Origin of the sequence: Senegalia massiliensis (assembly GCF_900626135.1) — a bacterium.
Lineage (GTDB): Bacteria > Bacillota > Clostridia > Tissierellales > SIT17 > Anaeromonas > Anaeromonas massiliensis.
Genome location: NZ_LR130785.1, coordinates 1,696,136 through 1,753,806, shown reverse-complemented (window position 1 = coordinate 1,753,806; position 57,671 = coordinate 1,696,136). Strand labels below are relative to the sequence as shown.

Sequence of the window (57,671 nt, the reverse complement as noted above, 5' to 3'; positions counted from 1 at the left end):
CATTATAAGAAAAGATATTTATGAATTTAATAAATTAATAAATATTATTGATTATCTTCCACCACTATATCTTGAAAAAAACAAGTATTTTAATGTTTTATTTAAAGAAAAAAACATTTTTAAATTACTATATTTAGTTTGCACAGAGTATTTAAAAAATATAAATAAAACTTATAAAGAAGATGATGAATTATTTAATTTAAGTGTAAAATTAATAATTAAATTTTATGATGTTTTTAAGCCAATAAATTTAAATGATAAATATATAGCTATATATCCTAAATTTTCAATAAAAAAATATATTATTCAAGTTAAAGAATCAGAAGACTCTAGTTTTTCTTATATATCAGAAAAAACATTAGAAAAATTAATAAGTTTAATTATAAAATTTAGTAAATTTGAGTTAAGTAATATAGATAAAAGAAAATTTGGAGAAATAAATTTACCAAGTTTAGTTTTAGCAAATATTAAGTTATATGAAAAAGGAATCTTAAAGATTTATCAAAATGAAGATAGAAAAATAGAGTTTTATTTAACTAGAACAAATACAAATAAAACTAATTTAAGAATAATAAAAGATGATGAGTATATAATGTATAAAATAATTGAAATATTATGCAAAAATAATTATGGTTCTTTTACAACATATGATTTTATGAAATAGAATAATTATTCTATTTCATTTTTTTTGCAACATTTATCTGATTATTATGCATTATTTAAGGGTATTATTAATATAATAATATAAATATGAATTTTAAATAATATTACATTGCATAATTCTGAATTATCATTGACATTAAATTCAAAATTTAGTATAATTAAAATAAGGAGGAGTAAAGATGAACGAAAATATTATCAAAACTAATAAAAGAGAGCAAATAAGTAGACTTAAAAAGTGTGGAGCTATAACATGTATACAGAATATTGATGGATATTGTAATACTGATAAATGTGAGATGTATGAAAGAATGTTAAAACAAGAGTATTAAGCATAAAGAAAGAGGAAGAAATTCTTCCTCTAATGGTTAACACCTATAAGGTGTTATTTTTTTTATATTTTTCTAAACCTACTTTTAATATATTCATTGATTTTTTTAGTGAATCTTCGTTTAATACATATGATATTCTTACTTCATCTGTACCAAGACCAGGAGTAGCATAGAAACCCTCTGCAGGTGCTAACATTATAGTTTCACCATCTATATCAAAATCTGTTAGCAACCATTTCACAAAATGTTCTGCATCATCTACTGGTAATTTTGCTATAACATAGAAAGCTCCATGAGGTTTTTCACATATAACACCCTTAATATTTTTAAGTTCGTTATAAACTATGTCTCTTCTTTTTTTGTATTCTTCTACCACATCATCAAGATATTCTTTACTTACTTTTATAAGTTCAGTTGCTCCGATTTGTTCTAATGTAGGTACACAAAGTCTTCCTTGGCAAAGCTTTAATATTTGCTTAATTAAATCTTTGTTTTTACAAGCGATCATTCCAATTCTTGCTCCGCAAGCACTATATCTCTTTGATATACTATCTGTTAATATCACTCTATCTTTTATATCTTCAAAGGAAGCAAAACTCTTATATTCAAATCCATCATAAATAAATTCTCTATATACTTCATCAGATATAATATATAAATCGTTTTCCTTAGCTATGTCTCTTAATGCATTCATTTCATCCTTAGTATAAACTGCACCTGTAGGGTTGCCAGGATTTGATAATAAAATTGCTTTTGTCTTTTTAGTGACTAAACTTTGGATAAAATCTTTTGAAGGTAATTTAAAGCCGTTTTCAGCCTTGGTAGTAATTGGGACTACTTTTACCCCTGCTGCACTGCTAAATCCATTATAGTTAGTATAAAATGGTTCAGGGACAAGAATTTCATCGTTAGTATCTGTTACTGCTAATAAAGAAAATAAGATTGCTTCACTTCCACCATTAGTAATTAAAATTTCATCTTTTTCAAATTCTAGATTATAAGTTTTATAATATTTAATAAAACTTTCTATAAGTTGGGGTAATCCTTCAGAGAAAGAATAGGATAAAACTTCTTCATCATATTCTTTTATTGAGTTCATAAATTCTTGAGGTGTTTTTATGTCTGGTTGTCCTATGTTAAGGTGATAAACTTTCTTACCATCTTTCTTTGCCTTTTCTGCTATTGGTACTAACTTTCTTATAGGTGATTCTTGCATTTGATCAATTCTTTTAGAGAATTCCATTTATATTCCTCCCATATTATGTATTTAAATATATAAGTTAATGATAACATAAAATATATTAAAAATATATATATATTTATCACTATTAATAACAAATTTTACAATAAGCATACACCTGATTTTGTGATACTAAATGTGAATTAAATTATATATTAAATTAAAGGATTTTATACTTTTTTATAGAAGTCTATAGTGATATATTAGTTAAATATTATAACGTAAAACTTTTTTTAATTTTATGGGGGTTGAAATGAAAGTTGATTTTAGAAATTTCGATAATTCTTATTATGATAAGGTCTATGATTTTTTGGTTGAATTATCCAAATATGATCGTAAACATATAAATTGGAATTGGGCAAGATTGGAGTGGATGTTTTTTCATCCTGACTTTAATAGAGACTTAATAGATAAAATTGGATTATGGTTTTGTAATGATAAATTAGTAGGTATTGCAACCTATGACCACTATTTTGGTGAAGCATTTTTTGCGACTAAACTAGGATTTGAAGAATTAGAAAAAGATATATTAGAATATTCCCTTGCTACTTTTAGTGATAAAAATGGTCTCGGTATTGCAGTGAATGATGCGGATACGAGTACTATAGATTTATTAGTCAGCTATGAATTTATAAAGAAGTCTCAGACTGAAAACATACTAGAACTTACACTAGAGAATGTTAACTTTGATTATATAACTCCTAAAGACATAGCATTAAAAAATCTTGATATAAAGAAGGATTTATATAAACATCATAATGTGTTGTGGAAGGGATTTAACCATGAAGGACATCTTCCCGTTGATGAAGCTACTATAAATAGACAAAAAATAATGCTGTCAGCATCGAATTTGAATCCATTCCTACATATTGTTGCAGAAAATACAGCTGGGGAATATGTTGCATACTGTGGCTTATGGTATAATCAGAAAACTGATTATGCTTATGTTGAACCTGTATGTACAATTCCAGAGTATCGACATAAGGAGGTTGGTAAAATGGTGGTTCTAGAAGCCTTAAAAAGAAGTTTCTCCTTAGGTGCTAGAAAAGCATACGTTATTTCTGATAGTTATTTTTATAAGTCCTTAGGTTTTCTTAAGCATTCACATTATACTTTTTATTGGCATAATATTTAACATTTCAATATCCTTAAGTAAACTTGTGTTTAGTAATATAACAAATTTATTTTAAAAGAGGTATTCTTTCATCCATATTCAGATCAAAATTTCCATAAGGATTAATATGATTATAAATTAATGAAGTAAGAATCTCAAATATTAGAATTCCAAATTGCTACTATATTCAATGCTTTGTGTATTCTAATTCTCATTATAGATATTATCATAAATAATAATAAAAAAGTTAAAAAATATAAAACAAATTCATAAAAATAAATAAAAAGGAATTTTAGAATATAATTTATTATATAATGAATTGAAAAATACGAACCTAAAAAGAAAAGACAATAGGATAAACTGAATTATAATACATAGGTATCTACTTAAGTATGTGCTTTTTTATATCTTAGACAAACAAAAGCACATAACAATGATTCTTTTTAAAAAAATTACTATATATAAAATTCTAACTTTTATTATGACTTTATTTTTTTATAATTAAAATAGCTTGTATAATAAAGGATATTACTGCTATAATACATAATAAATCAGTAAGCCAATTTAAATTTTCATTTAATCTAAAGTAATATCCAATAATAGCAAATATAATTCCCATAAACAATAATACAGAATCATTTATAGAGTTCATAGATATATATAAACAAATTGACCAGGACAATCAGTCCTGGTCTTTTAATATGTCAATTGATTTTATTTTTTATTTTATGATATAGGTATATGATCTCATCTAGTTCTTGACTTATATCTATTATTTCTGTTGTAATTATAAAATCATTTTTATGTAGTAGTTTATGCATTTGTTTTTTTAATGCTGCCATTTTCTCTTCAACATCTTCTACTTTCCCCATAAAACCACACTCTCATATTTTTTATTTTCCCCACTTTTATTATTATAATATAAAATCTAATTATAAACAATATAAATCAAATTATTAAATATTATGACTTAAATGTCATAAAAAGTCTGTAATTGTCATACGATTTATAAAGGAATTTTTTATACTTTGTAGAATAACTAATTTAAACATAGTAAGGATCTTACTAGGAGGTTTTAATATGGAGGATGCCACAAATGACTTAGTAGAATTATCAAAAGATTTCATTAAATTTGCAGAAAAACTTTATGAAGATGAAAAGATAGATAAAGAAACTTATATAGAAATTACAAGGAAAAAGAAAGGCTTTTTAAGGTTTATTGAAAAAGACAAAATATGTAAGTGATATAATGAGCAATTATTATAAGGCTAGGGAGAAATCTCTAGCCTTATTTTTTTATGTAATATTACATGACAAAAGCAGTACAGTTCAAAGTATCCTATAGGTTTTTTGTAGAATGTTGGTAACTTTACTTTATTTATTACTCATTATCTAACAAAATATCTAACATTTTACTTGTGTTATTCATAAATCTTTTCGTAACTTGGTAGTGTTCAGTATCCTCATATTCTACTTGCTTAAATCCATCATCAAAACTATAAATTTTTGAATTTGGATAAGACATAATTATTGGTGAATGGGTAGCTATTATGAATTGTGAATCTTTATTAACAAGTTCATGTATTCTACTGATTAGAGCCATTTGCCTTGTTGGTGATAAAGCAGCCTCAGGTTCATCAAAAATATATACTCCATTTCCACCTAATCTATTTAATAATACAGCCATAAAAGATTCACCATGTGATTGATTATGTAAAGATATGCCACCATAAGAATCGATAATTCTTGGTCCCATACCACTTTGGTCTAACTCTTGAATATTGGAAGCGACATTATAAAAACTTTCTGATCTTAAGAAAAAACCATCTTTAGGCTTTATTGCACCTTTAACTAATTTTATATACTCATATAAGTTTGAATGTGTTTGTGCTGTTGAAAAATTAAAATTCTTTGTACCACCTTCAGGATTGAATCCATATGCAACTGCAATTGCTTCTAATAAAGTTGACTTTCCACTACCATTCTCTCCAATTAAGAAAGTGACATTTGGATGTAATTCAATGTTATCTAAACATCGTACAGAATTAAGTGAAAATGGATAAATATCAAAACTTTCGACATTATCTCTTTTTAGTATAATTTTTCTTATATATTGTTGAAAAGTATCTTCAATCATTTTAATACCTCCTCAGAAGTATATTGAAAATGTTTTACTTTATTTATTATATAATGATTATATATATATATTATCATATTGTAGAATTAAGTCATATTTTTTTATTATATATAATAAAAGGTTGTTATTACATCATTTTAAGGTTAGGTAGAAATCTCTAGCCTTAAAATTTGTTATGTAGTAAAATGTAGGATAGTGATATATTACTTGGTAGGTAATGGAGATTTGTATTATTTATACTACAGTAAATGTTCTATAAATTTGAAGGAAGATTGTGGTAAGATAAAAATATAGCTACAAATAAAATCAAAAGGAGAATATAAATGAAAAATAAAAAATGTGCACTTTTTATAGTTATAGCATTGTCAATAATGACATTAATAGCATGTAGAGGGGATAATGAAGAAAATAAAAACTCTACAAGTGACATAAATCAAAATCATCAAGTTGAAGACAATATAAAAAATACAGTAAAAAAAGTAAAAGGAAGAAGAAAAAAGTTTATAGAAAGATTAGATAATATTCAGGAAGAACTGAATTCATTACCAGAAAAGAAGGATTCAGACAAAGGTTCAACAAATGCTATGAAAAATTATTATGGGAAAGCATATGAAATGTACGATGAAGAATTAAATGATATATATGCTTTATTAAAACAAGAATTATCACGAGAGGTAATGGAAAACTTAAAAGCTGAACAACTTAAGTGGATTAAAGAAAAAGAAGAAAAAGCAAATAAAGAAATGGAAAAATATGAAGGTGGTACATTTGAACTTGTTTCGAATTATGTATATTTGTATGAATCAACTAAAGAAAGGTGTTATGAATTAGTAAATCAGTATATGACAGACTAAGAAACAGAAATAAATATATTAACTTGATTATTTTCATACTTAGTATTGTATCGTTTTTAATGTCATTGAAACTATTTTGGAATCTGGGAATATATGTAGATGAATGTGGAACATCACCAGACATAGTATATGGTGGAGAATTTTAGCTGAATATGGCTTGGTTAAGATTTTTTATATTAAGAATTTTATCTATAATTTGTGGAATTAAAGTATTTATTAGTGAAAATAACTTAGGAAAAAATATAAGATTAACTCAAAAAGAAGTGTTAAAAGTTTAGTATAAAAATAGGGCCAAATAAGGCCCTTTAATTATGCTTTAAAAAGTTTCTATATTCATGAGAATCATTTAGCATTCTTTTAAACCCTGGACGGTCTAAGTTCTTTCCTGATACATCATAATCTTCATACACTACATAATCCCAACCACGAAGTTTGCAAAGTGAGATACCTAGATTTATTTGAATTTCACTTGGTTCTCCTTTATCTGTTGCTTTACTTTTACGTGCATATATCGCAGCGATAGTCATGTTAATCATTCCTTTAATAAACATATGCTTTGTTATATGGTAAAAATAAAAGCCTTAAAGCTAATATTTGTAATGACAAACTTTAATGTTGCATACCCTTGTGTGTATCTTAATTAAGCTATATATCATTATCTAATAATATTTCTTTACTCACAGACAACAAGGATAGTGATATTTATCATAGTCTTTACTGTCTATAAGTTTACCTCTCAATAGTTTATCATAATATTCTTAATTACATCACATACAGTAACTATATTATAACTTAAAATATTTAAAAAGTTACCTATAGACAAATAATTATATTTATTTGATTACTAATTTCAACATTTGTTTACATTTTATGCAATGTTACTACCAAATAAATATTAGATATGGTAAAATAAGTATAGAATTTAAAAATAGAAAATATATCCATAATTATATAGGGAATGTAAGGGGAGTTAGAATTATATTAAAGGCATGAAAACCTTTACAATGAATAAGAGAATAAATAATATAATAAAAACAAGTATTAGTGAAATAAAGTTCGTTAATATATAAATACTATAAAACTAATATGATATTTATAATATTGAGGATTTCTTGAATTATAAAAATAGATGCAAAATTAATAAATATTGTTTTCTGAATTATAGTTAACAAATATCATACAGGATAAAATACATATATTTAAATAAAGGATCTGGTAGATTTTTATAGAATTTTATAATGACGTGGTAGTAGAATTATGCGTCATAAACTTAATCTCTTGGAGGTGTATGAAATGTCTACTTTATTTGATGAAGAAGAAAGAAGTCCATTATCAGTATTAATATATACTATTTTCCTAATTTCACTTACAGCTTTAAATAATAATGCAAAAATAAGAATTATCCCTTATGCAGATATAGCCTTTAGGGTTATACATATAACTTTCAGCATCTATATAACATTAAAGGGCATAATGCTTATAAAAGGCACATTTAAAGAACCACAAAAAAGAACACTGATAGAGATAATGCAGATTGTATTTATAGGTTTTTTAATGATTCTAATGTTATTTGTGACAATTGAAGATATAATTCACACAGCATCGTATATTAATAAAGTTTTTAAGTTAGTATAAATAAGCTAGTTTAAAAAAAGTAAAATACATATTTAATTAAAGAGTTTGATATATTTTTATAGAATTTCATAATGACGTAGTAGTAAAAAATTACGAATAGAATGAGGAGTGATTAAATGAAAAATATTATAAAATGCCCTGTCTGTGGATGTGAAGAGATTGGCAAAGGGAATACTTATGGAGAAGGTTCGATGTTCCCCATAAAAAGTAGATTTAAGTCAGGTTCTGAAATTGTAGCAGATATATGTACAAAATGTGGTCATATCTTATCAATGAGAGTATCAAAGCCGGAGAAATTTAAGTAATAACATTTAGTTCACATCATTTATAAACTGAGTAGTATAATAAGGTGAAATTGAGTTTACTTAATAGGAAAGTATTTTAAAATTATTTAAAGGGATTTAGGGAGTGGTACCTGTGAAATTAAGAAAGAGAGATTATGTAATTTCTTATTTTTTAACTGTAGTTTTTTTGCAGCGATGTTAAATAGTCCTGTACAAATTCAAGAAATAATATTATTGGTCATTATGTCAATTGTTCCTGCATTAATACTAGGAACAATAACCAATTTTATATCATTACTAATTAAGGCTTTACAAATTTATATAAGAAAAAATTCTTGATATCTTGATATATGGTAAGTGATGAAGAATATTAACCTAAGAATAATGAGTTTATATTAATGAGCATTATAAGTAAAACACAATTATTTCGAATTATAATGAGAAATAGTTAATGAATATCAGTAGAAAAATATATTTTAAAAGGGGGATTTTAGTTGTATAATGTAGAGCCTAGGTCTGATATAAAGCTATTTTTTATATTAGCGATATTATTATTCCTGATATCTATTTTTAATGCTGTAATGAGAAAGTATTTAAAAGTAAAGAAAAGAAAACCATTCTCATGTAATTATGTGAATAAAAAACATAAGAAAATTGATTATATAATTATAATTAGCTTTATAATTATATTATTAATGACAATCTCTTATCAAAATAGAAATATTAATGGAGTGAGCTGGTATCTTGAAGTATGGTTTGTAATGCTTATGTTTTTAGTGACTTCTGAAACGTTCAGAGCATTTATGGAATGGAAATATGCAGAAAACTCGAAAGCATATATTTTAACTATTAGTCAATTAATCTTTTCTTTAGCGTTGTTAGGTATACTAATTATCAGTAATTTTTTTAATATTTAATCAGACATGTATTACATATAGTCTTGAGATATAATAAAATTGATTTTACTTAATATTAAAATGAGTAAAACTCAGATTTAATAATTGAAAATAAAAATAGTAAGGAGATTTGATATGGAAATATGGATTATTGCATTATTATTAATTATAATAGGAATATTAGTAGCTTCTCCTGATTCTTCAGAGCTTAAGATAAATCATATGAATAAAAAATTAAATAGAATAATGGATCATCTAGGAATAGAAGAGATAAATATAGATGAAGAATTAAAAGAACTCATAGCAGATGATAAAAGAATACCAGCTATAAAAAGACTTAGAGAAGAAACAGGAATGGGTCTTAAAGAAGCTAAAGAATATGTTGAAAATTTAGAAATGAATAATTAAATATGAATACTAAAATTAAAAATGTTATAAATATTATTTGTTTTGCAGGTGTTTTTGTCATTATGTCTGGACTGATAAGTTCAAGTGAAGATTTATTGGGCAGGATTGTTCTTGCTATATTACTTGTTTGGTCTGCGAATAACGTAGGTTTAATTATAAAAAGAACTTATTTAAATAAAAATTAATAACTTTATTGAATTTATCACAAGTACGATTAAGTAAAAGTTAAATATAATAAATTCTTTAAGGAGGAATAATTTATGAATAGTGTTGTAAAAAGAAAATTTTAGCATTTATCATTGTGGTGTTTTTCACTATATTTTTGGAAAATATACACGATTATTTTTTTGAAAGTAATTTAATTATATATGCACTAATTTTTATGATGATTGCTTCTATTACTTATGGATTGATTATTTATAAGAAATTATAAATAGTATTTTTTATTCTTCAATACAAATATTTAAATTTACTTAATATTGATTGAGACAAATCAACACATTTTTAAATTGGTAGACTATTGTATATTACAAAATATATATAGTGAGTTAAATAAAGTATCTTATACTTTTTTATAGAAGTTTATAAAGGTATAATAATAGAATTATATATCAGAAATATTATAGGAGGAGAATGTATTGAGAAAAAATACAATTATTAAATTTTTAATTATTTATTTTATAGCAAAGGTAATTGGTTTAATAACTGGTTTATCTTACGATGTATTTAATAAGGAGTTTAATTTTATAAAGTTAATAATGGACATAATGATATGGGTGATTGCTTATTTTGTAGTAGATTTAGCTTTTTCTAAATTATTTAAAAAGCAAACAGAGTAAATTAAACAATTGTAAACTAGATATATAGGAGGTGTATTTACTATGTATGAATATAAGGTTTTTAAATGTAATCTTGGTACTTTAACTCTTACTGAGGAGTTAGAGGATATTTTAAATGATTATGGAAAAGAAGGTTGGAGAATATCGAATATTATAAGCAACATAAAAGGAAGTGGGAATGTACTATTTTCTTCTGTAGATGGAAATCAAGTAACTATTATTCTTGAAAGAATAAATAAAGATTAATTAGTAATATTTATAAATTACATAGTATAATAACCTAAAATTGATATTATTTAATATTAAATATAATAAACTCATTTGAATCATAGTTAATAAGTATCATATATAGTAAAACATAGTAAAATACGGATATTAAATTAAAGGAAATTTAATACTTTATATACAAGTTTATAATGACGTTGTAGTAAAAAAATGCGAAACAATATTTTGCAATTAAGTTACTTAAGGAGGAGTTATTATGGGCATAAAAATGATGCATCATGTATGTATTCAAACGGAAAAATATAAAGAAACACTTGAATTTTATACTAAAATTTTAGGATTTGAATTAGTTACAGAAACTCCAAATTTTCATAAACGAGATTTTAATACATGGTTAAGATTAGGTACATTCATGATTGAATTACAAACTGCTAAGAAGGGAGATAAATTAAAAAATTGGAGTTCATTGAATGAAGGAATAGTCCATATGTGTTTCTTAGTGGATAATGTTCAAGAAGAATTTGATAGAATAAAAAAATTAGGATATGAAAACTTTAAGATTAAAAATGGAGAGATAGTATATAAAGTTGAAGATGGATATCTATTTAAAATTAAAGCACCAGAGGGTACAGAGATTGAAATAAGAGATTTACCGATATAGATATTCAAATTAATATTTATCCTATTGATTACGACGCATCATTTATAAACTGCGTAGTATTATAACGTAAAATTGAGTTTACTTAATATTCATTGAGTAAAGCTTAATATGGATTATAATATTATTTTCTTATGCTCTTCCCATATGTGATATCCCCTCTGGTATATAAATGTCAAATTTTCAACATTACTTCAGTTGGTAATGTTCACTATCAAAATTACATTTATTTGTACTTTTTTATTTGGTCAGCTCATAATCTTTAATTTTGTGATAAATATGATACAATTATAATGAGTATAAAGTTATTAAAGGAGTGATTAATATGGATAATGAGGGTTGCATTAAATGTGGTAGTAAAAATGCTGCAACTAAAGAAATATCCACTACTGGATCTGGTCTTTCAAAAATTTTTGACCTACAAAACAATAAGTTTTTAGTAGTATATTGTAAAGAATGCGGATACTCAGAGTTATATAATAGAGAAACCTCTACTGCTTCAAATTTATTAGACCTATTTTTTGGAGGATAAGTAGACTTTTGTCAAATCTATAGGCACAAGTCCAAGTAAAATAGAGAGACTTATTTGTACATATAGATCTAAGTTTGTCTTAATAGAACAACTGACAAACTCAATATAATATAGAAATAAAAATAAGATGTAAAATTAAGAGTATTATAAATACATGTTTTAAAAGGAGGATAACTTATGATACTGAAACAATTTGATCAAAATAAAAAGGCTATTATAAATCCTGAGGATATAGTTGAAGCTATAGATGGGTTTCCAGAAATAGTTGTTTCTTGTTTTGAAAGATCAACTTTTTCACGGATGGTTGAAAGATACAAAGGTATTAAAATAGGGAGTTTATCTATAGCGAATTTGGAAGTTCTTATTTATAAAATTGAATACAAGGGTCTAAATATGGCTATTTTCAACTCCTATGTTGGTTCTCCTGGGTGTGTTGGCTTGTTAGAGGAATTACATGTTATGGGAATGAGAAAATTAATTTTGTTTGGTACATGTGGAATATTAAATCACGATATTGATGATGTTTCAATTATTATACCGGACCGAGCAGTTCGAGATGAAGGAACTAGTTATCATTATGTTTCAGCCTCCAATGAAATAGATGTTAATATAAACACATTAAATGCATTTGAGGAGTTTTTAACAAAAGAAAAAATATCTTATACAAAAGGAAAAGTATGGACTACAGATGCTATGTATAGAGAAACAAAAGATAAGATGAACCGGAGAAGGGATAATAGCTGTAGATATGGAGTGCTCAGCGGTTGCAGCATTGGCAAAATTTAGAGGTATTAAAGTATTACATTTTTTCTATGCAGCAGATCATTTAAGCGAAGAAAACTGGAATCGAAGATCTTTGTCAAATAGCAGTTCAATAGAGGCGAAAGATATTGTTGCCAATATAGCCTTGGAATTTTCTAAGCATATGTAATTTTTAAAAATTCCTGCGCCTTGAATAAAAAATAATCACAGATATATATAGTTTATCTGAGTTTGTCAAAAGTATCATTGTGACAAACTGAGAACTTTATAATGACGTAGTAGTAGATTTATACAAAGTAGTGATTATGTAATTCTGAGAAAAGCGTAGAATGTATAAAATACATAAGATAATAGTAAATTCAACTTTAGAAAATATACATTTAGTCAAATATAAAATTACTTGGACATTCAAGAACTTTATATATGGAAAAATAATTATAATGAATTTTATTATATAAAAAATTCTAACTAGAAAAATAATAAATAATTGTTTATGAAAGAAGGTTAAATAGTGAAAGGTCAAAAAATTAATATCATGCTAGTATTATTAGGAGTAATTATTATATTTTTAGAATTTAATCATTTTATGTTTGGTGGTATCTTGGGATGGTTACTAACGTCTTTAGGAGCGATATTAATAATTGTAGGAGTGTTTTATAAATCAAATAATTCTATAGGATTATTATTGGAAATGATTTTCGGATTATTATAGAGGGGATACATGGATATAAATGCAGTAAAAATAATAATTTTCATTCAATTTATTATCTGGGGTTTTATAGGTGTTACATTTTAATGTCATGACATAGCAGTAGAATTATGCGTCATAAACTTAATCACTTGGGGTGTATGAAATGGCTAGTTTATTTGATGAAGAAGAAAGAAGTCCATTATCAGTATTAATATATACTATTTTTCTAATTTCACTTATGGCTTTAAATAATAATGAAAAAATAGAAAATATTCCTTATGCATATATAAGTTTTAGGGTTATACATATACCTTTCAGCATCTATCTAACATTAAAGGGCATAATGCTTATAAAGGGTACGTTTAAAGAACCACAAAAAAGAACGCTGCTAGAGATAATGCAGATTGCATTTATAGTTTTTTTAATGATTCTAATGTTATTTGTGACAATTGAAAGTATAATTCATACAGCATCGTATATTAATAAAGTTTTTAAGTTAGTATAAATAAGCTAGTTTAAAGAAAGTAAAATATCATGACTCAAGTTTGATGATTTTAGAAAGTTTATATTTAATAGAATTGAATTTGCATCTAGGAGGGTGAATCTTATGTTTAAGAAAGATACAATAAAGAATTTTATAATTGGTTTTATAACTTATTTTGTATTATCAATTATTTTAGATTTATTTGGAGTAAATACTACAATTATTAAAAGCATAATTGTCATTATTATATTAATAATTTATTTTATAATACAATCACAGAAGAAAAATAATAAGTCGTGATTTTTATAAACTACGCATTATGCTGTAATCTGAGTTTTACTTAATATTAATTATAATAAATTGAAGGAGGTTAAGTAATTTGAAAAAAATGATTTTTGGTGCACTCTTATTTATAGGTGGAATGATAGGTATTTTAGCATCATTTATAGTAGCAGGACTTAACCCTGGTATTTATCATAAATTTCCTGGATTACTTGGTTCACTATTAGTTTCAAGAGCTATATTTCCACTTATATTTTTTTCTATAATGACATTAGTAGGAACTATAATATGTGCATATGAAGCATACTTTAGGAATTAATAAAGTAAAATTTATATATAACAAGCTCACTAATTTTTAAGATTACAGACTATGACATATAGAAAACTGTAGAGGAGGTACTAATTAATATGGTTATTATAGAAAATATAAACTCCTTAAAAAACTCAATTCAAGATAGCATTTTTTTAAAATTAATTATAATGATTTCAGCATTAATATATCCTACAATATTTGCATTAGGTTTTAATGGTATTATTAGTATAGAAATTTTAAATCCCATGCTTTTAATGTGGATAGGATTTTATAGCTCTATTATTTTAATTTATTTTGTTAGTATAAACCCAATAAACATATTATTAGTAATAATTAATGTATGTATTATTTTATTTTTAATGTTTATATCTATGATGGGAGGAAGTGGAGCTCCATGGGCCCTAATCATCAAAATGATTTTACCAATTATCCCATTCTCTTGGATAATCTCTTTGTTTTAGTAACTAAAATCAGTTGTTAAGTAACGAGATTATTGAATAAATCAGGGAGGTCAGACAAGGAATATGTTTAATAAAGAGAAAATGATATATCTATCAGATTTGTTATTTTATATCTTTTTAATTATAATTGTGAGTTTAAATAATAATGAGAGAATAAAAGATATTCCTTATGTATATATGGCTTTAAGATTAGTATTTACAGGGTTAAATGCCTATGTCATAATAAAGATTATAAAATTACTTAAGAATACATTTAAGGATTCTCAAAAAAAACCATTTATAAAATTTATTTATAGTATATGTGGTTTCTTTTTAATATTGCTAATGTTATTTTTATTTATTGAAAATGTAATTCATATAATATGATAGATAATATAATTTAAAAATACAATTTAAATATGTTGCTAAAATTTACTGAGGAAGAAATTCTGAAAAATATTTTTATACAGCCAATTGGAAATGTTCTCCATAATAAAAATAGTTAGAGGGTAAAATTTTATGACTGAATAAATAACTTTGCTTTTTGGATACATTATTATTATATTAAAACAAAGAAATATAAATCAATGTCACTTTTTGCAATAATATTATTAGTTATATTTTTCTTAATATCTAAAATAAAATTAAAATTTCATTTTAGATATTAAGAAAAATATATAAAATCGTAAAACATTTATCGGTAATATAACAGACATAAAAATAGAAATGAGATGATCTTAAATTGAAGGGGAAAATATATTATCGTAATTATTTTTTAATAGTTGCAATTTATATTTCAATAGCATTTATCATTAAATTTACTAATCTAACTAATGAAATTAGTGATCAAATTATTTTTGTGGTAATGATTTTAATTAGTTTAATCATGAATATATTCTCAATACTCACTTTTTTGATTTGGAGAAAAGAAATACCCAAAAAAGATAAGTATAATGTTTTAATTTTTATATTTATCACCTTAATTATACAATTTCAATTTTTTATGAAATACTAAAATAATTATAACAAACACATTTGAGTCATGATCAAGAAATATCAGATACAATAAATTATAGATATTTAATTAAAGGGAATTTAACACTTTATATAGAAGTTTATAATGATGTAGTAGTAAAAAAATGTGGCATCTATTATTTTAATAAATATTAGTAATTATTATGGGAGTGATAGAATGTTAATCTTAACATCAAATGGTTTATCATCAGAAAATTAAAAAATAAATTTAAAGAATATTGTAGTGGACTATCCAAAGCAGTTATTATTACAATTGCTTCTGATTATAAGGAAAAAGATAGACATATTTCAAAAGTAAGTAAAGAGTTGGAATCTATTGGATTGAATGTAGATTATTTTGATTTTGATTTTCAAAATCCAATAGAGTTATTAAAATATGATGTTGTTTTTTAAAATGGAGGCAATCCATTTTATTTATTAAAATCAATAAAAAAATCAAATTCGTTATCTATTATTGAAAAATTAATAGAAGATAATATTGTTATTGGCTGTAGTGCAGGTTCAATAGTTATGCAAAAAAATGGACTTAATTGCTAAGTACAGTCTTGAATTAAATGAGGGTGTTAATTTAAAAAAAATTTTAGGTTTAGGCTTTTGTTCAATAGAAGTATTACCACATTATAGCAGATACTTATCAAGATTTAATAAGTTTGAAGAGAAAGCTAAACTATATGAGATTGAAAATAATTGTGAAGTTATAAGGATTAATGATGGTCAAGTAGTTATAGTAGACTTTGGAAAACATTCTATAATTTAATTGTCTAAAATTAAAAAATAATGTAATAAATATTATTAAATATATTGGAGAGATATTAATGAAAATAGTTATTATAAAAATACTTATAATTCTAGGCCAGATATGAAAATTGTGACTAGATATTATAAAGGAAAATATTTTAGTAAGTATCTTGGAAATATAAAAACATATGGGGTATATAGATATGTATAAACTTCCTGATTGGATTGTTATTATATTAGCAATAATTTATGCATTGATACGTAGACTTTTATATGATAATTATGGCCATACAGAAATTTTTATGCGTACAGAACCTATAGTGATGTCAACACTTTCACTTTTATTAATTTGGATTACAGTTAAAGATTTGCAGAATAGTGTAAAAAAAGAAAATGAAACTCATAAGTTAGTGTTTAACTATATACTTCTAATTGTTCCTATATTATATTTACTGTCCATATTGGGAGAGTATCTAAATTTATTTTAATTTAATAATATTATGATTTAATTTTTAAACTTATAATATCTAATTTGTCTTAATATTCATTATGATAAACTAAAGTGTTTTTATAGTTGCTAATTATAAGAGTAAGTTATGAAGTTAATGGTGGGTAATATATTATTTATTAGGTAAAATCATGGAGTATGAAAGTTAATAATACTTTATTTAATAAGTAAACCTTAAAGATAATATTTTCATAATAAATAATAAAGTTGATTATCGGTTTATGATAACATAAAACTCAATAAAGGTTGGACAAAGCATCAATTACTATAAGGGGTATAGCATCAAGAGGCTTGGTATAAATAAGTATCTCTATAAATAATTTTACTTTTAAAAAGGAGGAAATAACTTGTTCAGAAAAAATCCGTGGTTATATGTATTATTTGGAATATATCCATTAAGTATTTTTGAATTGGGGTTATCTAAAATTAGTACTATTAAGCAAGTTCTTTTATTGCTTATCATTACTTCTATCCTAATTAGTGTTGGATACTATTTCAATTTTCTAAACATTTTTAAATCACTCATTGTTCTATTATTTGTAATAACTCCTTACGTTATTGGCAAGTTATATGGTAATGGAGTTTTTAATACTTAATACAATAGACTTGTTTACAGTGATAAATCTAATCTCAAATAATTCTACTTCTTTATATTGAATACCACAAAAATATAATCCGAAGAAACAATAAAAAAGTATTACTCAAGGAAATTTTAATTTTTTTAGAATTTTGAATAAAATAGAGTCCTTGAGATATATATTCATCATTAGTTCTAATTATTAGTCTATTCATTTTAGACCTTTCCATTATATACATTCTCTCTTCTAATTTAAATCTTTTATTAAATTTAGTTTTAAAATTTTTTATCTCTGATTTATCAATATTAAATATTACAAAAGTATTAAATTCATTATAATTATCATTAAAAGCATAATCAAATTTTTTAAGATCTATAAACAGGAGAATAAATAATATAGTGCTTAAAAAAAGTAAAATATAGTTAGAAAAAGAAGAAGTATCATAAAAATAATAATATAGTGAAAATAAAATTGAAGTTATTAGATTATGTATAGTACTTATTATTTTTATTAATTTCATAGATATAACTATATTATTATTTTTTATTCTTATAAGTCCAAACAATAGATAAATTACCCCCATTACTAATAGAAACAATTTCATAATTTTCCTCCCAATAGTTATTTATATTTTAAATTATATATTATATGTATTATTTTTGAAATAGTAATGTTATAAATTAAAGTAGTTTAATCAATAGGTTGATAATTTTGTGTTTAAATTCTTCTTATAGATAAAAATCATAAAAAAGTTCGTGTTTAAATATAAAAAGGAAGTAAAAAATATTTAAACTTATTGTTTATATTTATAAAGAGTTTAATATTTTTTATAATGTCAATAATTTTAGAAAAATATTAATGTTAAGGAAAAAAGACAATGGCTAAAAGTTGCTAACTACTGCTTTTTTTATTGCTTATTGTTATGATATAATATAGAATGAAAAAGTAAGGAGGAAATATCATGAATAATACTAATCAAAAAAAGTATCTTGTAGTAACTTGGGGATGTCAGATGAATGAACATGACTCAGAAAAAATAGAAGGAATTTTAGAATCATTAGGATATATTTCAACTTCTGATAAGGAAGAAGCTGATTTAATAATATATAATACATGTTTAGTAAGAGAAAATGCAGAATTAAAAGTTTATGGTAATTTAGGTGAATTAAAAAGAATAAAAAGAGAAAATCCAAACCTAATAATTGGCGTATGTGGATGTATGATGCAAAAAAAAGGTGTGAGAAAAGTTATAAAAGAAAAGTATTCTCATGTTGATATAATATTTGGAACACATAACATTCATAAATTACCAGAGTTAATAGAGGATCATGACCAAAAAATGAATATGTTAGTAGATGTTTGGAATGATAGTAAAGAAATAATAGAAGATTTACCTACTAAAAGAAAATATGATTTTAAGGCTTTTATTAACATTATGTATGGTTGTAATAATTTTTGTACTTATTGTATAGTTCCTTATACTAGAGGGCGAGAAAAAAGTAGAGAACCAAAAGATATATTAAAAGAAGCTAAAAGGTTAAGCGAAGAAGGATATAAGGAGATAACCTTATTAGGACAAAATGTTAATTCATATGGTAAAAATTTAGAAGAAAAAGTAAGCTTTGCAGAGCTATTATATATGCTTAATGATGTTGAAGGGATAGAAAGAATAAGGTTTATGACTTCTCACCCTAAGGATTTATCTGAAGAACTTATTGACGCAATGACAAAGTGTGATAAGGTGTGTAATCATCTTCACTTACCATTTCAATCAGGTAGTGATAGGATATTAAAAAAGATGAATAGAAAATATACAAAAAAACAATATTTAACTTTAGTAGATAAAATAAGAAAAGCTATTCCTGATATAGCACTTACTACAGATATTATTGTTGGTTTTCCAGGCGAGACAGAAGAAGATTTTGAAGATACAATAGAAGTAGTTAAACATTCAAAGTTTGATTCAGCTTTTACATTTTTATATTCAATTAGAGAAGGTACTCCTGCTGCTAAAGACAAAGACCAAATACCTGATGATATAAAACATACAAGATTTAATAGATTATTAGAAGTTTTAAAAGAAATAAGCTTAGAAAGAAATCAAAACTTAATAGGTAAGGAAGTTAAAGTACTCGTAGAAGAAATTAGTAAAAATGATTCTACTAAATTATCTGGTAGAACTGATACTAATAAATTAATTCACTTTGAAGGTAATGAAAGCTTAATAGGAAGTGTAGTAAATGTAAAGGTTAATACTGCAAAAACTTGGACACTAGAAGGTGAAATTATTGAGTAAATCTACATTAGATATTGCAAGGGAATTAGGAAAAACAATCCAAGATTCTGAAGAATATATAGAGTATATTAAATCACAAGAAGAATACTATAATGATAGTAATACTATGAAATTAAAAGCTAAATTAGATGAAAAAACAAAGTTATATAATAACTTATTAATAGAGGGACAAGAAACAGATATAAAAAATATTAGCTTAGAAATTAAGGAATTAAATAAAAAACTTTTAAAAGAAAAGAAATATACAAATTACATTAAATGCAAATCTAAAGTTGAAAAAACGATAAAAAACGTTGATAATATATTAGAGTACTATACGGGTATAAGTAATAGCAAGGGATGTAATGGTTGTAAAAAATGATAAAATAAATAGACTAAGTACATCTTAGTCTATTTATTTTAGTTTTACTAGGAGGGAATTATGTGTCAAAGTTAACACCTATGATGGAACAATATATGAAAATTAAAAATAGAAATAAAGACTCCATATTATTTTTCCGACTAGGAGATTTTTATGAAATGTTTTTTGATGATGCTCTTATAGCATCAAAAGAACTTGAAATAACATTAACTGGAAGAGAATGTGGTCAAAAAGAAAAAGCTCCTATGTGTGGAGTTCCATTTCATTCTGCTGATAGTTATATATCCAAATTAGTAGATAAAGGATATAAAGTTGCTATTTGTGAGCAGATAGAGAACCCAAATGAAGCAAAAGGTATAGTTAAGAGAGATGTTGTTAGAATAATATCTAGAGGTACTGTAACAGATACTAAAATGTTAGATGAGAAAAATAACAATTATTTATCAAGTATATTCATGGATCAAAATGGAGTTGGTATTTCTTATGCAGATATAACTACTGGAGAGTTTTATACTACTCAAAAAGTTACTAATAATTCTAAAGAGGGTTTTAAAGCTTTAATAGATGAGTTGGCAAAAATAAAACCAAAAGAAATAATTGCAAATAAATATATATTTGAAAATAAAATATCTGATGAAATAGAAAAGAAGATAGATATTGTTATTGATAAAACTGATGATTGGTTATTTAATATTGAAGAAAATAAAAAGATAATAAAAAGACATTTTAACATTTTAAATTTAGAAGGTTTTGGGATATCAAATGATAATTACTCAATAAAAAGCGTTGGTTCCTTATTAAGTTATTTAAATGAAACTCAGAAAAATTCCTTAAGTCATATTAATAATATATATAAGTATAATATAGAAAACTTTATGTTGATAGATATAAATACAAGAAAAAATTTAGAAATTACTGAAACTATAAGAGATAAGACTAAAAAAGGATCCTTGCTTTGGATTTTAGATAAAACATCTACTGCTATGGGAGCAAGAATGTTAAGAAAATGGTTAGAGGAACCTTTGTTAAATATAGACTTAATACAAAAACGTTTAAATGCAATAGAAAATTTGTATGAAGATATCATATTAATGGATGAGATAAAACAAAAATTAAATAAAGTCTATGATATTGAAAGACTTATTGGGAAAATAGTTTATGGAAGTTGTAACGCTAGGGACTTAATAGCTCTTAAAAATTCTATTAAAATATTGCCTGATATAAAAGAGTTGCTAATTAATTCAAAGTCTGAGTTTTTAAAACAACTTGCTGGTGATATTGATTTATTAGAAGATGTACATGCACTTATTCATGAAGCTATTGTAGAAGATCCTCCTATACAAACTCGTGAAGGTGGAATAATTAAAAAGAATTATGATGAAAAATTAGATGAGTTACTTAATGCTTCAATTGAAGGGAAAAATTGGTTAAACAAGCTTGAAGCTAATGAAAAGAATAGAACAGGAATAAAAAGCTTGAAAATAGGTTTTAATAAAGTTTTTGGGTACTATATTGAAGTGAGAAAATCTAATATAAAATTAGTACCAGACAATTATATAAGAAAACAAACTTTATCTAATTCGGAAAGATATATTACACCTGAGTTAAAAGAAATGGAATCAAAAATACTTGGAGCTGAAGAGAAAAGTGTAATATTAGAGTATAATATATTTGTTGAAATAAGAGATAAATTAAAAGGTAAGATTGAAAGAATGCAGTCTACTGCTAAAATAATTGCTACAATTGATTGCTTAAATTCATTGTCTCTGGTTTCTTATAAAAACAATTATATTAAACCCAAAATAAATTCACAAAGGGTTATTAATATAAAAAAAGGGAGACATCCTGTAGTTGAAAAGGTATTAAAGAATGAAATGTTTATTCCGAATGATACTTTTTTAGATAATGAAGACAATAGATTAAATATTATTACTGGACCTAATATGGCGGGTAAATCTACTTATATGAGACAAGTAGCTATTATAACTTTGATGGCACAAATCGGAAGCTTTGTCCCTGCTGAGTATGCAGATATTTGTTTGGCAGATAGGATATTTACTAGAGTTGGAGCTAGTGATGATTTATCACAAGGACAAAGTACTTTTATGGTTGAAATGAATGAAGTTGCAAATATTTTAAATAATAGTTCTAAAAACAGTTTAATAATATTAGATGAAATAGGTAGAGGAACAAGTACTTACGATGGACTTAGTATTGCGTGGGCTGTTATTGAATATATAAGTGATAAAACTAAGATTGGAGCTAAAACTCTTTTCTCTACCCATTATCATGAATTGACTGAATTAGAGGGAAAAATAGAGGGTATAAAAAATTATAAAATAACAGTTAAAGAATCTGGTGAAGATATTATCTTTTTAAGAAAAGTGGTAAGGGGAGAAGCTGATAAGAGTTATGGAATAGAAGTAGCAAATTTAGCAGGTGTTCCTTCAGAAGTAACTTCTAGAGCAAAAAATATATTAAGAGATTTAGAAGAAAATGATATAAATTATAGTAATAATATTTCTTCAAATGTAGATATAAAAGAAAATAAATCAGAAAATCAAATTGATATATTTAAGATGAAAGAAAATGAAATAATAGAATTGATAAAAAATATAGATCTAATTAATTTAACTCCTTTGGAATCAATGAATTTATTAAATGAACTAATTGATAAAACTAAAGAAATTTAGGTGGTTTATACTGTGAAAAAGATTAATGTTTTAGATGATAATACAATAAATAAAATAGCAGCAGGAGAGGTCATTGAAAGACCTTCTTCTATAGTTAAAGAATTAATAGAAAATTCCATAGATGCTAATGCTAGAAATATAACTATTGAAATAAAAGATGGTGGTAAAAATTACATTAGAATTACAGATGATGGAGATGGCATATATAAAGATGATATACAATTAGCTTTTTTAAGACATTCTACAAGTAAAATATCTAAATCAGAAGATTTATTAAAGATACATTCTTTAGGATTTAGAGGTGAAGCTCTCGCAAGTATTTCTTCAATTTCTATGGTTGAATTAATAAGTAAAACTATTGATGAAGAAACTGGCATAATGGTAGAAATACATGGAGGTGTACTGCAGCAGGAAAGTGAGGTTGGTGCTCCTAAGGGAACCACTATTATAGTTAGGAATATATTTTATAATACTCCTGTAAGAAAAAAATTCTTAAAATCTGATTCTGCTGAATCTGCTAATATAACAAATATAATTAATAAGCTAGCATTATCTAATACAGATATATCCTTTAATTATATAAAAGATAATAAAAATATGATTAAAACACCTGGCAATGGAGATTTAAAATCCACGATTTTTAGTATATATGGAAAAGAACATACTGAATCTTTAATTTCAATAAACTATTCAAGTGACTTATTTTCTATAGATGGTTACATATCTAAACCATTATTTAATAGAGGGAATAGAAATTATGAATTGTTTTTTGTTAATGGGAGATATGTAAATAGTAAACTATTATCTAAAGCTATAGAAGAGGCTTATAAAACTTTAATTACTATTAATAGATACCCTGTTGTATATTTATATATAAAAGTTGATCCTAAGAATATTGATGTGAATGTTCATCCGTCTAAAGTTGAAATAAGATTTAATGATGATTTGAAATTAATTCCTAAGATTACTGATATAGTAAAAAACAGACTATTCGAATTTAATTTAGTTCCTAATATTACTTTAGATAATAAAAACAAACAAAAAACTGAAGAAATTATTGATATTGTAGATGAGAAACCTAAAAATACTGAAACAAACAATAACAATTATAATAAACCTTTATTTAAAAAAGAGTATGAAGTTGAAGATATTGAACAAATAAATTTTGTAAAAGAAGATAAAATAGAAACGTTGGATAGATCTTCAGTAAGAGAAAATAAAAAGTCAATACAAAATAATGATTCTTCCAGAGTTTTTCCAGAACTAAATATTATAGGTAGAGTTTTTAATACTTATATAATTGGAGAAGATAGTATTAGTAATACTATGTATATGATAGACCAACATGCTGCTCATGAGAGGATAATGTATGAAAAGTTTAGATTACAATATGAAAAAGAGAGTGTTGTTATTCAACCATTGATTGTACCAAGAACAATTAATTTAAATCACTATGACTATGAATTAATATTAAATAATATAGAACTTTTTAATGCATTAGGATTTGATATTGAAGATTTTGGGAGAAATAGTATCTCTATAAGAGGAGTTCCAATGTTATTTGGTCTTCCAGATAATAATAATTTATTTATGGATATATTAGATAATTTAAATGAAAATATAAGCAATAGATATGATTTGAGAGCAGAAAAGATAATCAAAATGTCCTGTACAAATGCTATAAAAGCAGGAGATTCTATGGGACATATTGAGATAAAAAGTTTAATGAATGATTTGAAAAAATGTGAAAACCCTTTTACTTGTCCTCATGGAAGACCTATTACTATTAAAATAACTAAATATGAAATTGAAAAAATGTTTAAAAGAATACAGTGATTTAAGGAGGATTTAATGAAGAGAGATTTAATACTTTTAATTGGCCCTACAGCTTCTGGAAAAACTTCAGTATCTATTAAATTAGCTAAAGAAATAAATGCAGAAATAATATCAGCAGATTCTATGCAAATATATAAATACATGAATATTGGCACTGCCAAAATTAATAAATGTGAAATGGATTTAATTAATCATTACATGATAGATGAGGTATATCCTGATCAAGAATATAGTGTATCTGATTTTAAGGATAATGCTTACTCTTATATTGATGATATTTATAGTAAAGATAAATTGCCTCTTGTGGTTGGAGGTACTGGTTTGTATATAAATTCATTAGTCTATGATTTAGATTTTACAAATGCCATTTCAAATCAAGAGCTAAGAGATAAATATTATGCTTTAGCTGATAAATATGGAAATAAATATATTCATAATCTACTTAAAGAAGTAGATGAAAAATCATATAATAGAATTCATGAAAATGATACTAAAAGAATTGTTAGAGCTCTTGAAATTTATTATGAAACAGGTAAACCTATGAGTGAAGGCTATAATAATTTTAGAAAACCTAATCCTGATTTCAATTTAATAATTTTAGGATTATATATGGATAGAGAAAAACTTTATGAAAGAATAAATTTAAGAGTTGATATGATGATAAAAGAAGGGCTTGTAGATGAAGTCAAAGATTTATTAGATAAAGGATATGAAAAATCTTTAGTATCTATGCAAGGATTAGGGTATAAAGAAATTATAGGTTATCTAGAGGGAAGTTACAGCTTAGAAAAAGCTATAGAGCTATTAAAAAGAGATACCAGAAGATTTGCAAAAAGACAACTTACTTGGTTTAGAAGGGATGATAGAATTATATGGTTTAATAAGGGGGATTTTGAAAAGGAAGAAGGCTTAGTCGAAAAAATGACTTCTATAATAAACGATAAATTAGGGGGTGAATAATAATGAAAAGCAATATTAATTTACAGGATATATTTTTAAATAAGTTGAGAAGAGCAGAAATTCCTGTTACTATATATTTAATGAATGGCTTTCAGTTGAAAGGATTAGTAAGAGGTTTTGATAATTATACTATTTCATTAGAAAATGAAGGGAATCAAAATATGATTTACAAGCATGCAATATCTACTATGATTCCTGCTAAAAATATAGATTTAACAGAAAAATAATATTAAGGACAAAAAGTATTCTTTTAAATAGAAAATACTTTTTGTCCTTAATAACGAAAGAAGGAAAACAAGTGAATGAATTTACAATAAACTTATTATGTAAACAAAAAGGCATTAATGATAAAGTAATTAAAAAAATTACGGAAGCAGAAGAGAAACTAAAAGATAGATTTCAAGAAATTGAGAATAATAGTGAATATAATCAAATTAAGGTATTAGATGCAATGAGAGAAGAGAGATTAGATGCAACAAATTTTAATTGGACTACTGGTTATGGTTATGGTGATATAGGGAGAGATAAAGTAGAATCTATTTATAAGAGAGTATTCTCTACAGAAGATGCTTTAGTTAGACCTACTATAGTTTCAGGGACTCATGCTCTATATTTAACATTATCAGCATTATTATCATCAGGAGATAAATTAATCTCAGCAGCAGGTAGCCCTTATGAAACTTTATTAAAGGTTATTGGAGTAAAGGGAAGTGAACCTGGAACATTATTAGAAAAAGGTATTAAATATAAAGAAGTTAAATTAAAACCAGACAATACAATAGATACATCATCTTTAATCAATAGTATAACATCTAATACTAAAGTTATATTAATTCAAAGATCTACTGGATATAGCTTTAGAAGGGCATTATCTATAGCGGAAATAAAAGAAGTAATAAAAAAAATAAAACTAGTTAGAGAAGATATTATTTGCATGATAGATAACTGTTATGGTGAATTTGTGGATGTATATGAACCGACATATGTTGGAGCAGATATAATGGCAGGATCTTTAATTAAAAATCCTGGTGGTGGATTGGCATTGACTGGTGGTTATATAGTAGGTAAAAAAGATCTAGTTAAAAGAATTTCCAATAGACTTACAGCTCCAGGAATTGGTAAGGATTGCGGTCTTACTTTTGGAACTACAAGAAGTACTTTACAAGGGTTATTTTTAGCACCTATGATTGTAAAAGAATCTTTAAAAAGTGCATTGCTTTTTGCACAAGTTTTTAAAGATTTAGGGTATGAAATAACACCTAAAGTAGAAGATAATAGGGGGGATATAATACAAGCTATAAAAATGAAAAGTAAAGAAAAAGTTATTGAATTTTGCAAATCTATTCAATCTTCTTCACCTGTTGACTCTCATGTGATTCCAGAACCATGGGGGATGCCTGGATATGATGATCCAGTAATTATGGCATCTGGAGCTTTTATAGAAGGTTCTTCAATAGAATTAAGTGCAGATGCTCCTATAAGGGAACCTTACATAGTTTATTTCCAAGGGGGGCTAAATTATTACCATAGCAAATATGCATTGATTGAAATTTTATCTAAATTTTATAATAAGAAATTTTTATAATAAAAAAGGCCTTAGGGCCTTTAATCTATTGTTCTAAATACACCTTTTATTTTTCCTAAAATTTTAATATCAGTTACTATAATTGGTTCCATAGAGGCGTTTTCTGGTTGAAGTCTTATATGATCTTTTTCTACAAAATATCTTTTAACAGTAGCTTCATCATCTATTAATGCAACTATCATGTCTCCATTTTCAGCAGTGTTTTGTTGTTTAACTAAAACATAATCACCGTCTAAAATCCCTGCATCTTTCATACTTTCACCACTTACAGAAAGCATAAAAACAGTATCATTGTTTACGATATCAACAGGTAAAGGAAAGGTATCTTCAATGTTTTCTGTTGCTAGTATTGGTAAACCTGCTGTAACTTTTCCTATAATGGGAACCTCTGCGATCTCTTTTCTACTAAAAATATTTTCATTATTGCTGTCTAAAATTTCAATTGCTCTAGGTTTTGTAGCATCTCTTCTTATATAGCCCTTTTTTTCTAATCTAGATAAATGCCCATGTACAGTTGATGTTGACTTTAATCCTACTGCTTTACATATTTCTCTAACTGAAGGGGGATAACCCTTTTGTAAAATTTCTTTTTTTATAAATTTAAGTATATTACTTTGCTTTGACGTTAACTCTTCATACATATCTCGCACCTCACAATGACAATTTTAATTTATTATATCATATAAAAATAAAATTATCAAACATTCGTTCGATTTTTCGTTGACAAGGAACGTGCGTTCTGCTATACTTAAATTAAGGAACTAACGTTCGAGCTTGAGGAGGTTGAAAAATGTATAATAAAAGATTGGTAATAGTAAATAAGTTTAGATTTGTAACATTTTTATTAGTATTAATTTTATTATTTGCTTTATTATTAAATAACTTATTAAGTGTAGTAGTTGCTAGTAATACAGATTCTGAATACAAACAAATACATGTAAAAGAAGGGGATACTATATGGGATATAGCTAAATTGAATAACCCCGAAGGTGATGATGTGAGGGAAGTGGTTTATAAAATAAAAAAAATAAATAATATAAGTAATGAATGGATAGAAGCTGGAGATATTCTAAAAATACCAAGAAATTAATTTTTCTTGGTATTTTTAGATAAAGGATTACTTTTTACAGCTTGTCTGAGTTTTTCATCGTCTAAGTGAGTATATATTTGTGTAGTTGAAACACTAGAGTGACCAAGTATTTGTTGTAAAGCTCTTATATCTACATTTCCATGTTTATACATAAGAGTAGCTGCGGTATGTCTTAGTTTGTGAGTTGAAAGTTTATCAGGATCTAAACCTGCATTGTTTAAATGTTTTTTTACTAAATGTTGTACAGCTCTAACACTTAACCTGTTTTTTCTTTTGCTTAAAAATAAAGCTTTTTTATCTTTAATATTTTTTGTAGGTCTTATTTTTAAATATTGTTTTATTGCTTCTAAAGTACTTTCGTTTAGATATATGGTTCTTTCTTTATCGCCTTTTCCTATAACTGTAAGAGTATCATCTTTTATTCTATCAATATCAATACTAACTAATTCAGATAGTCTAAGACCACAATTTAAGAATATCATTATTATTGCATAATCTCTAACTTTGAATTCGCCTTGAATACTATTTATTAGTGTGAGGGATTCATCTAGAGTAAGGTATGATGGGTGTCTTTTTGTTAGTTTTGGTGTTTCTAAGTTAAGGGTAGGGTTTGTATCTATTAATTCTACTATATTATGTAAATATTTAAAAAATGATCTTATGCTAGCAATTTTTCTAGCACGGGTATTTGTTGAATTATCTCTATTTTTATTTATAAAAGAAAGAAAGGCGAATAAGTCTTGTAAGTTTATTTTTTTTATTATATCTATATCTAAATCTTCAATCTCTATATCATTAAATGGAATATCTTTGTTAACTAATTTATATCTTCTTTTTATGAATCTTAAAAATGTCCTTAAGTCATAATAATATTCTTTAATTGTATTTTGTGATTTTCCTTTGATGGTATCTAAGTAATTCAAGAAATCTTCTAATATAATTGGTATATCATCCATTTTTCAACCTCCTTAATCAATTATACCTTTTTTAGTTCTATTTTTCAATCTAATGTCGCAAAATTATCATTTTGTGACATTAGATTGAAAAATAATATAACTTATTTTAGTATTTCTAGTCTCTTTTTTGTTTTGTAATCCTATTTTCCATCATAATAATTTTATGTCGGATATTCTGCTGCTTAATGTATATAATTCAACATAAAATTATATATTGACATAATTCGAGCTTTTATATTCTCTTCTAAAGAATTTAAATAAGTTCTACATACAATTACATAGTTAGACATTTAAATCAGCTTATATGTTCTCATAATGCTTTTAGCATATTTATTTTAATGATTTTATTTTATAAATTATCCAAATCTAATTATCAATATATTTTCTATTTAAAATTTGCTAGATGATTTTTTCATATGTTAATTAAACAATTATAAATTATTCTATATCTTAATCTTACATAAAGTTTTATTATTTCTCCATTATTATCTTTATAACTTCATTTCCATATTTTAAAGCATAACAAATAAAAGCAAGTTTACATAATCCGATTATGTAAACTTGCTTTTTCTTTAAATAATATTATTTTATATATTTTTCTATTCTATCTAGACCTTCTTTTATATTATCAAGATAAGTTGCATAAGAAAGTCTTATATAATCGTCATTTCCAAAAGCTAATCCAGGAACTACTGCTACATGAGCCTCATCTAATAACATATTTGCTAATTGTATAGAACTATCTATCTTTTTACCCTTTATTGTCTTTCCCTTTAATTTAGATATGTTTGCCATTACATAAAAAGCACCTTTTGGACTTTTACAACTTAGATATTTAATTGAATTAATTTTTTCAACCATATAATTTCTTCTATTGGTAAAGTGTTTCTTCATTTCATGTATAGCTTTTTCATCTCCTCTTAGAGCTTCTATACTTGCATATTGACTCATAGAAGGAGGATTTGAAGTTGAATGACTTTGTAAATTACTCATTAATTTGATAATATGTTTATGAGCTGCTGCATATCCAATTCTCCAACCAGTCATAGCATAAGCTTTAGACATACCGTTTATAACAATCGTTTGTTTTTTTATGTCTTCATTTAATTGAGCTATACTTATATGAGTGTTATTATCATAAACTAACTTTTCATATATTTCATCAGAAATTATAAATATATTATTTTTAATTGCCCATTTTGAAATTTGTTCTAATTCATCTTTAGAATAAATTGTACCAGTAGGATTGCTTGGACTATTTAAGATCAATGCTTTTGTTTTATTTGTTAATGCCTTATTTAACATATCGATATCATATTTAAAATCATTTTCTTCTGGAGTATTTACTTCTACAGGTGTCCCATCAGCTAATTTTACTAATTCAGGGTAACTTACCCAATAAGGAACAGGAATTATAACTTCATCACCTGGATTTAGTATAGATGAAAGAGCATTAAAAAGCGAATGTTTAGCTCCGTCGGATATTATTATATTTTCAGCACTATAACTTAAATTATTATCTCTTTCAAGCTTATAGCATATAGCATCTTTAAGTTCCTTTAGTCCTGATGCTGCAGTATAACCTGTCTTTCCTTCTTTTATTGCCTCTATCCCAGCTTTTCTAATATTTTCTGGAGTTTTAAAATCTGGTTCTCCTGCTCCAAAGCCAATTACATCAATACCTTCTGATTTCATTTGTTTTGCTTTTGCTGTTATTTCTAATGTAACTGATGGTGAAATACTAGATATTTTTTCTGATAATTTTAAATTCATTATAACCCTCCATGTTAATTTTATTATAATAATTAATGTTTCTACATACTAAAAGATTCTATTATTATTTTAAAAATCCTTTTTTATATTTAATAATTAATAAAACTTAACTTTCATTATAAATATCGCTTAATGCTGACTCTATAATCGTCAAAGAATCTATCAAACTATCCTTATATAATAATTTTATTTTATTATAGTGTTTATATCCTTCATCAGTCAATTTGTAGTGTCTTATTGAACGTTTGTCAGGTTCTTCCCACCATCCACTTATTTGATTTTTCTCTTCTAGATCTCTTAAGAGTGGATAAATCATTCCTGGAGAAGGTTCCCAATTATTTTTTAAACGTCTTTTAATTTCATCAATTATTTCATTTCCATAATAACTTTTTTCATTAAGTAAATGAAGTATATATAATTTCACAAATTGTGTAGTACTTAACTTAGAAGGAAATTGTCTATTTCTTGTTTTTGTCATTTTTAAAATCTCCTTAATAATTATATTTACTTAATATTTCTTTAATATCATTTATATCTATAGAACTACTACCAATAATAATGTTATCATCATTATCAAGGTGATGGAAATCAGAGCCACCTGTAATGAATAAATTATAGTTATCAGCAATTTTTAAATACATTTTAGAATCACGTTTTGTTTGCTTTGAATGATATACTTCTATACCATCTATATTAAAATCATCTAATAATTCTTTTATAGGAATTTTTAATAATATAGGATGTGCCAAAACTGCTACACCATTACACTCATGAATAATATCTATTGCATCTTTTAGACTTAGTTTATATCTCTCTACAAAAGCTTTTTTATTTTTACCAATATATTTATCAAAGGCTTCTGATATATGATTTATATAACCTTTTTTAATCAGAATCCTCGCAATATGAGGTCGACCAATGTTTTTTCCTTGAGATTCCTTCACTACTTCATCCATAGTAATATTAATATTTAAATCATTTAATTTTTCTACTATTTTCTTTGCTCTTTCAAACCTATGTTGTTTTATTTTATTTGTTAAATCTACTAGTTTATGATATTTATAATTAATAAAATAGCCTAATAAATGAATTTCTTTATCTTTATATATAGTACTGAATTCTATTCCTGGAACAACTTTAATATTAGTATAAAATTTGCTTCTCTCAATTGCTTCATCTATACCTGTTATTGTATCATGATCAGTTATAGCTATTATATTAATATCATTTTTTATAGCCTCATCAACTACTTGACTTGGTGTTAATTTGCCATCTGATTTAGTAGTATGAATATGTAAGTCTGCTTTTTTCATAGTACTCCTCCATTATATACTATTATAATATAGTATTATACCCTTATAATATATAGCTTATCATAATAAATATAATAAAAAAAGAAGGGAAAACCCCTTCTTTTTATTTAGCATAATCTATTGCTCTTGATTCTCTTATTACATTTACTTTAATTTGTCCTGGATAGTCTAATTCACTTTCAACTCTTTTTACTATATCACGAGCTATATGAACTATATCTAAATCACTAACTAAATTAGAATCTACAATTATCCTTACTTCTCTACCAGCTTGAATGGCAAATGATTTTTCTACGCCTTCAAATGAGTTTGATATTTCTTCTAGTTTTTCTAATCTTTTTATATAAGATTCTAAAGTTTCTCTTCTAGCTCCAGGTCTAGCAGCAGATATAGCATCAGCAGCTTGAATTAATATCGCTTCCACACTAGATGCTTCTACATCATCATGATGTGCTTCAACAGCATGAATAACATCTTTGTTTTCCTTAAATCTTTTAAGGATGTCTACTCCTATAGCTACATGCGGCCCTTCTACTTCATGATCAACAGCTTTTCCAATATCATGAAGTAATCCTGCTCTTTTAGCAACTCTTACATCTGCTCCAATTTCCGCAGCCATTATACCGGCTAAGTGAGATACTTCTATAGAATGTTTTAAGACGTTTTGACCATAACTTGTTCTATATTTAAGTCTACCTAGTAACCTAAGTATTTCAGGATGAAGACCATGTATTCCAGTATCAAAAGTAGCTTGTTCTCCTACCTCTTTAATATGATTGTCAACTTCTTTTTTTGCTTTTTCAACCATTTCTTCTATTCTAGCAGGATGTATTCTACCATCTGATATTAATTTTTCTAATGCTATTCTAGCAATTTCTCTTCTTATAGGGTCAAAACCTGATAGTATTACAGCTTCTGGTGTATCATCTATTATAAGATCTATTCCAGTAAGCGTCTCTAAGGTTCTTATATTTCGTCCTTCTCTTCCTATAATTCTACCTTTCATATCATCATTAGGTAAAGTTACCACAGACACTGTCGTTTCAGCTACATGATCTGCAGCACATTTTTGAATTGCATACGATAAAATTTCTCTGGATTTTTTCTCTGCTTCTTGTTTAGCTTTATTTTCAATATCTTTTATCATTATTGCTGCTTCGTGATTTATCTCTTTTCTAATATCACTTAAAAGTAGTTCTTTAGCTTGGTCAGATGTCAAACCTGATAATCGTTCTAATTCAGATATTTGATTTTCATGAATTTGATTAATTTCTTTTTCTTTTTGTTCTACATTTTTTAGTTTTCTATTAAAGTATTCTTCTTTCTTTTCTAATGAATCACTTTTTTTATCTAAAATTTCTTCTTTATTAACTAATCTTTTTTCATGTCTCTGAATTTCATTTCTTCTTTCTCTATTATCCTTTTCTATTTCACTTCTCATTTTATGAACTTCTTCTTTTGCTTCAATAAGATATTCTTTTTTAGCTGTTTCAGCTGTTTTTAAACCTTCTTCAATTATTTTCTTTGCTTCTTCTTCAGCAGTTCTAATTTTTCCTTCAGCAATTACTTTTCGTATATATATACCAATAAAAACACCAATGATAAGTGTAATAATAGCTATAATTACTGGGATTATCCCTTCTAAAATTGGAAGCACCTCCTTTTCCTATTAATTTTTCAAGTTTCGTTACAATTTCATTAAATAATATAAAAAAATAATGTATAATTTAATATCGCCCGACTTTATTTTATTATTTTTTCATATATATGTCAAGTTGATAAAAGCTTATTGAAAGTAATTATCAATTAATTCTCTACTTTTTCTACAACACTTGTAATCCCATGTAACTCTACTCTATAGGCTAAATCAGCTATAGATGCTAAGTGATTATTATGAGTTACCATTATGATTTGTCTATTAAACATTTCAGATATCTGCTTTAAGAATTCTGAAACATTAAAAATAAATTCCTCGCTAACATGTTTTGCAGGCTCATCTAATATTAAAGGCCCAAATACTTTAGGATTATGAATTTGTAAAAAAGAGATTCTCAAAGCGAGAGAAATTATATCTATTATCCCACCGCCTCTTGAATCTTCTGGTTTAGTTTTTATGGTTTCTACTCCATTTGTTATAACATAAAATTCTGCATTAGGTTTACCATAAGCTTCATTAATTTCTATTTTAAATTCCATATTTTCATCAAAAATATACTGTAAACAATTAGTTACTAAATTTTCTATTTGATATTTAGATTGTTCACGAGCATATTCACTAGTTCTTTGTAGCAATATATTAGTTTTTTCTAATACATCTATATCATTATCTAGTGTACTTATTTTATTTGTTTTATCTAGTATTTCTTGTTCTATTGCATCTTTTTTTCCTTTTTCAGAAGAATAAACATCTCTTATTTTTTTTATATTATTATCAAGCTCTATCATAGATAACATAGTATCATCCCTTATTATTTTGAATTTAAGATATCTTTTGGTAAAAGTTCATTAGCTTTTTCAAAAAGATTATTTATTTCTTGTTCTAAATTTTGGATTTCATTGTCTAGTTCATCAGGGTTTACACCTAGTTCTTTAAGTTCTGATATTAACTCTTCTTGTTGTTTATTCAAATTTTCAAGTCTAGCTTCAGCTTTATATTTTAAGTTTTTTGCTCTTTCTAAATCATTTTTTAATTCAGATAGTTTCTTTTCGTTATTTTCCATTTATATCGGCTCCTTGTTAAGATAAATTTTCAATTATTTTATTTAAATCTTCATTTGTAATTGAATTAAAACAAAGTGGACATTTTTCAATGTGTTTAAGTAAAGTTTTATATTTATCTAATAATATATTTATTTTATGTGTTTCATTTTTGATTTCTAAACTAGCATTTCTTTTTTCTATATTTAACTTATTTATTTTTTTTGAGATAGTTTGCATAGATGAAAATTCTTTTTGTTTTTCATCTATTTTTTCATATATACTATTTACTAATTCTATATTATTAAATTTATTAGTATACGTTTCCCCTTTATTAATACTATTAACTACTTTATTATATGATGTTTTTAAATTATTTAATAATGTTAAACGATTATTTATTAATTTAATGTCTTCAGATAAACTAAATAAATAATCTATATCTTGAAATTTTATTATTAAAACTTGTGATTTATTTATACTATCTATTAATAAGTTATATTTTCTATTTAAATTTAGTAGCTTATTATACTTAATTATTTTCATATCTAAATTATTTAATAAGTCCATAGATATATTTATGTATTGTAAATTGTTTAATATGGATTTGTTTTTAAATATGTCCATATTAATATTTTTATTTTTTTCTTTTAATTTGAAAAGGATTTTAAAATTAAAAATATATTTATTGAGTTCATTTAATATATTTTCTAATTTATCTAAATCATTTAAATTGGATAATATACTTTTATATTCAGTTATTAATTCATTGTATTTTTTGTATTTATCATTTATATCTTTTAAATTGTCTAATAGACTTTTCTTATACTGAATTATATCCTTTAAAGTTTCTAATTTAATTAAATTACTTTCTAACTCGTCTAAATAAGAATATTTATTTAGTTTTTGTTCTAATATTTCTATATCCTCTTTTAAAGATTTACGTTTTATAGTTAAATTTCTAGCGTCTTTCATAGTGTTTTTTACTGCTTTATCTACTACATGAACTCCTACTAATCTTCCAATAGCATTTGCTCTTGTAGAGTTTTTTTCAGATATTAAAAAGGGTCCTTCTAATTGTTCTCCTATATTTATAGCGTTTGATTCTTTATCATTTAAATATATCTTCTTTATATTTATTTTTTCTTTTATATCAATAGGTACACTATGTCCAAAGCCTTCATAAACGTCCCGATTGTTTTTAGAATCTATATATACATATATATTTTTAGTATCTGATCTAAGACGTTTAATTTTCTCACCAGTGTTAAATGTTAATGTCACAGATGCTTCTTTTTCCTTATGTCTTATAAAAAAAGTTCCAAGAGGCTCATTATATAACGCCCATTTTATAGCTCTTATTATTGCTGTTTTACCTTGATCAGATGGACCTACTATTACATTTAAACCATTTTCAAGATTAATATTAGTATTTTTATGGGATTGAAAATTATTTATTTCTATATTAGTTATATATTTCATTTAATCATCTTCTCCACTTAATTCTATTTGAGCATATTCAATTCTTTTTATTGCTTCTTTTTTTATATTTTCATCAATATTTTCTGTATTCGTGAGATTACTTAATATATGATTTATATTTAATTTATCAAAATCTTGAGAAGAATCTATTGATTGTTTAAATTGTACTATCTTTTCACTTCTAAAGATGTTTTTTTCAACAATACTTCTATCTAATACATCTTCACCAATTTGAGCTGATTTTAAATAGTAAAACTCTAAATTTATATCTTTATTATTTAAATCAATTATAACTGCTCTAGGCATTCTATCTATTTCTTTTAAGCTATTAGTTATTCTTACTAGACTTCCTGGATTTATAAAGTATTTATTATCATATTCCTTTATTCCAAACCCAGAATGATAATGAGCACACAAAGTGATATCTGCTTTAGTATGTAGAATATCATCAATTAATGTATGAGGAACTCCTTTAATAAAAGGTTTGTCTAATAGCATTCCATGAGTTAAATGTATTGCAAAATCCACAGATTCATTTTTCTCATCTAATAAATACATAGATTTATCATCACTTGAATCTATTCCATATTTATATGGACTACCAGTAATTTGAACTTTAAGATTATTTTTTTCAATAATTACACTATCGTTTTCATTTATAAGTCTTAAAATTCCTATACCATCAAACAAGCCTAACATAGTTCTATTTATAGTGTTTGGATTATGACCATATATGTCATGGTTACCAGCAATCGAATATATTGGAACTTTTATTTTATTTAATATCATAGCAAATTTTCTTACAATAGAAGGTGAGATATCTGGTCTATCAAATAAATCACCACCATGTAAAACATAATCTATATCATTATCTTCAATAACTTTTACTAGTTCATTAAATTTATTTTCTAATGTTTCTAAAAAGTTGTCTTTTCTATTTTTAGGTGTAGCACCCCTTATATGTGTATCAGTAAAATATAAAATCTTCAAATAATCACCTCAATTCACTATTTTTATTATAACATATCATTAATAAAAAGACTTCCTCGGAAGTCTTTTTATTATTTTTTCTTAGTTTTTTTATCTTTATCTTTATCTTTATCTACTTCTTCAGAGTTATCTTGAATTAGGCCATAGTATTCACGTACTTTTTTTTCAATTTCTTCTGATGTTTCAGGATTTTCTTTTAGATAATCTTTTGCATTTTCTCTACCTTGGCCTAGTCTTTGATCTCCATAACTATACCAAGAACCAGCTTTATTAATAATATCAGCTGATACAGCAACATCTAAAATGTTTCCTTCCTTAGATATTCCCTCTCCATACATAATGTCAAACTCAGCTTTTTTGAAAGGTGGAGCAACTTTGTTTTTTACTATTTTTACTCTTGTTCTATTACCAATCATATTATCGCCTTGTTTTAATGTTTCTATTCTTCTAACATCCAATCTAACAGATGCATAAAATTTAAGTGCTCTACCTCCAGGAGTTGTTTCAGGATTTCCAAACATAACTCCTACTTTTTCTCTCAATTGATTTATAAATATAGCAATAGTGTTTGATTTTTTTATTGCTCCAGCCAACTTTCTAAGAGCTTGAGACATAAGTCTAGCTTGTAGACCTACATGGCTAGCACCCATTTCTCCTTCTATTTCCGCCTTAGGAACTAGGGCAGCAACAGAATCCACAACAACTATATCAACAGCTCCACTTCTTACTAATGCTTCTGCTATCTCAAGTGCTTGTTCTCCTGTATCTGGTTGTGAAACAATTAAATTTTCCACATCCACCCCTAAGTTTTTAGCATAAGCAGGATCTAAAGCATGTTCAGCATCTATGAATGCAGCTGTACCTCCTTTTTTTTGTGCCTCAGCTACAGCATGTAATGCAACTGTAGTTTTACCTGAAGATTCAGGTCCATATATTTCAATTACTCTTCCTTTAGGTAGTCCTCCTATACCTAATGCTATATCTAGTTCTAAAGAACCAGTAGAAATAGAATCAACATTAAGTTTAGCATCTTCTCCTAACATCATAATTGATCCTTTTCCAAATTGTTTTTCAATTTGATTAATTGCCATTTCTAAAGCTTTCTTTTTTTCCATCATATTATCCCCAGTATAACTGGTTCACCTACCTTTCATTTTCCGAACGGATGTTCTAATGAAATTATATATGAAATAATATTATTAGTCAAATATTATTCGAATTTTTTTATTAGAAATTTCCTCAATTCATTGAATGCATATAAACTAGTTTTATTTTGTATATGAATTCTATCCCCATTTAAAACAATTTTTTTACAAAGACTATTGTTTTTATCAGCAATACCTATGTATACAAGTCCTATAGGTTTATTTTTTGTATTGCCAGTGGGACCTGCTATGCCAGTAACTGAAAGAGAAATATCTAGGTTATATTTATTTATTAAACCTGTACACATTTCTAAAGCCACTTTTTCACTTACAGCACCATGATTTTGTAAAGTTAATTTTTTTACATCTAATAAATTTATCTTAGATTCATTACTATAAGTTACTAAGCCTAAAGGAAATACTTCTGATATTCCCGATAGCTTTGTAAATTTACTACTTATTAACCCTCCTGTTAAGGACTCTGCAAAACCAATTTTTAATCTATGCTTTTTTAATAAATCAAAAACTAATTTTTCTAAAGTATCATCATCATATCCCCATATAAATTTTTCAATATTTATACTCTCTAAAAATTTATCTACATTTTCTTTGGCCTGAGATAGTATTTTATTATATGATGTAATTTTTATATCAACAATACCATTATATGCATATGTTCCTATCTTTATATTATCACTAAAATAAGGCTTAATTTTTTCTTCTAATTGAGATTCTCCAATGCCTATTGTTTTAATAGTTTTACTATATATTTTTTTGTCAGATAAATTCTGTAAATGTTTCTCAACTATTCTATCAAACATAGATTTTAATTCCTTAGGTGGCCCAGGTAGTAAAAAAATATATTTATTATTTTTTTTAATAAACATACCAGGTGCAGTACCTTTTTCATTTGGAATTACAGTAGAATTTTCAATTCTATAAGCTTGTTTGATGTTGTTTTTTGTCATAATATAGTTATTTTTACTAAATTTCAATTCTAAATTTTGTAATAGTACTTCATCTAAATATAAGTTATAATTTAAAGCTTTTGAAACAGCTTCTCTAGTAATATCATCATCAGTTGGACCTAAACCTCCTGTTATAATTACTATGTCAGAATCTTTTAATGACTTTTTCGTTATCTCAACAATTGAATTAATCTCATCTTTAATAATGTGATTTCTTTTAACTGAGATATTTATATCTTTTAAGTTTCTAGATATATATTGACCATTTGTATTTAATATGTCTCCATCTAGTATTTCATCACCTATATTTATAATTATAGAATCCATAAAATCTCCCTTTAATTTTGTATTTTTAACAAATTAATATTTTTATAGATATAATCTACACCAGAAACTATAGTAAATATTACAGCTAAATATAACATTATTTTATCAAAAGGAAAATTTAAATAATTAAAAGGAAAATTTTCTAACAAAATACTTGTTATAGCGATTAATTGTGTTATAGTTTTTACTTTACCCCACTTACTAGCTGCAATAGTAACCCCTTCTGATGCACCAAGAGTTCTTAGTCCTGTTATAGCAAACTCTCTAGCAATTATAACTATTACAATCCAAGCAGGTATAATTCCTAACTCTGTTAAAGATATTAAAGCAGAAGAAACTAAAAGCTTATCTGCAAGAGGGTCCATGAACTTTCCAAACTTAGTAATTAAATTTCTACTTCTTGCTATATGCCCATCTAACATATCTGTTAACGCAGCAATAATAAATATAAATGCTGATATGATCTTTCCATTTGGAATGGTATCAACTAATAAAAATACCATAAATACTGGCACTAAAAATATTCTAAATAATGTAAGTTTATTTGCTAAATTCATCTAAAATTTCTCCTTTTAAATCATATTCAAAACTATCTTTTATATTAACTTTTACAAATTCTCCTATATTAATATTTCTTTGAAGGTCTGAATTTATATATACATATCCATCTATTTCTGGAGCATCCATATATGTTCTCCCTATAAGAAGATTTTCATCTTCTAAACTTTCTTCTATTAATACTTCATAATTTTTATTTATTTTTTCATGTAATAGTTCTTGAGATATTTGTTGCTGAAGTTCCATTAAAATATTTTTTCTTTCAAGTTTTACTGATTCATCTATTTGATCTTTAAAATTATTTGCTGCAGTTCCTTCTTGGTCAGAGTATGTAAATACTCCTAAACGATCAAATTTTATATTTTTCACAAAATCATATAGCTCATTAAAGTCGTCTTTAGTTTCACCTGGAAAACCTACCATTAATGTAGTTCTAATTATTATATTAGGAATTTTTGTTCTTAAATTATTTATCAGTTGTTTAATAGAATCTTTATCTGTATTTCTATTCATTCTTTTTAAAATATTATTGCTTATATGTTGAATAGGAATATCAACATATTTTAAAACTTTATCATTATTATTTATTGAGTTTATTAGCTCATTAGAAAAAGTTTCAGGATACATATATAATATTCTTATCCATTTTAATTTTTCGATTTTATTTAATTCATCTAATAACTCAGGCAATTTATATTTATCATATAAATCAATTCCATATTTAGTAGTATCTTGAGCAATTAATATTATCTCTCTTGTACCCCTTTTTACTAATTCATTTGCTTCTTTTATTATTGAATCCATTTTTCTACTTTTATATTTTCCTCTTAGTTTAGGAATAATACAATAAGTACAATAATTATCACATCCTTCTGATATTTTTATGTAGGATGTTACACTAGGTTCTAAAGGTATTCTAGGATTTTCTTCTAAGTAATTGTTATCAATATTTCCTACTTTAATTATCTTTTTATCATTATAATTTTTTATAATATATGAAATATCTTTTATATTTCCAGTCCCCACCAATGCATCGATCTCTGGTATTTCATCAATAAGCATTTTTTTATATCTTTCGCTTAGACAACCTGCTACAATTAACATATTACATTCACCATGTTTTTTATATTCAGCCATCTCTAAAATTGTGTCTATTGATTCTTCTTTAGCAGCGTCGATAAATCCACAAGTATTAATTATAATAATATTTGCATTATCTAGTTCATTAACAACACTGTATCCTTCCTCATTCAATGAACCTATTATTAATTCTGAGTCAACTAAGTTCTTTGAACAACCTAGGGATATAATTGCTATATTTTTTGACATTTAAATTATCTCTCCTTTAATTTAGATTTAAAATCTATTAATTCTTTTGTTAATTCATTTATATCATCATAATTAATAACCATATCATATTCAGTTATTTTGTTTATGGAATGATTGTAAAGCGGATCATAATAATTCAACATTAATTCTTTAATTACATATTTGTAGTTACCATTAATAAATTGTTTTTCTAATTCTACAGTTATTTTTTTACCTAAGCGCTTTTTTAAATTCCTTATTGCTTTTATAACTAAATCATTATTGTTTATTTTATTATTTAAATAATCATTTTCTATAGTTTTTATTCTATTATTTAAATTTGTTTGTATTAAAATGTGATATCCCTTTTGAATATTATTATATAAAAAATCAGGTATAATAGAATTACCAATCCTTTTGCTTTCACTTTCAACAAATATAAAATTACTATTAAAACTTAAAAATTTATTTAATAATAAAGATTCAAATTTTTTTTGATTGCTAGATTTATTTTTATAAAAAATATTTCCAAAAACAGATCCACTGTTTTGTGCAATATTTTCTAAATCTAGTACTTCATGTCCTTTTAATTCAAGTTTTTTTAAACCTTCTGTTTTACCTACACCAGTATATCCATGAAGTACTATAAATTTAAATTTTTCATCGTAAGAATTTAAATTATTTATAACATAATTTCTATATTCTTTATATCCTCCATCTATAACATATATAGGCATATTTAAAATGTCTAAAACTTTAGCTATAGAGCTACTTCTCATTCCACCTCTATAACAAAATAATACTGCTTTTTTATTTGAATTTATTATTTTGTTGATTTCATCATAGTAATTTATTAATTTATTAGAAGCATATTTTAATCCCAATCTTCTAGCTTCATCTTTATTAACTTGAGTATAGATATATCCTATTTCTTCTCTTTCTTTGTTATTTAAAATTGGTATATTAATAGAATTTGGAATAGTATCTTCTTCATATTCTTTTGGACTTCTTACATCTATATATACTATATTTTTATCATTTTTGATATCTTTATAATTTATTCTTTTTATCATATTAACCCCTACTTTTATATTAACTTTCAATTTCCTCTTTTGTAACTAATACTTTTCTTGGTTTACTTCCTTCATGAGGACCAACAATACCTCTATCTTCCATTTCATCAACAATTCTTGCAGCTCTAGAATAACCAATTTTTAACTTTCTTTGTAAGTATGAAATAGAAGCCTGTCCTTCATCTATTACTAAATCAATAGCAGCAGGTAATAATTCATCAGAATCATCAAATATAGTATTTACATCTTTTTCAATATTATCAATTATTTCCTCTTGATAGTCTGCTTTATTTTCTTTTTTTAAGAAAGTTACAATATTTTCTACTTCTTTTTCATCAATATATGCACCTTGTAATCTTTTTGGTTTAGATGCACCTACAGGATAAAAGAGCATATCTCCTTTTCCTAATAATTTTTCTGCTCCACCCATATCTAGTATAGTTCTTGAATCAGCTTGAGATGAAACAGCAAATGATATTCTAGAAGGAATATTTGCTTTTATTGTCCCCGTGATAATATCTACTGAAGGTCTTTGAGTAGCTACAATTAAGTGAATCCCTGCCGCTCTAGCCATTTGAGCTAATCTACATATACTATCTTCTACTTCCCCAGGTGAAACCATCATTAAATCAGCTAATTCATCAATTATAACTACTATTTGTGGTAATTTATTAATATTTTCATCTTCTTTAGTTTTTTCATTATAACTCTTTATATCTCTAACGCTATTTTCAGCAAATAAGCTATACCTTTTATTCATTTCTTGAACAGCCCAATTCAAAGCAAAAGACGCTTTTTTAGGATCTGTAACTACTGGTATAAGAAGGTGTGGTATACCATTATATATACTCAGTTCAACTACTTTAGGGTCTATCATTAATAATTTTACTTCATCAGGTTTTGATTTATAAAGTATGCTAGTTATTAGAGTATTTATACAAACAGACTTACCAGAGCCTGTTGCTCCTGCTATAAGTAAATGTGGCATTTTTTCTATATTTGCTACAATAGGTTTACCTGCAATATCTTTTCCTAATGCAAATGATAACTTAGTATTAATATTTTTATATTCACTTGATTCTAGTACATCTCTTAAGTTAACATTAGATTTATCGTTATTAGGTACTTCGATTCCTATAGCAGCTTTTCCAGGTATAGGGGCTTCTATTCTAATATCAGAAGAAGCTAATCCTAAAGCTAAATCATCAGATAAATTAACAATTCTACTTACTTTTATTCCAGGTGCAGGTTGTAGTTCATATCTAGTTATAGTAGGACCTTTGCTTATTTGTGTAACCTCTGCAGAAATACCAAAATTATCTAAAATATTTTCTAGTTTTTTAGCATTATTTAGAACAGCTTTATTTTCTTTTTTATCTTGTATTATATTACTCTTTTTCAAAATATTTAATGATGGAAAATCATACTCATTATATTGAGTCTCAGATATTTTTATATTATTAGTAGAGTTTTCATCATTAGTATTATTATTAAGAGTATTATCTTTTATAGATTTATTATCATCTTTAAGTTTAGGTAAGTCATTAATATTTTTTTCTTTTTTATATTCATTTTTTGTATAATCTAGTATCTTTATTTTGTTATTTATATTTTTTTCTTTTTTAGTATCTATCTTTTTATCATTTATAACTTTAGGTTTATGCTTTGATTTAGTTTTATTATTCTTTTTTTTGTTATTTTTATGTTTAATTAATTTTTGTAATATTGTTTCAATATTATTTTTACTAAATCCTATTATTTTATATAATAATTCAACTATACTTATATTAGTAATACTTAGTACAAATATTATTAATAGTGTAAATAATATTAAATATGATCCGATTTTTCCAAATAACTTTAAAAATAAATAGGCAAATATAGATCCAATAATTCCTCCACTTCTATGAAATGATAACATGGAACCTTCTATAGATATTTTAATTCTATCAGATATATCTAACCCTTCTATTGTTGGTAAAAATTTTATATCAAATAATGTAATTAATGTTATAAATGCAATAATTATAAATATACTTTTTTGAGTTTTATAAATTTCTAATTTATTTATTAAATATAGGATTCCTATAATCATAATTAAATAAGGGAATATGTAACCACCTGAACCTATAAGTTGCCAAGTTTTATTTCCAATAAACTTAGCAATTATACCTTTTGAATTAGTATTCATACTATATAGTAGTAATATAGAAAAAGATATTATTAATATTCCTATAACTTCTTTATTAATTTGAGTGTTATGAGATTTTCTATTTTTTTTGTTTTTTTTTGACTTTGTACTCATCTTTTCACCTCTTATTATAAGGCTACTCCTTTCCAAAGGAGTAGCCTTGTTATGTCATTAATTATAACATAATATAAAAAATTATACTATTTTTTTATATTAGTTTTCATTTATTAAGGATTCCAATTTTTTAATAGCAGCATTTAATCCTCCTACTTGATTTATTAGTCCATAATTTACAGCTTCTTCTCCCACTAATATAGTTCCTACATCATTAGCTATTTCATCTGTATCATACATAAGCTTTTGTAAATTTTCTAGTGAAATATCAGTGCTTCTTAATATGAAATTAGAAATTCTTTCTTGCATTTTTTGGAGATATCTAAATGTTTGAGGAACACCTATGACAAGTCCTGTCATTCTTATTGGATGTAAAGTCATAGTGGCAGTAGGTGTAATAAATGAATAATCAGTAGCCGTAGCAAGAGGTATACCTATACTGTGACTACCACCGAGGACAAGAGATACTGTTGGTTTATCTATACTTTTAATCATTTCAGATATTGCAAGTCCTGCTTCAACATCTCCTCCTAATGTATTTAAAATAACTAGTAATCCTTTTATATCTTCATTTCTTTGAACAGAAATGAGTTGGGGAATTATGTGCTCATACTTTGTAGATTTTTTTTGAGGAGGTGAAATATTATGTCCTTCTATTTCACCTATTATTGATGTAAAATGAATGTCTCCTTTACTAGTTGGTATATTACTTACACCTAATGTTTCAATTGATTCTATAATTTTATTTTCATCTTTTTTTGAATCTTTATTTTTATCCACAAAAATACCATCCTTTTTTATTATTATAATGATATTTTTGTCTTTAAATAGATTCTTTATACTTTATACTTTAATAATTATTTAATAATTTAATTCTATTATAATCATATCTTCACCAATTTTTCTAATACTTTTCCACGGTATAGTAATTTCTTTTTTTTCACCAAAAAATTTAAATTGACCTCTTGAATCCGGTACTAATAGAGCTTCTATATTTCCTGTGCTCTCATCAATTAATATATCTGAATCTGCTATTATTCCAAGCCTTCCTCCATCGTTTAAATTTACAATTTCTTTCCCTCCTAATTCACTAAGTGTAACATTTTTTTTGTTTCCTATATCGTATATTTTCATTTTTTTCCCTCCTATTAGATTATATGTTTTATTTTTTATAATATTTCTTTATCAATTATGATAACATTATTTATGATAATATATATAAGAAGTAGATAAATTTATCTACTTCTTATATATATTAATTAATTCTGATTTAATATTCTTATTATCTAATCTTCCTACATATGCAATATTAATATTATCAATATCGAAAGTATTATCTATTACTTCTCTAATAGAACTTTTATTTACTTTATTTATACTATTTATAATTTCATTAGGTGTTTCTATTTTACTATTTAATAATTCGGACTTTCCATAGGAACTCATTCTACTAGAAGTATTTTCTAACCCTAATATGAAATTACCTTTTAATTGTTCTTTGGATTTAAATATTTCTTCTTCCGAAAAAATATTTGCTTTTATTTCCTTTATTTCATCAATAATTATTTTTGATACATCAACTAAATGTTTAGGATTTAAACCTGCATAAATAGTAAATATTCCAGTATCTTTATAAGTTGATGGATATGAGTAAATAGAATATGCTATACCTAAGTCTTCTCTTACTTTTTGAAATAGCCTAGAACTCATACTACCTCCAAAGATATTATTCAATACTAATAAAGAATATATATTTTTAGAAGATTGCTTTAACCCCTCCAAACCTAAACAAAGATGAAGCTGTTCAGTATCTTTATCTTTATATATAATATTTCTTTTTATTGTAGGACTTACCAATTTATTTGTTAACTTTTTTTTATTAGATTTCCACACTCCAAAGTTTTTTTCTAAAGTTTTTAAAATATTTTGTTCATCTATGTTTCCAACAATAGAAATAACAATATTTTCTGGAATATAATACTTTTTGAAATAATCTATTATTAACTCTTTAGTTAAATTGGTTATAGATTCCTTATTACCTAAAATTGGTAATGATAATGGGTGTTTTTTAAATACAGTATTTGATAAAAGATCATGTACTATTTCTTCTGGAGCATCTTCATACATATTAATTTCTTCAATTATTACATTTTTTTCTTTCTCTATCTCATTTGTATCAAAAGTTGAATTGAATAACATATCTTGTAAAATATCTATTGCTAAATCAATGTGATTATCTAGTATTTTTATGTAAAAACAAGTACATTCTTTACTAGTGAAGGCATTCATCTGTCCTCCAACTGAATCAATTTGTTCTGCGATATCTCTGGCAGTTCTATTTTTAGTACCTTTAAATAAAATATGTTCAATAAAGTGGGAAACTCCATTATTATCTTTATTTTCATACCTTGAGCCCGATTCAACCCATAATCCAATTGATATAGAATTTACATATGGTATATTTTCAGTTATTATTCTAATTCCATTTGACAATTTTGTTTTATTATACAATGATTTTCTCTCCTAAAATTAAACTTATTTATTCATTATATTAAAGTATATTTATTAATTCAATATATCTGATATTTTTTCTATTGAAAATCCTTTATCTTTTAGCTTTTCAATAATTATTGGTAATGCTTTAATAGTTTCTTCTTTAGGGTGCATTAAAACTATAGAATTTTTATCTGTTTTTGATATTACTCTTTCTATTATTATATTTTTTGTACTGTCTTTTCTCCAATCTATTGTATCTACTGTCCACATTATAACTTTATGATTTTCTTCTTTAGCAGCTTGAATAGTAAAATCATTAAAACTACCTGAAGGTGGAGCAAATAATTTTGGTTTTTTTCCTATTATTTTAGCTATTATTGTATCTGCCTTTTTAATTTCTTCTAGATTTAAAGTGTAACTCAAATCTCCATAATTTCTATGCATATAACCATGACTACCTATCTCATGTCCATTTTCATACATTTCTCTAAGCATATCAGAGTTTTTTTCTGCCCACTTTCCTGTCACAAAAAAAGTAATTTTTATATTATTATCATCAAAAACTTTTAACATCTCAGGTATTAATTCTTCACCCCAATCAACATTACATGCAAATGATATAGCATTCTTATTGCTATTACCTTCATAATATATATTGCTATTATTAAATGTATGTATTGATTCACTTCTAAAAGATAAATACATAAATAGTGATAATATAATCAAAAATATTAAAATTATATATACCATTTTATACTTTATATATAATATTTTCATAATATACCTCCTAATAGTCTATATAATATATTAATATTCATGATTATTAAATTTATAATCAAAAAAACATAAAACTTTATTAAAGTTTTATGTTTAATTATCTTCTTCAGTTTCAGGTAATGCATCTTTTCTAGATAGATTAATTCTACCTTGCTTATCAATATTTGTTACTTTTACTAAGACTTCATCATCTTTAGATAAAACATCTTCTACTTTCTCTACTCTTTCCTTAGCTATATTAGAAATATGAACTAAGCCTTCTTTACCAGGCAACACTTCTACAAAAGCACCAAAAGGCATTATTTTAACAACTTTTCCTAAGTAAATTTCGCCTACTTCTACCTCTTTCACTATATCGTTTATCATATCAATAGCTTTATTTCCAGCTTCCATATTTTCTGATGCAATAAGAACTTTCCCACTATCTTCTATATCAATTTTAACTCCAGTTTCATCTATTATTTTATTGATAGTTTTTCCTCCAGGACCTATTATATCCCTAATTTTATCAGGATTAACTTCCATAGTAAGAATTCTTGGAGCATAAGGAGATAATTCTTTTCTAGGTGTAGATATAACGCTATTCATCTTATCAAGAATATATAGTCTTCCTTCTCTTGCACGTCTTAATGCTTCAGTCAATACTTCTCTATTAATTCCAGATATTTTAATATCCATTTGTATTGCTGTTATTCCTTCTTCTGTTCCAGCAACTTTAAAGTCCATATCTCCTAGAAAATCTTCCATTCCTTGTATATCACTTAATACAGTTACATTATCATTTTCTTTTATAAGTCCCATAGCAATACCAGCTACATTTGACTTAATAGGAACTCCAGCATCTAAAAGTGCTAGGGTACTTCCACATACACTTGCTTGTGAAGATGATCCATTTGAACTTAAAACTTCAGAGACTAACCTTATTGTATAAGGGAACTCATCTACAGAAGGTATTACAACTTCAAGTGCTCTTTCCGCTAATGCACCATGCCCAATTTCTCTTCTTCCAGGGCCTCTTAAAAATTTAGCTTCCCCTGTACTATATGGTGGGAAATTATAGTGATGCATATATCTTTTAGATTCTTCTTCTCCTAAACCATCTATAACTTGAACATCTCCAGCAGCTCCTAATGTTGCTACAGTTAATGCTTGAGTTTGACCTCTTGTAAATAACCCCGAACCATGAGTTCTAGGAAGTAATCCTACTTCACATGATATAGGTCTAATTTCATCAATTTTTCTATTGTCTGGTCTTATTCCATCTTCACTTATCATTTTTCGTACTTGACTTTTTAGTATAGCTTGTAATGTATCTTCAACATCTTTAATATTATCTGGATAAATTTCTTCAAAATGTAGTACAGTTTCTTCTTTAACTTTCTCTATATTCTCTTTTCTTTCTAATTTATCTTCTGTTTTTATAGCATTTACCATTTTTTCTATAGCGAAATTATTTACTTCTTCTGAGATATCTACATCAGGTAAAAACACTTCAAATTCTGATTTTTCTTTTCCAACTTCATCTTTAATTTCACTTATAAATTCACATATACCTTTTATTTCATCATGTGCTGTAAGTATTGCATCTAACATAGTTTCTTCAGAAATTATGTTTGCTCCTGCTTCAACCATCATGATTGCTTCTTTAGTTCCAGAGACTATTAAATTAAGATCAGATTGATCTCTTTCTTCACTATTTGGATTGATTATTAAATTTCCATCTACTAATCCTACAGAAACAGAACCTGTTGGACCATCAAAAGGAATATCTGAAATACTTAAAGCTATAGATGAACCAATCATTGCTACTATATCAGGTGTATGATCTTGGTCTACAGATAAAACTGTAGTTATAACTTGAACATCATTTCTATAACCTTTTGGAAATAAAGGCCTAATTGGTCTATCAATTAATCTTGAAGTAAGAATTGCTTTCTCACTTGGCCTTCCTTCTCTCTTTATAAAACCACCAGGTATTTTCCCTACAGAATATAGTTTTTCTTGAAAATCTACACTTAAAGGGAAAAAGTCTATACCTTCCTTTGGAGATTTAGAAGCTGTAGCTGTAGCAAGTACTACAGTATCTCCATATTGTATAAGACAAGCACCATTTGCTAGTTCAGCAACTTTGCCTATAGTCACACTTAACTTTTTTCCAGCAAGAGTATACTCAAATGTTTTTTCCATGTTATGCCTCCTAAATTTAATTTACACATTCTTATCATATTTTTGCTCTAAAAATAATAGAGCGGGTAAGCCCCGCTCTTATTATTTCCTTAATCCAAGTCTTTCAATCAATTCACGATATCTATTTACATCTTTTTTCATTAAATAATTTAAAAGACCTCTTCTTTTACCAACCATTTTTAAAAGACCTCTTCTTGAATGATGATCTTTTTTATGTTCCTTTAAATGATCATTTAACTCATTTATTCTATGAGTTAAAATTGCAATTTGTACTTCTGGAGAACCAGTATCTCCTTCGTGAGTTTTATACTCTTCAATAATATTTGTCTTTTCTTCTTTACTTATCATGTAAGTACCTCCTAATATTTTATATTAATCCTGATCCCAAGGATAAAGCCGAGGTAACAATATCCATAGAATAAGGCTCATAAGTTAATTTTACCATAATAATATAATGTTGTAAACATTATTCTGATATAGATCTTATATCAGAATTCATTTGTTCAATTAACTCTTCTTTGCTATTAAATTTTTTTTCATCTCTAAGAAACTCTAAAAATTCAACTTTTATTTCTTCATTATATATGTCTTTATCAAAGTTTAAAATATATGTTTCAATAGAAATATTTTTGTTTTTCTCAAATGTTGGATTAAACCCAACATTTGTTAGGCTATTATATACATTTGATTTATAAGTAGTTTTAGTTTTATATAACCCAATCTTTGGGACAATATAATTACTATTAAGATAAATATTTGCTGTAGGGAACCCTAAGTTTTTACCTCGCTTTTTCCCATGAATAACTTTTCCTTCTACGGAAAATGATCTACCTAAATATTTGTTAGCCTTCTCAACATTTCCTTCTAATATCAATTCTCTAATTAAACTACTACTTACAATTTCTCCATTATTTTTTATAGGCGATACTACATCTACCTTAAAATCATATAAATTACTTAATTTTTTTAATAATTTAGTATCTCCTTTACCTTTATATCCAAATCTATAGTTAAAACCTACAACTATTCTCTTAACATTTAAATTATCAACAAGTATATCTTTAACAAATTTTTCTGGATCCATTTTCATAAACTCTTTACTAAATGCGATCATTACAAGATAATCTATACCTGATTTTTTTAGAATTTCAACCTTTTCATCATTAGTAATTATTAATTTAGGCTCTTCTCTATTAGGTATTATACTAGCAGGATGATTACTAAATGTAAATAATACACTTTTTAAATTTTCTTCTTTAGATTCTTTTATAACATTTTCAATTAAGGTTTGATGACCAATATGTAGTCCATCAAAACTACCTAAACAAATAACAGTATTTTCTTTAATTTTTTCATTAATATTTTTGATTATTTTCATTTTATTCACCTTCAAATTAAAACTTTATTCATCTTTAAAACAGTACAATTATTTTTAAAAACAACCGATCCTATACCTATAAAAGTTTCATCACAATAAATTTTATATTCAGTATCAAGTTTAAATTTAGATATACCTAATCTTTCAGTATCAATATTTAATCCATTTGATATATGCTTATAAAATTTTTTATCAATTATAAATTTGTCCATAAATTCTACAGCGAAATCCATAGGTAGTATAAAACTAAAATCATTACTTTCAACCTGTTTTAAAATATTTTCTAATGTATGAGAATATTTCACTTCAAATTCTCCTACCTTTATTCTCTCTAAAAAAGACATATGTCCAAATGTACCAAGTCTTTCTCCTATGTCATTACATAATGTCCTGACATAAGTTCCTTTAGAACAAGTAACATCAAAAATAATCTTGTTACTTTTAATAGTTACAACATCTATGCTTTCTATATATATTTCTCTAGATTTTCTTTCTACGCTTTCTCCTTTTCTAGCTAGTTCATAAAGTCTTTTACCATTGTGCTTTAATGCTGAATACATTGGAGGAATTTGAGTTGTTTTACCTACAAAACTATTAATAACTTCTATTATTGTATCTCTCGATACAATTTTTCTAGATTCATTTAATATTTTACCATACTTGTCCTGTGTATCTGTAGAAAACCCTAAAGTTAGTTCTGTTCTATATTTTTTATTTTCATATTGAATATATTCTATTAATTTTGTTGACTTACCGATACAAATTGGTAAAACACCAGCAGCATTTGGATCTAATGTACCAGTATGACCTACTTTTTTCATATTCAAAGTTTTTCTTATAAAATTTACAACATCATGTGATGTCATAGCAGATGGTTTTAATACATTAATTATACCATTCATATATATCACCTTAATTTTTTATTTATTAACTCTAATAGTTCATATTTTATTTTTTCTATATTCCCTTCTACAACCATTCCTGCAGCTTTTTTATGGCCTCCACCATTAAAATGAGTTGCAATATGTGATACATCTAAATATGATTTTGACCTTAAACTAACTTTATATTTATTAATATCTATTTCTTTAATTACACCTGCAATTTCTATGTTTTCAGTATCTCTAATAAACTCCACTATACCTTCTATATCACTAACTGAAGCATTAGCTTTTCTCATCATATTTTTAGTAATAATAGTTATTCCAACTTTATTATTATAATGAAACTCTATTTTTTTGATAGCTTCTATAAATATACTTGTCGTTTCAATAGATCTATTTTGATATAAATAAAATATAATTTTAGATTTGTCAATATTGTATTCTAATAATTCAGAAGCTATTCTATGTGTATTAGCATCTGTACTTTCATATTTAAAGCTACCAGTATCTGAAGATATACCTGTATATAGTGCCTCAGCAATATCTTTATCTATAAATAAATTATTCTCTTTTAATAATTTAAATATAATTTCAGATGTTGAGCTTGCATCTGAATCTACAATATTAATTTCTCCAAAAAGATTATTAGACTTATGATGATCTATATTAATAATGCTTTTAAAATTTTCAATAACATTATTAATAGCACCTATTCTATTTAAATCACCACAATCTAATGTTATTAATGTAGAATCATCATCAATATTCTTTAAAATTTTTAAATCTGATAAATAGTTCATATGATTTAAAAAATTAAAAGTATCTGGAATTTCATCTGATTTTAATAATATAACTTTTTCTCCATATTTATGTTTTAAAGATTTACCAAGTGCCATTAAGGAACCTATGCTATCACCATCTGGATTAATATGAGAAACTAGATAGATTTTGTTTGATCTATCTAGTTTCTTTAATATATCACTCTTCATCCTTATCCTCATCTTCTTTAATACTATCAATAAGTTTTGAAATGTAAATACCATTTTCAATAGAATTATCAGTATTAAATATAGGCTCTGGAATATAACGCAACTTCATTTTCTTTCCAATTTCTTTCCTTATATAACCTGAGGCACTTTTTAATGCTTCCAATGTATCTTTTTTTTCTTTATCGCTTCCTAATACAGAAATAAAGATCTTAACATATCTTAAATCATTAGTAACTTCTACATCAGTTATAGTTGTCATAGTAGCTATTCTTGGATCTTTAAGTTCTTTCAATATCATTGAACTAACTATTTTTTTAATTTCTTCAGATATTCTTGCTGTTCTTTTTGAACTCATTTAGTTCACCTTCCTAAATTATTACCTTTCTATTTCTTCCATCACAAAGGCTTCAATAATATCTCCTTCTTTAATATCATTATAATTTTCTATACCTATACCACCTTCATACCCTGTAGCTATTTCTTTAACATCATCTTTAAATCTTCTTAAAGAAGATATTTCTCCTTCATGTATAACAATATTATCTCTTAATAACCTTACACTTGAATTTCTTGTTACTTTTCCGTTAAGAATATATACTCCTGCAATTACTCCTGCATTAGGTACTTTAAATGTTGCCCTTACTTCAGCTCTACCTTGAACAACTTCTTTATATTCAGGTTCAAGCATACCTTTTATTGCGTTTTCAATATCTTCTATAGCTTTATATATAATTCTATATGTTCTAACATCTACTGATTCTCTTTCTGCTAAATTAGTAGCAGATGTTGTAGGTCTAACATTAAAACCAATAACTATTGCATTAGAAGCAGTAGCAAGCATTATATCACTCTCAGTAATAGCACCTACTCCTCCATGAATAGGGTTCACCTTAACTTCTTGATTACTTAACTTAACTAAAGCATCTTTCACAGCTTCAATAGAACCTTGAACATCAGCTTTTATTATTATATTAAGATCCTTAACTTCTCCAGTTTTTATCTGATCAAATAAATCATCTAAAGAAATATTTTGTTTTGATTTAATTTGATCTCTTTTAATTTGATCTTTTCTTTGATCTGCAAGTTCTCTAGCCTTTTTATCATCTTTTGCAGCAAATAGCTTATCTCCTGCTTGTGGAACTTCAGATAAACCTAATATTTCTACTGCAGTAGATGGGCTTGCTTTTTTAACTCTTTTGCCATAACTATCAATCATTGCTCTAACTCTACCACTTGCAGTTCCTGCTATGATAGAATCTCCTATTCGCAATGTTCCCTTTTGGATTAATACTGTTGCAACAGGACCTCTACCTTTATCAAGTTCAGCTTCTATTATTGTTCCAACTGCTTTTCTATTAGGATTAGCTTTTAATTCACTCATTTCAGATACTAAAAGTATCATTTCTAAAAGCTCATCTAATCCTTCTTTTTTAATTGCTGAAACTGGAACAGTTATAACATCGCCACCCCAATCTTCTGGAACTAAACCATGTTCAGTTAATTCTTGCTTAACTCTATCAGGGTTAGCCTCTGGTTTATCCATTTTATTGATTGCTACTATTATAGGTACATTTGCTGCTTTAGCATGATTTATTGCCTCTATTGTTTGTGGCATTACACCATCATCTGCAGCAACAACTAAAATTGCAACATCAGTAACTTGAGCACCTCTAGCTCTCATAGAAGTAAATGCTTCATGGCCTGGTGTATCTAAAAATACTATTTTATTACCATTTATATTAACTGTAGATGCTCCTATATGTTGTGTAATTCCTCCAGCTTCTCTTTGAGTAACATGACTTTCTCTTATAGCATCTAATAAAGATGTTTTACCATGATCAACATGACCCATTACTGTTACTACAGGTGGTCTTAAGATAAGATTTTCTTCATTATCTTCAAAATCTAATTCTTCTTCTTGTCTTTCTTCTAATGTTTTAGCTTCTCTTGTTTCAAAGCCGTATTCAGATACTATTAATTCAGTAGTATCTTCATCTAATTCTTGATTAATATTAGCCATTATACCCATACCAATTAACTTCCCAATCAATTCATTAGTAGAAACATCTAATTTATCTGCTAATTCTTTTACTGTTACTTTACCTTCTAGCTCTATTACATTTTCTTCATTCTCTTCACTTACATTATCTTGTTTTATATTATTATCGATGTCATTTTCTCCTTCATATTTATTGGAATTTGATTTTAATTCATTAGGCTTTTTATCAAATAATTCTTTTAAAATTTTAGCCTCATCATCATCTATAGTACTCATATGACTACTTACCTCTATATCTAATTCCTTCATTTTATTAATTAATTCTTTACTGCTAATCTCAAGTTCCTTTGCCAACTCATAAACTCTTTTTTTTGCCATATTACATTCACCCCCTAGAATATTAGGTGATACATTTATAACTTTTCTTTCAATGTATCTGAAAACTTTTTATCTGTCACTGCAAAAACAGATATATACTCTTTTCCTAAAGCACTTCCTAATGCCAATTTATCACTAAAATATATTGTCTCAATATTATGTTTTTTGCTTAAGTTCTCAAACTTCTTTTTAGTATTTATAGAAGAATCATTGGCTAAAACTATTAAATAACATTTATTAAACTTTATAGCTTCTAAGGATTTATATTCGCCTGTTCTTATTATATTCGCCTTTTGTCCTATACCAATAAAAGATAAAATATCATTCATGTTGATTTATTTCCTTCTTTAATTCTTCATAAACTTCAGATGAAATATTTGATTTAAAAGTTTTATTTAAAGATTTATTTTCAAATGATCTATTTATACATTCAGAATTATTGCAAATATATGCACCTCTACCATTTGCTTTTCCTTTATCATCAATAAAAATATCTCCTTGTTTGTTTTTAACAATTCTTATCAATTCTTTTTTTTCTTTTCTTTCTCCACATATAATACATTTTCTAAGAGGAATTTTCTTGTTTTTCATTTATATTCACTCCTATTCTTCTATTTCTTCACTTGACTCATCATTATATTGTGTCTCACTTTTAATATCTATTTTCCAACCTGTTAATTTAGCAGCAAGTCTAGCATTCTGACCTTCTTTTCCAATTGCTAATGACAATTGATAATCAGGAACAATTATAGATGCACTTTTTTCATCTTCATTTATTTGAACATCTAAAACCTTTGCTGGACTTAAACTATTAGCTATAAATACTGATGGATCTTTACTCCAGTTTACTATATCAATTTTTTCACCATTTAACTCATCTACCACTGCTTTTACTCTAGTTCCATTTTGTCCTACACAAGCGCCAACTGGATCAACATTTTCATTATTAGAATATACAGCAATTTTAGTTCTAGAACCTGCTTCTCTAGATATGCTAAAAATATCTACAATTCCTTCTTGTATTTCTGGAACTTCTAATTCAAAAAGTCTTTTAACTAAGCCAGGATGACTTCTAGATAATAAAATCTGTGGACCTTTTGAAGTCTTTTTAACCTCAATAATATATGCTTTTATTCTATCATTATGATTATACGTTTCATTTGGTATTTGTTCTGCCGGTAATAATATTCCTTCAGTTTTCCCTAAATCTACTAATACATTA

The 57,671-nt window shown here is 25.5% G+C and carries 70 protein-coding genes (2 of these 70 running past the window's edge); 34 read left to right on the top strand and 36 right to left on the bottom strand.

From position 1 onward, the window contains the following. Both E0D94_RS08810 and E0D94_RS14830 read left to right on the top strand, forming a co-directional pair. A protein-coding gene (locus tag E0D94_RS08810; protein WP_130807101.1) for a hypothetical protein crosses the window boundary here: on the top strand, positions 1 to 664 show its 3' portion. Its footprint begins 62 nt before the window's first position; the window shows 664 of its 726 coding nt (coding positions 63-726); its start codon lies off the left edge, out of view; the stop codon is at positions 662 to 664. 178 nt (positions 665 to 842) lie between these two features. Next, positions 843 to 992, top strand: coding sequence for a hypothetical protein (locus E0D94_RS14830; protein WP_160197077.1), 150 nt, complete (start codon positions 843 to 845; stop codon positions 990 to 992). A gap of 43 nt (positions 993 to 1,035) precedes the next feature. On the opposite strand, the gene E0D94_RS08805 is transcribed toward E0D94_RS14830, so the two are convergent. Then, entirely contained in the window at positions 1,036 to 2,235 is a 1,200-nt protein-coding gene (locus E0D94_RS08805) for a pyridoxal phosphate-dependent aminotransferase (protein WP_130807100.1), read from the bottom strand. Between the two features lie 250 nt (positions 2,236 to 2,485). Here E0D94_RS08805 and E0D94_RS08800 point away from each other — a divergent pair, with 250 nt between their 5' ends. Continuing rightward, positions 2,486 to 3,367 (top strand): GNAT family N-acetyltransferase, encoded by an 882-nt coding sequence (locus tag E0D94_RS08800; protein WP_130807099.1) that lies wholly within the window; start codon positions 2,486 to 2,488, stop codon positions 3,365 to 3,367. Between the two features lie 466 nt (positions 3,368 to 3,833). Here E0D94_RS08800 and E0D94_RS14825 read toward each other — a convergent pair whose 3' ends face one another. Both E0D94_RS14825 and E0D94_RS08795 read right to left on the bottom strand, forming a co-directional pair. Next, a complete protein-coding gene (locus E0D94_RS14825; RefSeq protein WP_165442911.1) occupies positions 3,834 to 3,998 on the bottom strand; it encodes a hypothetical protein in 165 nt (54 codons plus the stop codon). 52 nt (positions 3,999 to 4,050) lie between these two features. Continuing rightward, positions 4,051 to 4,218 carry a Spo0E family sporulation regulatory protein-aspartic acid phosphatase gene (locus E0D94_RS08795; RefSeq protein WP_130807098.1) on the bottom strand — a complete coding sequence of 56 codons (168 nt, stop codon included), beginning with the start codon at positions 4,216 to 4,218 and terminating at the stop codon, positions 4,051 to 4,053. A 208-nt stretch (positions 4,219 to 4,426) separates the two neighbouring features. On the opposite strand from E0D94_RS08795, the gene E0D94_RS14820 reads away from it, so the two are divergent. Continuing rightward, complete coding sequence (locus E0D94_RS14820) at positions 4,427 to 4,591, top strand: hypothetical protein (RefSeq protein WP_165442910.1); 165 nt, start codon at positions 4,427 to 4,429, stop codon at positions 4,589 to 4,591. A gap of 136 nt (positions 4,592 to 4,727) precedes the next feature. Here the strand turns inward: E0D94_RS14820 and E0D94_RS08790 are convergent, their stop codons facing one another. Beyond that, entirely contained in the window at positions 4,728 to 5,483 is a 756-nt protein-coding gene (locus E0D94_RS08790) for an AAA family ATPase (protein ID WP_130807097.1), read from the bottom strand. Positions 5,484 to 5,806: 323 nt separating this feature from the next. On the opposite strand from E0D94_RS08790, the gene E0D94_RS08785 reads away from it, so the two are divergent. Both E0D94_RS08785 and E0D94_RS15105 read left to right on the top strand, forming a co-directional pair. Beyond that, positions 5,807 to 6,337, top strand: coding sequence for a lysozyme inhibitor LprI family protein (locus tag E0D94_RS08785; RefSeq protein ID WP_130807096.1), 531 nt, complete (start codon positions 5,807 to 5,809; stop codon positions 6,335 to 6,337). A gap of 152 nt (positions 6,338 to 6,489) precedes the next feature. After that, positions 6,490 to 6,615 (top strand): hypothetical protein, encoded by a 126-nt coding sequence (locus tag E0D94_RS15105; RefSeq protein WP_278044686.1) that lies wholly within the window; start codon positions 6,490 to 6,492, stop codon positions 6,613 to 6,615. A gap of 27 nt (positions 6,616 to 6,642) precedes the next feature. Here E0D94_RS15105 and E0D94_RS08775 read toward each other — a convergent pair whose 3' ends face one another. Next, positions 6,643 to 6,888 carry a recombinase family protein gene (locus E0D94_RS08775; protein ID WP_130807095.1) on the bottom strand — a complete coding sequence of 82 codons (246 nt, stop codon included), beginning with the start codon at positions 6,886 to 6,888 and terminating at the stop codon, positions 6,643 to 6,645. A 742-nt stretch (positions 6,889 to 7,630) separates the two neighbouring features. Here E0D94_RS08775 and E0D94_RS08770 point away from each other — a divergent pair. The 20 genes from E0D94_RS08770 (at position 7,631) to E0D94_RS08690 (ending at position 17,047) form a co-directional block, all read left to right on the top strand. Then, positions 7,631 to 7,972, top strand: coding sequence for a hypothetical protein (locus E0D94_RS08770; RefSeq protein WP_130807094.1), 342 nt, complete (start codon positions 7,631 to 7,633; stop codon positions 7,970 to 7,972). A gap of 116 nt (positions 7,973 to 8,088) precedes the next feature. Beyond that, positions 8,089 to 8,277, top strand: a complete 189-nt coding sequence (locus tag E0D94_RS08765) for a transcription initiation factor TFIIIB (RefSeq protein WP_130807093.1) — start codon at positions 8,089 to 8,091, stop codon at positions 8,275 to 8,277. Between the two features lie 473 nt (positions 8,278 to 8,750). Next, entirely contained in the window at positions 8,751 to 9,173 is a 423-nt protein-coding gene (locus tag E0D94_RS08760) for a DUF4181 domain-containing protein (RefSeq protein ID WP_130807092.1), read from the top strand. A 114-nt stretch (positions 9,174 to 9,287) separates the two neighbouring features. Further along, positions 9,288 to 9,560 (top strand): ribosomal protein L7/L12, encoded by a 273-nt coding sequence (locus E0D94_RS08755; RefSeq protein WP_130807091.1) that lies wholly within the window; start codon positions 9,288 to 9,290, stop codon positions 9,558 to 9,560. Positions 9,561 to 10,198: 638 nt separating this feature from the next. Then, positions 10,199 to 10,399 carry a hypothetical protein gene (locus tag E0D94_RS08750; RefSeq protein ID WP_130807090.1) on the top strand — a complete coding sequence of 67 codons (201 nt, stop codon included), beginning with the start codon at positions 10,199 to 10,201 and terminating at the stop codon, positions 10,397 to 10,399. Between the two features lie 42 nt (positions 10,400 to 10,441). After that, positions 10,442 to 10,645 (top strand): DUF4177 domain-containing protein, encoded by a 204-nt coding sequence (locus E0D94_RS08745; protein WP_130807089.1) that lies wholly within the window; start codon positions 10,442 to 10,444, stop codon positions 10,643 to 10,645. 235 nt (positions 10,646 to 10,880) lie between these two features. Next, complete coding sequence (locus tag E0D94_RS08740; protein WP_130807088.1) at positions 10,881 to 11,285, top strand: VOC family protein; 405 nt, start codon at positions 10,881 to 10,883, stop codon at positions 11,283 to 11,285. 322 nt (positions 11,286 to 11,607) lie between these two features. Further along, the gene (locus tag E0D94_RS08735) at positions 11,608 to 11,814 is read left to right on the top strand and encodes a zinc ribbon domain-containing protein (RefSeq protein ID WP_130807087.1); all 207 of its coding nucleotides are present in this window, start codon (positions 11,608 to 11,610) and stop codon (positions 11,812 to 11,814) included. A 177-nt stretch (positions 11,815 to 11,991) separates the two neighbouring features. Next, positions 11,992 to 12,600, top strand: coding sequence for a nucleoside phosphorylase (locus tag E0D94_RS08730; protein ID WP_207289683.1), 609 nt, complete (start codon positions 11,992 to 11,994; stop codon positions 12,598 to 12,600). Next, the gene (locus tag E0D94_RS15185) at positions 12,563 to 12,745 is read left to right on the top strand and encodes a nucleoside phosphorylase-I family protein (protein ID WP_207289681.1); all 183 of its coding nucleotides are present in this window, start codon (positions 12,563 to 12,565) and stop codon (positions 12,743 to 12,745) included. The genes E0D94_RS08730 and E0D94_RS15185 overlap by 38 nt, the downstream gene beginning before the upstream one ends. Before the next feature lie 342 nt (positions 12,746 to 13,087). After that, entirely contained in the window at positions 13,088 to 13,288 is a 201-nt protein-coding gene (locus tag E0D94_RS08725) for a hypothetical protein (RefSeq protein WP_130807086.1), read from the top strand. A 142-nt stretch (positions 13,289 to 13,430) separates the two neighbouring features. Beyond that, the gene (locus E0D94_RS08720; protein WP_130807085.1) at positions 13,431 to 13,772 is read left to right on the top strand and encodes a hypothetical protein; all 342 of its coding nucleotides are present in this window, start codon (positions 13,431 to 13,433) and stop codon (positions 13,770 to 13,772) included. A gap of 102 nt (positions 13,773 to 13,874) precedes the next feature. Then, entirely contained in the window at positions 13,875 to 14,051 is a 177-nt protein-coding gene (locus E0D94_RS14815; protein WP_165442909.1) for a hypothetical protein, read from the top strand. Between the two features lie 79 nt (positions 14,052 to 14,130). Beyond that, positions 14,131 to 14,352, top strand: coding sequence for a hypothetical protein (locus E0D94_RS08715; RefSeq protein WP_130807084.1), 222 nt, complete (start codon positions 14,131 to 14,133; stop codon positions 14,350 to 14,352). An 89-nt stretch (positions 14,353 to 14,441) separates the two neighbouring features. Next, positions 14,442 to 14,807 (top strand): hypothetical protein, encoded by a 366-nt coding sequence (locus tag E0D94_RS08710; protein ID WP_130807083.1) that lies wholly within the window; start codon positions 14,442 to 14,444, stop codon positions 14,805 to 14,807. Between the two features lie 63 nt (positions 14,808 to 14,870). Then, entirely contained in the window at positions 14,871 to 15,173 is a 303-nt protein-coding gene (locus tag E0D94_RS08705; RefSeq protein ID WP_130807082.1) for a hypothetical protein, read from the top strand. Positions 15,174 to 15,821: 648 nt separating this feature from the next. Continuing rightward, positions 15,822 to 15,956, top strand: coding sequence for a hypothetical protein (locus tag E0D94_RS15100; protein WP_278044685.1), 135 nt, complete (start codon positions 15,822 to 15,824; stop codon positions 15,954 to 15,956). A gap of 291 nt (positions 15,957 to 16,247) precedes the next feature. Further along, positions 16,248 to 16,358, top strand: a complete 111-nt coding sequence (locus E0D94_RS15180) for a hypothetical protein (protein WP_130807387.1) — start codon at positions 16,248 to 16,250, stop codon at positions 16,356 to 16,358. Further along, positions 16,342 to 16,578 carry a hypothetical protein gene (locus tag E0D94_RS08695; protein ID WP_130807081.1) on the top strand — a complete coding sequence of 79 codons (237 nt, stop codon included), beginning with the start codon at positions 16,342 to 16,344 and terminating at the stop codon, positions 16,576 to 16,578. The genes E0D94_RS15180 and E0D94_RS08695 overlap by 17 nt, the downstream gene beginning before the upstream one ends. Positions 16,579 to 16,762: 184 nt before the next feature. Continuing rightward, positions 16,763 to 17,047, top strand: coding sequence for a hypothetical protein (locus tag E0D94_RS08690; RefSeq protein WP_130807080.1), 285 nt, complete (start codon positions 16,763 to 16,765; stop codon positions 17,045 to 17,047). A 668-nt stretch (positions 17,048 to 17,715) separates the two neighbouring features. Here E0D94_RS08690 and E0D94_RS08685 read toward each other — a convergent pair. Next, complete coding sequence (locus tag E0D94_RS08685) at positions 17,716 to 18,249, bottom strand: hypothetical protein (RefSeq protein ID WP_130807079.1); 534 nt, start codon at positions 18,247 to 18,249, stop codon at positions 17,716 to 17,718. 357 nt (positions 18,250 to 18,606) lie between these two features. On the opposite strand from E0D94_RS08685, the gene miaB reads away from it, so the two are divergent. The 7 genes from miaB (at position 18,607) to E0D94_RS08650 (ending at position 27,376) form a co-directional block, all read left to right on the top strand. Continuing rightward, positions 18,607 to 19,941, top strand: coding sequence for a tRNA (N6-isopentenyl adenosine(37)-C2)-methylthiotransferase MiaB (gene miaB / locus E0D94_RS08680; protein ID WP_130807078.1), 1,335 nt, complete (start codon positions 18,607 to 18,609; stop codon positions 19,939 to 19,941). Then, positions 19,934 to 20,302 (top strand): YlbF family regulator, encoded by a 369-nt coding sequence (locus E0D94_RS08675; protein ID WP_165442908.1) that lies wholly within the window; start codon positions 19,934 to 19,936, stop codon positions 20,300 to 20,302. The genes miaB and E0D94_RS08675 overlap by 8 nt, the downstream gene beginning before the upstream one ends. A gap of 62 nt (positions 20,303 to 20,364) precedes the next feature. Next, positions 20,365 to 22,995, top strand: coding sequence for a DNA mismatch repair protein MutS (gene mutS / locus E0D94_RS08670; protein ID WP_130807076.1), 2,631 nt, complete (start codon positions 20,365 to 20,367; stop codon positions 22,993 to 22,995). A gap of 12 nt (positions 22,996 to 23,007) precedes the next feature. Beyond that, positions 23,008 to 24,831, top strand: coding sequence for a DNA mismatch repair endonuclease MutL (mutL, locus tag E0D94_RS08665; protein ID WP_130807075.1), 1,824 nt, complete (start codon positions 23,008 to 23,010; stop codon positions 24,829 to 24,831). Positions 24,832 to 24,846: 15 nt separating this feature from the next. Further along, on the top strand, positions 24,847 to 25,791 hold the full coding sequence (gene miaA, locus E0D94_RS08660; protein ID WP_130807074.1) for a tRNA (adenosine(37)-N6)-dimethylallyltransferase MiaA: 945 nt from the start codon (positions 24,847 to 24,849) through the stop codon (positions 25,789 to 25,791). Then, positions 25,791 to 26,018, top strand: coding sequence for an RNA chaperone Hfq (hfq, locus tag E0D94_RS08655; protein WP_278044697.1), 228 nt, complete (start codon positions 25,791 to 25,793; stop codon positions 26,016 to 26,018). Before miaA ends, hfq begins: the two co-directional genes overlap by 1 nt. 71 nt (positions 26,019 to 26,089) lie before the next feature. Then, positions 26,090 to 27,376 (top strand): methionine gamma-lyase family protein, encoded by a 1,287-nt coding sequence (locus E0D94_RS08650; RefSeq protein ID WP_130807072.1) that lies wholly within the window; start codon positions 26,090 to 26,092, stop codon positions 27,374 to 27,376. A gap of 20 nt (positions 27,377 to 27,396) precedes the next feature. Here the strand turns inward: E0D94_RS08650 and lexA are convergent, their stop codons facing one another. Continuing rightward, a complete protein-coding gene (gene lexA / locus E0D94_RS08645) occupies positions 27,397 to 28,017 on the bottom strand; it encodes a transcriptional repressor LexA (RefSeq protein ID WP_130807071.1) in 621 nt (206 codons plus the stop codon). A gap of 149 nt (positions 28,018 to 28,166) precedes the next feature. Here lexA and E0D94_RS08640 point away from each other — a divergent pair, with 149 nt between their 5' ends. Then, entirely contained in the window at positions 28,167 to 28,466 is a 300-nt protein-coding gene (locus E0D94_RS08640) for a LysM peptidoglycan-binding domain-containing protein (RefSeq protein ID WP_130807070.1), read from the top strand. On the opposite strand, the gene E0D94_RS08635 is transcribed toward E0D94_RS08640, so the two are convergent. The 29 genes from E0D94_RS08635 to nusA form a co-directional block, all read right to left on the bottom strand. Then, on the bottom strand, positions 28,463 to 29,422 hold the full coding sequence (locus E0D94_RS08635) for a tyrosine recombinase XerC (protein ID WP_130807069.1): 960 nt from the start codon (positions 29,420 to 29,422) through the stop codon (positions 28,463 to 28,465). The two genes, E0D94_RS08640 and E0D94_RS08635, sit on opposite strands and share 4 nt — an antisense overlap. A gap of 582 nt (positions 29,423 to 30,004) precedes the next feature. Further along, a complete protein-coding gene (locus E0D94_RS08630) occupies positions 30,005 to 31,195 on the bottom strand; it encodes a pyridoxal phosphate-dependent aminotransferase (protein ID WP_130807068.1) in 1,191 nt (396 codons plus the stop codon). 106 nt (positions 31,196 to 31,301) lie between these two features. Further along, on the bottom strand, positions 31,302 to 31,673 hold the full coding sequence (locus tag E0D94_RS08625; RefSeq protein WP_130807067.1) for a PadR family transcriptional regulator: 372 nt from the start codon (positions 31,671 to 31,673) through the stop codon (positions 31,302 to 31,304). Between the two features lie 13 nt (positions 31,674 to 31,686). Beyond that, complete coding sequence (locus E0D94_RS08620; protein WP_130807066.1) at positions 31,687 to 32,508, bottom strand: PHP domain-containing protein; 822 nt, start codon at positions 32,506 to 32,508, stop codon at positions 31,687 to 31,689. 103 nt (positions 32,509 to 32,611) lie between these two features. Beyond that, positions 32,612 to 34,156: a ribonuclease Y gene (gene rny, locus E0D94_RS08615; RefSeq protein WP_130807386.1), complete on the bottom strand. Its 1,545-nt coding sequence runs from the start codon at positions 34,154 to 34,156 to the stop codon at positions 32,612 to 32,614. Between the two features lie 158 nt (positions 34,157 to 34,314). Beyond that, a complete protein-coding gene (locus tag E0D94_RS08610) occupies positions 34,315 to 34,962 on the bottom strand; it encodes an AAA family ATPase (RefSeq protein ID WP_130807065.1) in 648 nt (215 codons plus the stop codon). A gap of 14 nt (positions 34,963 to 34,976) precedes the next feature. Continuing rightward, positions 34,977 to 35,228, bottom strand: a complete 252-nt coding sequence (locus tag E0D94_RS08605) for a hypothetical protein (RefSeq protein WP_130807064.1) — start codon at positions 35,226 to 35,228, stop codon at positions 34,977 to 34,979. 16 nt (positions 35,229 to 35,244) lie between these two features. Then, the gene (locus E0D94_RS08600; RefSeq protein WP_130807063.1) at positions 35,245 to 36,687 is read right to left on the bottom strand and encodes an AAA family ATPase; all 1,443 of its coding nucleotides are present in this window, start codon (positions 36,685 to 36,687) and stop codon (positions 35,245 to 35,247) included. Then, positions 36,688 to 37,677, bottom strand: coding sequence for a metallophosphoesterase family protein (locus E0D94_RS08595; RefSeq protein ID WP_130807062.1), 990 nt, complete (start codon positions 37,675 to 37,677; stop codon positions 36,688 to 36,690). A 71-nt stretch (positions 37,678 to 37,748) separates the two neighbouring features. Then, a complete protein-coding gene (gene recA, locus E0D94_RS08590; RefSeq protein ID WP_130807061.1) occupies positions 37,749 to 38,795 on the bottom strand; it encodes a recombinase RecA in 1,047 nt (348 codons plus the stop codon). Between the two features lie 92 nt (positions 38,796 to 38,887). Beyond that, positions 38,888 to 40,117 carry a competence/damage-inducible protein A gene (locus E0D94_RS08585; protein WP_130807060.1) on the bottom strand — a complete coding sequence of 410 codons (1,230 nt, stop codon included), beginning with the start codon at positions 40,115 to 40,117 and terminating at the stop codon, positions 38,888 to 38,890. An 11-nt stretch (positions 40,118 to 40,128) separates the two neighbouring features. Next, entirely contained in the window at positions 40,129 to 40,674 is a 546-nt protein-coding gene (gene pgsA, locus E0D94_RS08580) for a CDP-diacylglycerol--glycerol-3-phosphate 3-phosphatidyltransferase (RefSeq protein ID WP_130807059.1), read from the bottom strand. Beyond that, the gene (gene rimO, locus E0D94_RS08575; RefSeq protein WP_130807058.1) at positions 40,658 to 42,004 is read right to left on the bottom strand and encodes a 30S ribosomal protein S12 methylthiotransferase RimO; all 1,347 of its coding nucleotides are present in this window, start codon (positions 42,002 to 42,004) and stop codon (positions 40,658 to 40,660) included. Before rimO ends, pgsA begins: the two co-directional genes overlap by 17 nt. 5 nt (positions 42,005 to 42,009) lie before the next feature. Continuing rightward, positions 42,010 to 43,056 carry a tRNA 2-selenouridine(34) synthase MnmH gene (mnmH, locus tag E0D94_RS08570; protein ID WP_130807057.1) on the bottom strand — a complete coding sequence of 349 codons (1,047 nt, stop codon included), beginning with the start codon at positions 43,054 to 43,056 and terminating at the stop codon, positions 42,010 to 42,012. 19 nt (positions 43,057 to 43,075) lie between these two features. Further along, positions 43,076 to 45,361, bottom strand: a complete 2,286-nt coding sequence (locus tag E0D94_RS08565; protein ID WP_130807056.1) for an FtsK/SpoIIIE family DNA translocase — start codon at positions 45,359 to 45,361, stop codon at positions 43,076 to 43,078. 99 nt (positions 45,362 to 45,460) lie between these two features. Beyond that, on the bottom strand, positions 45,461 to 46,141 hold the full coding sequence (locus E0D94_RS08560) for a ClpP family protease (protein ID WP_130807055.1): 681 nt from the start codon (positions 46,139 to 46,141) through the stop codon (positions 45,461 to 45,463). 81 nt (positions 46,142 to 46,222) lie between these two features. Then, on the bottom strand, positions 46,223 to 46,495 hold the full coding sequence (locus E0D94_RS08555; RefSeq protein WP_130807054.1) for a YlmC/YmxH family sporulation protein: 273 nt from the start codon (positions 46,493 to 46,495) through the stop codon (positions 46,223 to 46,225). A 105-nt stretch (positions 46,496 to 46,600) separates the two neighbouring features. After that, positions 46,601 to 47,872 (bottom strand): M16 family metallopeptidase, encoded by a 1,272-nt coding sequence (locus tag E0D94_RS08550; RefSeq protein WP_130807053.1) that lies wholly within the window; start codon positions 47,870 to 47,872, stop codon positions 46,601 to 46,603. Positions 47,873 to 47,926: 54 nt separating this feature from the next. Next, entirely contained in the window at positions 47,927 to 48,634 is a 708-nt protein-coding gene (locus E0D94_RS08545; RefSeq protein WP_130807052.1) for a polysaccharide deacetylase family protein, read from the bottom strand. Positions 48,635 to 48,727: 93 nt separating this feature from the next. Then, positions 48,728 to 50,821: a polyribonucleotide nucleotidyltransferase gene (pnp, locus tag E0D94_RS08540; protein ID WP_130807051.1), complete on the bottom strand. Its 2,094-nt coding sequence runs from the start codon at positions 50,819 to 50,821 to the stop codon at positions 48,728 to 48,730. Between the two features lie 81 nt (positions 50,822 to 50,902). Further along, entirely contained in the window at positions 50,903 to 51,169 is a 267-nt protein-coding gene (gene rpsO / locus E0D94_RS08535; RefSeq protein ID WP_130807050.1) for a 30S ribosomal protein S15, read from the bottom strand. Between the two features lie 118 nt (positions 51,170 to 51,287). Beyond that, the gene (locus E0D94_RS08530; RefSeq protein ID WP_130807049.1) at positions 51,288 to 52,199 is read right to left on the bottom strand and encodes a bifunctional riboflavin kinase/FAD synthetase; all 912 of its coding nucleotides are present in this window, start codon (positions 52,197 to 52,199) and stop codon (positions 51,288 to 51,290) included. An 11-nt stretch (positions 52,200 to 52,210) separates the two neighbouring features. Then, the gene (gene truB, locus E0D94_RS08525) at positions 52,211 to 53,101 is read right to left on the bottom strand and encodes a tRNA pseudouridine(55) synthase TruB (RefSeq protein ID WP_130807048.1); all 891 of its coding nucleotides are present in this window, start codon (positions 53,099 to 53,101) and stop codon (positions 52,211 to 52,213) included. Between the two features lie 5 nt (positions 53,102 to 53,106). Beyond that, the gene (locus E0D94_RS08520) at positions 53,107 to 54,072 is read right to left on the bottom strand and encodes a DHH family phosphoesterase (RefSeq protein WP_165442907.1); all 966 of its coding nucleotides are present in this window, start codon (positions 54,070 to 54,072) and stop codon (positions 53,107 to 53,109) included. After that, positions 54,062 to 54,427 (bottom strand): 30S ribosome-binding factor RbfA, encoded by a 366-nt coding sequence (rbfA, locus tag E0D94_RS08515; protein ID WP_130807046.1) that lies wholly within the window; start codon positions 54,425 to 54,427, stop codon positions 54,062 to 54,064. Before rbfA ends, E0D94_RS08520 begins: the two co-directional genes overlap by 11 nt. A gap of 21 nt (positions 54,428 to 54,448) precedes the next feature. Then, the gene (gene infB, locus E0D94_RS08510) at positions 54,449 to 56,449 is read right to left on the bottom strand and encodes a translation initiation factor IF-2 (RefSeq protein WP_130807045.1); all 2,001 of its coding nucleotides are present in this window, start codon (positions 56,447 to 56,449) and stop codon (positions 54,449 to 54,451) included. Between the two features lie 35 nt (positions 56,450 to 56,484). Further along, entirely contained in the window at positions 56,485 to 56,778 is a 294-nt protein-coding gene (locus tag E0D94_RS08505; protein WP_130807044.1) for a L7Ae/L30e/S12e/Gadd45 family ribosomal protein, read from the bottom strand. Continuing rightward, the gene (rnpM, locus tag E0D94_RS08500; protein WP_130807043.1) at positions 56,771 to 57,040 is read right to left on the bottom strand and encodes an RNase P modulator RnpM; all 270 of its coding nucleotides are present in this window, start codon (positions 57,038 to 57,040) and stop codon (positions 56,771 to 56,773) included. Before rnpM ends, E0D94_RS08505 begins: the two co-directional genes overlap by 8 nt. 12 nt (positions 57,041 to 57,052) lie before the next feature. Then, positions 57,053 to 57,671, bottom strand: the 3' portion of a protein-coding gene (nusA, locus tag E0D94_RS08495) for a transcription termination factor NusA (protein WP_130807042.1). The gene runs 440 nt beyond the window's last position; only the last 619 of its 1,059 coding nucleotides appear in the window; its start codon lies beyond the right edge, outside the window; it ends in the stop codon at positions 57,053 to 57,055.

Excerpts from the sequence above, each read along its gene's own strand:
- E0D94_RS14830 (WP_160197077.1), top strand. The coding sequence starts at position 843 with ATGAACGAAAATATTATCAAAACTAATAAAAGAGAGCAAATAAGTAGA.
- E0D94_RS08805 (WP_130807100.1), bottom strand. The coding sequence starts at position 2,235 with ATGGAATTCTCTAAAAGAATTGATCAAATGCAAGAATCACCTATAAGA.
- E0D94_RS08800 (WP_130807099.1), top strand. The coding sequence starts at position 2,486 with ATGAAAGTTGATTTTAGAAATTTCGATAATTCTTATTATGATAAGGTC.
- E0D94_RS14825 (WP_165442911.1), bottom strand. The coding sequence starts at position 3,998 with ATGAACTCTATAAATGATTCTGTATTATTGTTTATGGGAATTATATTT.
- E0D94_RS08795 (WP_130807098.1), bottom strand. The coding sequence starts at position 4,218 with ATGGGGAAAGTAGAAGATGTTGAAGAGAAAATGGCAGCATTAAAAAAA.
- E0D94_RS14820 (WP_165442910.1), top strand. The coding sequence starts at position 4,427 with ATGGAGGATGCCACAAATGACTTAGTAGAATTATCAAAAGATTTCATT.
- E0D94_RS08790 (WP_130807097.1), bottom strand. The coding sequence starts at position 5,483 with ATGATTGAAGATACTTTTCAACAATATATAAGAAAAATTATACTAAAA.
- E0D94_RS08785 (WP_130807096.1), top strand. The coding sequence starts at position 5,807 with ATGAAAAATAAAAAATGTGCACTTTTTATAGTTATAGCATTGTCAATA.
- E0D94_RS15105 (WP_278044686.1), top strand. The coding sequence starts at position 6,490 with ATGGCTTGGTTAAGATTTTTTATATTAAGAATTTTATCTATAATTTGT.
- E0D94_RS08775 (WP_130807095.1), bottom strand. The coding sequence starts at position 6,888 with ATGTTTATTAAAGGAATGATTAACATGACTATCGCTGCGATATATGCA.
- E0D94_RS08770 (WP_130807094.1), top strand. The coding sequence starts at position 7,631 with ATGTCTACTTTATTTGATGAAGAAGAAAGAAGTCCATTATCAGTATTA.
- E0D94_RS08765 (WP_130807093.1), top strand. The coding sequence starts at position 8,089 with ATGAAAAATATTATAAAATGCCCTGTCTGTGGATGTGAAGAGATTGGC.
- E0D94_RS08755 (WP_130807091.1), top strand. The coding sequence starts at position 9,288 with ATGGAAATATGGATTATTGCATTATTATTAATTATAATAGGAATATTA.
- E0D94_RS08745 (WP_130807089.1), top strand. The coding sequence starts at position 10,442 with ATGTATGAATATAAGGTTTTTAAATGTAATCTTGGTACTTTAACTCTT.
- E0D94_RS08740 (WP_130807088.1), top strand. The coding sequence starts at position 10,881 with ATGGGCATAAAAATGATGCATCATGTATGTATTCAAACGGAAAAATAT.
- E0D94_RS08735 (WP_130807087.1), top strand. The coding sequence starts at position 11,608 with ATGGATAATGAGGGTTGCATTAAATGTGGTAGTAAAAATGCTGCAACT.
- E0D94_RS08730 (WP_207289683.1), top strand. The coding sequence starts at position 11,992 with ATGATACTGAAACAATTTGATCAAAATAAAAAGGCTATTATAAATCCT.
- E0D94_RS15185 (WP_207289681.1), top strand. The coding sequence starts at position 12,563 with ATGGAGTGCTCAGCGGTTGCAGCATTGGCAAAATTTAGAGGTATTAAA.
- E0D94_RS08720 (WP_130807085.1), top strand. The coding sequence starts at position 13,431 with ATGGCTAGTTTATTTGATGAAGAAGAAAGAAGTCCATTATCAGTATTA.
- E0D94_RS14815 (WP_165442909.1), top strand. The coding sequence starts at position 13,875 with ATGTTTAAGAAAGATACAATAAAGAATTTTATAATTGGTTTTATAACT.
- E0D94_RS08710 (WP_130807083.1), top strand. The coding sequence starts at position 14,442 with ATGGTTATTATAGAAAATATAAACTCCTTAAAAAACTCAATTCAAGAT.
- E0D94_RS08705 (WP_130807082.1), top strand. The coding sequence starts at position 14,871 with ATGTTTAATAAAGAGAAAATGATATATCTATCAGATTTGTTATTTTAT.
- E0D94_RS08695 (WP_130807081.1), top strand. The coding sequence starts at position 16,342 with ATGGACTTAATTGCTAAGTACAGTCTTGAATTAAATGAGGGTGTTAAT.
- E0D94_RS08690 (WP_130807080.1), top strand. The coding sequence starts at position 16,763 with ATGTATAAACTTCCTGATTGGATTGTTATTATATTAGCAATAATTTAT.
- E0D94_RS08685 (WP_130807079.1), bottom strand. The coding sequence starts at position 18,249 with ATGAAATTGTTTCTATTAGTAATGGGGGTAATTTATCTATTGTTTGGA.
- miaB (WP_130807078.1), top strand. The coding sequence starts at position 18,607 with ATGAATAATACTAATCAAAAAAAGTATCTTGTAGTAACTTGGGGATGT.
- miaA (WP_130807074.1), top strand. The coding sequence starts at position 24,847 with ATGAAGAGAGATTTAATACTTTTAATTGGCCCTACAGCTTCTGGAAAA.
- lexA (WP_130807071.1), bottom strand. The coding sequence starts at position 28,017 with ATGTATGAAGAGTTAACGTCAAAGCAAAGTAATATACTTAAATTTATA.
- E0D94_RS08640 (WP_130807070.1), top strand. The coding sequence starts at position 28,167 with ATGTATAATAAAAGATTGGTAATAGTAAATAAGTTTAGATTTGTAACA.
- E0D94_RS08635 (WP_130807069.1), bottom strand. The coding sequence starts at position 29,422 with ATGGATGATATACCAATTATATTAGAAGATTTCTTGAATTACTTAGAT.
- E0D94_RS08630 (WP_130807068.1), bottom strand. The coding sequence starts at position 31,195 with ATGAATTTAAAATTATCAGAAAAAATATCTAGTATTTCACCATCAGTT.
- E0D94_RS08625 (WP_130807067.1), bottom strand. The coding sequence starts at position 31,673 with ATGACAAAAACAAGAAATAGACAATTTCCTTCTAAGTTAAGTACTACA.
- E0D94_RS08620 (WP_130807066.1), bottom strand. The coding sequence starts at position 32,508 with ATGAAAAAAGCAGACTTACATATTCATACTACTAAATCAGATGGCAAA.
- E0D94_RS08610 (WP_130807065.1), bottom strand. The coding sequence starts at position 34,962 with ATGTTATCTATGATAGAGCTTGATAATAATATAAAAAAAATAAGAGAT.
- E0D94_RS08605 (WP_130807064.1), bottom strand. The coding sequence starts at position 35,228 with ATGGAAAATAACGAAAAGAAACTATCTGAATTAAAAAATGATTTAGAA.
- E0D94_RS08600 (WP_130807063.1), bottom strand. The coding sequence starts at position 36,687 with ATGAAATATATAACTAATATAGAAATAAATAATTTTCAATCCCATAAA.
- recA (WP_130807061.1), bottom strand. The coding sequence starts at position 38,795 with ATGATGGAAAAAAAGAAAGCTTTAGAAATGGCAATTAATCAAATTGAA.
- E0D94_RS08585 (WP_130807060.1), bottom strand. The coding sequence starts at position 40,117 with ATGGATTCTATAATTATAAATATAGGTGATGAAATACTAGATGGAGAC.
- pgsA (WP_130807059.1), bottom strand. The coding sequence starts at position 40,674 with ATGAATTTAGCAAATAAACTTACATTATTTAGAATATTTTTAGTGCCA.
- rimO (WP_130807058.1), bottom strand. The coding sequence starts at position 42,004 with ATGTCAAAAAATATAGCAATTATATCCCTAGGTTGTTCAAAGAACTTA.
- mnmH (WP_130807057.1), bottom strand. The coding sequence starts at position 43,056 with ATGATAAAAAGAATAAATTATAAAGATATCAAAAATGATAAAAATATA.
- E0D94_RS08565 (WP_130807056.1), bottom strand. The coding sequence starts at position 45,361 with ATGAGTACAAAGTCAAAAAAAAACAAAAAAAATAGAAAATCTCATAAC.
- E0D94_RS08555 (WP_130807054.1), bottom strand. The coding sequence starts at position 46,495 with ATGAAAATATACGATATAGGAAACAAAAAAAATGTTACACTTAGTGAA.
- E0D94_RS08545 (WP_130807052.1), bottom strand. The coding sequence starts at position 48,634 with ATGAAAATATTATATATAAAGTATAAAATGGTATATATAATTTTAATA.
- pnp (WP_130807051.1), bottom strand. The coding sequence starts at position 50,821 with ATGGAAAAAACATTTGAGTATACTCTTGCTGGAAAAAAGTTAAGTGTG.
- rpsO (WP_130807050.1), bottom strand. The coding sequence starts at position 51,169 with ATGATAAGTAAAGAAGAAAAGACAAATATTATTGAAGAGTATAAAACT.
- E0D94_RS08530 (WP_130807049.1), bottom strand. The coding sequence starts at position 52,199 with ATGAAAATAATCAAAAATATTAATGAAAAAATTAAAGAAAATACTGTT.
- truB (WP_130807048.1), bottom strand. The coding sequence starts at position 53,101 with ATGAATGGTATAATTAATGTATTAAAACCATCTGCTATGACATCACAT.
- E0D94_RS08520 (WP_165442907.1), bottom strand. The coding sequence starts at position 54,072 with ATGAAGAGTGATATATTAAAGAAACTAGATAGATCAAACAAAATCTAT.
- rbfA (WP_130807046.1), bottom strand. The coding sequence starts at position 54,427 with ATGAGTTCAAAAAGAACAGCAAGAATATCTGAAGAAATTAAAAAAATA.
- infB (WP_130807045.1), bottom strand. The coding sequence starts at position 56,449 with ATGGCAAAAAAAAGAGTTTATGAGTTGGCAAAGGAACTTGAGATTAGC.
- E0D94_RS08505 (WP_130807044.1), bottom strand. The coding sequence starts at position 56,778 with ATGAATGATATTTTATCTTTTATTGGTATAGGACAAAAGGCGAATATA.
- rnpM (WP_130807043.1), bottom strand. The coding sequence starts at position 57,040 with ATGAAAAACAAGAAAATTCCTCTTAGAAAATGTATTATATGTGGAGAA.